Below are 56858 nucleotides of genomic sequence, written 5' to 3' on the forward strand. Positions count from 1 at the left end.
ATCCTGGCGGAAAGATGCCCGGCCCTTCGGGTTGGCTGAAACGGGCCGGCTGATCGACCGGCCGGCTTGGCCGTAGAGCCGGGCTACGACGCGCGCCGGCCGGTCGACCATCCGACTCCGTTTGAGCCAACAGAATGCTGTAATCTAACCCGGAAAGGCTCTAAGGCCTGCAGAGAGCCGATCCGGGCATTCCTTGCCCGGATCGGCTTCGGTATTTGTAAGGAAAAGCCTATGAATTCCTTTGTTTCCGCCACAGCGATCGAGACCCAGCCGCAAGCGGCGGCCGAAGAGGTGGTGAGGCTGACCGACGTGAAGCGGCGGTTCGGAGCCACGCCCGCGCTCGACGGTATTTCGCTGACGGTGAAGAGGGGTGAGATCCTCGGTATCATCGGCCGCAGCGGCGCCGGAAAATCAACGCTGATCCGCTGCCTGAACGGTCTGGAGCGTGCCGACAGCGGCGAGATCCTGATCGAGGGCCGCGATATCACCAGACTTCAGGAACAGGACTTGCAGCCGTTGCGTCGCCGCATCGGCATGATCTTCCAGCATTTCAACCTGCTGTCCGCCAAGACCGTCGAGGAGAATATCGCGCTGCCGCTGAAGATCGCGGGCGTCGCCAGGAACGAGCGGTTGAAACGAGCGCATGAACTGCTCGATCTCGTCGGCCTTGCCGACAAGGCGAAAGCCTATCCCTCATCGCTATCAGGCGGCCAGAAACAGCGCGTCGGTATCGCCCGTGCGTTGACGGCACGCCCGGCGCTGCTGCTCTCCGACGAGGCGACATCGGCGCTCGATCCGGAAACGACGCGGTCGATCCTGGCGCTGCTTAAGGATATCAATCGCAAGCTCGGCTTGACCATTCTGCTGATCACCCACGAGATGGAAGTGGTGCGCGGCATCGCCGATCGCGTCGCGGTCATCGATGCCGGGCGGATCGTCGAGGAGGGGCAAGTCTGGTCGGTTTTTGTCGATCCGCGAGAAACCATCACCCGGAGCCTGCTCGGCAGCATCCGCCCGCAGCTGCCCGATCACATCGCCGGACGGCTGTCGGCGACGGGCAGCGAGGCGATCCTCAGTGTCGATCTCGCCGGGCCGCAGGCGCAGGGCGCGCTGTTTGCCGAACTCTCGGCGGCGCTGCCGCATTCCTTCCGCCTCGTCCATGGCGGCATCGACCACATCCAGAACCAGCCGGTGGCGCGGTTCTTCATCGCCGTTCCCGCACGCGACCCCGCGCTTGCCGGAAAGGTCGAACAATTTCTGACGGCCCGGTCCGCCCGGGTGGAGGTGCTGGGTTATGACACCGATCATGCTTGAACTGCTGATCCGCTCGCTGTGGGAGACGATCCTGATGACCGTCGCCTCGGGCGTGATCTCGCTCGTCGCCGGCCTGCCGCTCGGCCTGGCTCTTGTTGTCACGGCACGCGGCGGCATCGCTGAAAACCTCTGGATCAACCGCGGGCTCGGCGCCGTCATCAACGGCTTCCGCTCGGTGCCCTTCATCATCCTGCTGGTGGCGCTGATCCCGCTGACGCGGCTGATCGTCGGCACGGCGCTCGGCACCTGGGCGGCCATCGTGCCGCTCGCCATCGCTGCGACGCCCTATTACGCCCGGATCGCCGAAGTGTCGCTGCGCGAAGTCGACCGCGGGCTGATCGATGCGGTGCGCGCCATGGGCGGCAACCGCTGGACGATCATCCGCGAGGTGCTGGTGCCCGAAGCACTGCCCGGCATCGTCGCCGGTTTCACCGTCACGCTGGTGACGTTGATCGGCGCTTCGGCGATGGCCGGCGCAATCGGCGCCGGCGGCCTCGGCGATCTCGCCATCCGCTATGGCTATCAGCGTTTCGAAACCAGCGTGATGATCGCGGTGGTGGCCGTGCTCATCGTCCTCGTCTGCGGCATTCAGTGGTTTGGCGACCGGCTCGTCGCCAAACTGGACCGGAGATAGTCAGCGGCGGAAGCGCGCGGCGGGATGAGCGGCCGGCAATCTGCCGTTGCCGCCGCCGAAGAGCTTCTGCCGCAACGGCCCTTCCGCATAATCCGTCTTGAAGAGGCCGCGCTCCTGCAGCACCGGCACCACCAAGTCGACGAAATCACGCAGGCTCTCCGGCGCCACCGTCCGCGCCAGGTTGAAGCCGTCGATATCGCCCTCTTCGATCCATGTCTGAAGATGATCGGCAATCTGCTCCGGCGAACCCACCATCGGTTTCATCCGGTTGCCGAGGACCATCTGGTCGATGATCTCTCGCTTCGTCACCGGCTTTGCCGCTTGCTTGGTGATGGCCGCAAGCGCCGACTGATTGGCGTTCGTGGAGCTCTGGTCGATGATGTCATCCAAGTCATACTTCGAAAAATCGATCCCGATGGACGCCGAATAATGCGCAAGCGAGGCCTCGACGCTCGCATGGCGGCGATAATCCTCCAGTTTGTCCTGCGCTTGCCTTTCCGTCCGCCCGACGACGATAGTGATCAGGCTCAGAATCTTCAATGCATCGGCGCCGCGGCCGAATGCCGCCGCCTTCGCCCGCAACGCATCGACGGTCGGCCTCACTGCCCGAGGGTTCGGGCCGGCGAGGAAGACACATTCGGCGTGGCGGGCGGCAAAGTCCTGACCACGTGCGGAGGCGCCGGCCTGAAAGAGCAGGGGCGTGCGCTGTGGCGAGGGTTCGGAGAGGTGGATGCCCTCCATCCGGTAATATTGACCTTTGTGGCTGACGGCGCGCACTTTCGACGGATCGGCGTAAATGCCGCCCGCCTTGTCGCCCAAGACCGCATCGTCATCCCAGCTGCCTTCCCAGAGCTTATAGACGATCTCCAGATATTCCTCGGCTGCGTCGTAACGCGCATCATGTTCCGGCAGCTTCTCGAAACCCATGCTTCGGGCGGCACTGTCGAGATAACCGGTGACGATGTTCCAGCCGATCCGCCCCTTGGTCAGATGATCGAGCGTCGACATGCGCCGCGCCAGAAGGAAGGGCGGCTCGTAGGTGGTGTTGACGGTCACGCCGAAACCTAAGTGTTTCGTGACATAGGCCATCGCCGAAATCGGGATCAACGGATCATTGACGGGGATCTGCGCCGCCGTCTCGATCACCGGCGCCGGGCTGCCCTTATAAACGTCATAGACGCCGACGATATCGGCGAGGAAGATACCGTCCAGCTTGCCGCGCTCGGCGGTCTCGGCAAACTCCGTCCAATAGTCGAGATCGGTATAATGCACCGACCGGTCGCGCGGATGCGTCCACAGGCCGTGATTGATATGCCCGACGCAATTCATGTCGAAGGCATAGATCTGCATTGTCTTCATCGGACGGATCCAGAGCTCGGAATAAAAATCAAGGATTTGTATCGCACGGCGATCCTGTGAAATGGTAGGGTGCGGGTGAAATAAGCCGGAGGAAAGGCATGACGAAAAAGACGCTGTCGGATTGGGCAGAACTGGCGCAAAAGGAGTTGCGCGCCGCGCCGGAAACGCTGACCTGGCAAACCCCGGAAGGCATTGCCGTCAAGCCGCTCTATACGGCCGAGGATATCGAAGGCGCCGAGCACCTCGGCTCACTTCCCGGTTTTTCCCCCTTCACCCGCGGCCCGCGCGCCACGATGTATGCCGGCCGGCCCTGGACGATCCGCCAATATGCCGGCTTCTCGACGGCGGAAGCGTCGAACGCTTTTTATCGCCGCAACCTCGCCGCCGGCCAGAAGGGCCTGTCGGTCGCCTTCGATCTTGCCACCCATCGCGGTTATGATAGCGACCATCCCCGCGTCGAAGGCGATGTCGGCAAGGCCGGTGTGGCAATCGACAGTGTCGAAGACATGAAAATCCTGTTCGACGGTATTCCGCTCGGCGACATGTCGGTATCGATGACCATGAACGGCGCCGTCATCCCGATCCTCGCTTCCTTCATCGTCGCCGGCGAGGAGCAGGGCGTCCCGCGGGCCGAGCTCTCCGGCACAATTCAGAACGACATACTCAAGGAGTTCATGGTCCGCAACACCTATATCTATCCGCCGGAACCCTCGATGCGGATCGTTGCCGACATCATCGAATATACCGCAAGGGAGATGCCGAAATTCAACTCGATTTCGATCTCCGGCTATCACATGCAGGAGGCCGGTGCGACGCTCGTGCAGGAACTCGCCTTCACACTGGCCGACGGCCGCGAATATGTCAGGGCGGCGATCGCCAAAGGGCTCAATGTCGACGATTTCGCCGGACGGCTTTCGTTCTTCTTCGCGATCGGCATGAACTTCTTCATGGAGGCGGCGAAGCTGCGTGCCGCCCGGCTGCTGTGGAGCCGGATTATGGAGGAGTTCCAGCCGAAAAAGGCAGCCTCGCTGATGCTGCGCACCCATTGCCAGACGTCGGGCGTCTCGTTGCAGGAGCAGGACCCCTATAGCAACATCATCCGCACCGCCTTCGAGGCCATGTCGGCCGTGCTCGGCGGCACGCAATCGCTGCACACCAATTCCTTCGACGAGGCGATCGCGCTGCCGACGGAATTTTCCGCCCGCATCGCCCGCAACACCCAGCTCATCCTCCAGCACGAAACCGGCGTCACCAAGGTGGTCGATCCGCTCGCCGGCTCCTATTACGTCGAAAGCCTGACGAAGGAGCTTGCCGACAAGGCCTGGGCGCTGATCGAGGAGGTGGAAGCCCTTGGCGGCATGACAAAGGCCGTCAATGACGGCCTGCCGAAACGGCTGATCGAGGAAGCAGCGGCGCGTCGCCAGGCAGCCGTCGACAAGGGCGAGGAGGTCATCGTCGGCGTCAACCGCTACAGGCTCGACAACGAACAGCCGATCGACATTCTGGAAATCGACAACAGCGCGGTGCGCACCGCACAGATCAAACGGATCGAGGAAACCAGGCGCCGCCGCGATGGCAACGCCGTGCGCGAGACCTTGGCCGCCCTGGCGGAGATCGCCCGCAGCGGGCGCGGCAACCTGCTGGAAGCCGCCATCGAAGCGGCGCGGGCCCGCGCCACCGTCGGTGAAATATCGGATGCCATGCGCGAAGCCTTCGGCGACCATGCCGCGACACCTGAGGTCATCACCGGCGTTTATGGCGAGGCCTATGACAACGAGCCGGAACTCGCCGTCCTCAAGGGACGCATGACGGAGGTGACGGAAGCGATGGGGCACCGGCCGAAAATCATGGTCGCCAAGCTCGGCCAGGATGGGCACGACCGGGGCGCCAAAGTGATCGCTTCCGCCTTCGGCGATATCGGCTTCGATGTGCTCGCCGGTCCGCTGTTCCAGACGCCGGATGAGGCTGTTGAGATGGCGCTTGGCGAAAAGGTCAATGTCGTTGGCGTCTCGTCACTCGCGGCAGGTCACAGGACGCTGCTGCCGCAGCTGATCGACAGGCTGAGGGAAAAGGGCGGTGACGATATCATCGTCGTCTGCGGCGGCGTTATTCCCCGGCAGGACTATGACTTCTTGCACGAACACGGCGTTGCCGCCGTGTTCGGCCCCGGTACGAATGTCCTCGAAGCGGCAAACTCCGTCTTGGATCTCTTACAGGGCAGGCGACGAAACCAGTAGCTTACAGCAATCCACGCTTTGCGAGGTTGCGCATCAGCGCCGAAATGCCGAAGGTCCAGGGCGGGCATTCGGTGGAGAGCCGCACGGTGTTGACGAGCTTGCCGAGCCCTGCCGAGGAGATCTCGACGACATCGCCGATCTTGTGGGTGAAACCCTGCTTTGGGGCGTCGCGATCCTGCGTTGGCGCAAACAGCGTGCCGAGAAAGAGCATGAAACCATCGGGATACTGATGATGGGCGCCGACCGTCTGCTTGACGAGATCGGTCGGGTCGCGGCTGATCTGTGCCATCGAACTCTTGCCGTGCAGCACGAATCCGTCCTGCCCGGTGACTTTCAGGTCGAGTTCGGCCTTGCGCACATCATCCAGGCCGTAACCGGCATCGAACAGGCGGATGAAGGGGCCGATCGAGCAGGAGGCGTTGTTGTCCTTGGCCTTGCCGAGCAGCAGCGCCGAGCGGCCCTCGACGTCGCGCAGATTGACGTCGTTGCCGAGCGTCGCCCCCTTGATCTCACCGCGGCTGTTGACCGCAAGCACGATTTCCGGCTCGGGATTGTTCCAGGTCGAGATCGGATGCAGGCCGACATCGGCACCCCAGCCGACCGAGGAGAGCACCGGCGCTTTGGTGAAGACTTCGGCATCGGGGCCGATGCCAACCTCGAGATATTGCGACCACATGCCCTCGTCGATCAGCGCCTGCTTGACCTTGGCGGCTTCCGGCGAACCGGCCTTGAGATTGGTGAGACTGCCGCCGATCAGCGTGCTGACGCGCTCGCGGATGGAGGCGGCACGCTCCGGATTGCCGGCTGCCTTCTCCTCGATGACGCGCTCGATCATCGACTGGGCGAAGGTGACGCCGCAGGCCTTGACCGCCTGCAGATCGGCGGGCGCAAGCAGAAAAGGACGGGCCTCGTCCGGCGCTCCGGTGCTGTTGGCGGCGATCTCTTCGAGCGAGCCGACCGCCTTGCCGCCTGCCGCGCGAACGAAGCCCGCGGCATCCTCTCTCTCAAGTAGGGCGCTCAGCGTCGGCGCCTCGCACGAGGTAATATCGACCAGCAGGCCCTCCCGAAGCGTTACGACACTCGGGCCGGCAACCTCGGGATTCCAAACGCGGCCGACAAAAAGGCCACCCGAAGCGGCAGCATCGAGAAGGGGATGAGACATAGTGATCCTCCGGTACAGGCAAGCGGGGAGCGCTCTTGAAAGAATTTAGAGATTGTTGCCACCCTCCAGCCCGGCGGCGGCTGAAATCGATCACATTCATTGGGATCGGACAAGCTACATCGGGGAAAAAGACTTTCGCCGGATCGGATCGAACGGCGCCTTTCGGCGGAATTCCAAATCATGGAAAGGCCACAAAATAACTATTTAGATACAAAATAATCGTTATATTTCATATATTTAATTTGCGTCATGGATGATTTCATCCTCAACCTTGCCTTGACAGGCGCGAGCTTTCGTTATCTGTTTTGCCCGATATGGAGGATGCCGGCCGCAGCCGGGCTTACGAAAATCCCAGGAGGATATTGCAGCGATGTTGAGATTTGCCGTCGTCGGAATCGACCATGGGCATACGTTCGATCACGTGAAGGGCTTGCTTGCCTCGGGCGGCGAATTTGTCGGCTATTGCCCGCAGACCTCCGTGCCGGCATTACGGGAAGCCTTCGAGAAGACCTATCCCGATGCCCCGCAGATCGACCGGGAAAAACTATTTGCCGATCCGTCGATTGACGTCATCTGCATTGCCGCGATCCCGCGTGACCGCGCCGGGCTTGCCATCCGCGCGATGAAAGCGGGCAAGGACGTGATGACCGACAAGCCCGGTGTGACGACCTTTGCCCAACTCGAAGAGGTCAAGCGCACCGTTGCCGAAACCGGCAAGATCTTCTCGATCTGCTTTTCCGAGCGTCACTGCGTGCGCTCCGCCGTCAAAGCCGGCAAGCTGGTCAAGGAAGGCGCAATCGGCAAGGTGATCCAGACGCTCGGCGTCGGTCCGCACCGGCTGCAGCTGCCGACCCGGCCGGACTGGTTCTTCGACCCGGAAGCCTTCGGTGGCATCATCGTCGACATCGCCTCGCATCAGGTCGACCAGTTCCTGTTCTATACCGGCTCGACCGCAGGCGAGGTCATCGCCAGCTCGATCGGCAATTTCGGCATGCCCGACAAACCCGCCTTCCAGGATTTCGGCGAGGTGCTGCTGCGTTCCGACAAGGCTGCGGGCTATGTCCGCGTTGACTGGTTCACCCCGGAGGCGCTGCCGACCTGGGGTGACGGGCGCCTGACCATCCTCGGCACTGAAGGCTATATCGAGCTGCGCAAATATATCGATATCGCCGGCCGGCCGGGCAAGGATCACCTCTTCCTCGTCAACGGCAAGGAAATGACCCACATCGATTGCAGCGATGAAAAGCTCGACTATTTCGATGCTTTCACCGCCGACGTCGCAAACCGCACAGAGACTGCGATGACGCAGGATCACGTTTTCGAAGTCTGCCGCCTTTCGCTCGAAGCCCAGACGAAAGCCGCGCGCATCGGCGCTCGCTGAGGAGGATATCATGACCAGGAAATTGCGCGTCGGCGTCATCGGCGCAGGCATTGCCGCGCGGCATCTGGCCGGCTTCGGCTGGAACAAGGATCTCTTCGAGGTTCCCGTTCTCTGCTCGCTCGATGAGGAGCGCGGCAAAGCGCTGTGCGAGGAATACGGCATTGCCGAATATACGCAGGATACGGATTCGCTGTTTGCCCGCGACGATCTCGATATCATCGACATTTCGACGCCGCCGAGCTCGCATTTCGAACTCTGCCGCAAGGGCATCGTGTCAGGCAAGCATGTGATCTGCGAGAAGCCGCTTTTCGGCTCGATCGCAGAGGTCGACGAGATGGGCCGCATCCTCGCCCGTTTCCCCGGCAGAAAGCTGATGCCGATATTCCAGTATCGTTACGGCTCCGGCCTGCAGAAGCTGAAGCTGCTGATCGAGCAAGGCCTCGCCGGCAAGCCGTTCCTGACGACGATCGAAACGCATTGGTGGCGCGGCCCGGACTATTATGCCGTGCCGTGGCGCGGCAAATGGGCGACCGAACTCGGCGGCGGCCTTCTCGGCCATGCCATCCACGCCCATGACATGCTGAATTATGTGCACGGCCCCTGCGCCGAGGTGTTTTCCTACGGCGCGACGCTGGTCAATCCGATCCAGGTCGAAGATACGGCGGCGCTTTCGGTGAAGATGCAGAACGGCTCGCTGGCGACGCTGTCGATGACGCTCGGTTCGCGCAAGGAAATCTCGCGGCTGCGCTTCTGCTTCAACGACATTGTCGCCGAAAGCATCATCGAACCCTATACGATGGGCCGTGATCCGTGGACGTTCATCGCCGGGACAGAGGAACATCAGGCACGGATCGACGCGGCACTTGCCGCCTATGTGCCCGGCGAGGATGGCTACACCCGTCAGTTCGAGCTCTTCCACAAGGCGATCGTCGAGGACACCGACCCACCGGTGACGCTGCAGGATGCCCGCAATTCGCTGGAGCTGGTGACTGCCGCTTATTTCTCGCAGCGCATCGGCCGGCCGACGCCGATGCCGATCGCCGCCGATCATCCGCTCTATCGCTCCTGGCTTCCGGAAGAAGAACGGCGCCCGGCTGCGGGCTAAACAGGGGAGGGCGCTCCATGCTGAAATCCTTCGAGCATGTCGGCATGACGGTGAGCGACATGGACCGCACGGTCGATTTCTACTGCGGCCTACTCGGCCTCAGCCTGCATCTGCGCAAGGTCATGGCCGACGGCGGAGAGATCGCCTTTCTCGATGCCGGCGGCGGCATGCTGGAAATCGTCGCGCCGGCGAGCGGTGCGGCAAGGGCGGTGGATGTGCCGGAGGGAACAGCCGGCCTGCGGCATCTGACCTTCCTGTTCGACAGTGTCGATGAGACCTTCGCCCGGCTGGAAAAGGCCGGCGTCGAGATTAAGGAGCGGCCGCGCCTGGCGATCAATGCCGAGGTACTGCACAAGGTCGCCTTCCTCCGCGACCCCGACGGCATCCAGATCGAACTCGCCGAAAAACGATAAATCGTCGCAGAGCTGGATGTCAGTTCCGGAAGGCACCGGCGGGAATTGTCGTCACGAGACGGATATCGCGGCGGAAGTCCGATGGCGACATGCCGGCGATATGCCGGAAGGATTTGTTGAAGGCGCTGATTGAGCCGAAGCCACTGTCCATCGCCACCTGCAGCACATTGGCGCCTTCGCTCATCAGCATCGCCTGGGCCCGCGACAGCCTGAGCAGCGTTACGTATTTGCTGAGCGTCATGCCGGTCGAGCGCTTGAACAGGTTCATCGCATATTTCGGATGCAGATCGGCGGCGCGGGCGATATCGACCGAATCGATGTCCTGCAGGAAATTGGCGGCAATGAAATCGCACATGCGCGCGACACTGCGCGAGGAATTCGGATGCGGCTGATCGCCTTCCAGGCTGACGGCCGTCTTCGACGTCGTCATCGAATAGGGTTCGAGCGCGATGCGCTCGATGCGCAGCAGCAGTTCGTCGACGGCGTGCTGGGCCTTGGCGGCATCGCCGGACTTGGCATAGCGGAACCAGCGGGCGAAGTTCTCGTTGTCGGCGGCATCCGTTGCCGAGGTCAGCAGCGTCTCGCCCTTCATCAGCCGGCTGGAAACGCTGATCGGCAGACGCAGCCGGAAGAAATAAATGAGCGGCAGATGGGCGCCGGCATAGAGCGAATCATCCGAGGATTCATCCATCTGATGCGGCTGCCCACCCCAGAACAGGCACATTTCACCGGCGCTCAGCCGGAATTCGTGGTCGCTCATCCGATAATGAACAGTGCCACGCATGACGTAGTTGACCTCGACCTGCGCATGCCAGTGCGGCATGGCCATGACGAGCGGATGGGCATGAAACATCTGCAGCGCCGTTGGCGAACCCTCGATGCTGCTTGCGCCGGGCTGATAGATTGCACTCGTGCCGACCTTACTTTCCGCCAAATCCATGTTCCCTTTTTAGGAGACAGCCGCTCCCTTACGGATAGTCTAACCGCGTTCGTGAAAGATCGGCAATTGAAAAGGGAGGATTTTCAATGCGCTTCAAACTTCTCGCTGCGACCGCAGCTGTCGCACTGCTTGCTTCCGGCTCCGCCTTCGCTGAGTCGGCCAATCTGACCATCTGGAGCTGGAATGTCGCCGCATCGGCGTTGAAGTCCACGCTTCCGGGCTTCAACAAACAATTCCCCGATATCAAGGTGACCGTCGAGGACCTTGGAAACAGCCAGGTCTTCGACAAGACGCTGGCTGCCTGCGCTGCCGGCGGCGACGGCCTGCCCGATATCGTCAGCATCGAGAATTTCGAAGCTGAAATCTTCTGGAGCCGTTTCCCGGATTGTTTCGCCAATCTGAAGGAGCTTGGCTACACCGCAGATATCCAGGCAAAATTCCCCGACTTCAAGCGCACCGAGCTTGAGGTCGGCGATGTCGCCTATGCCATGCCGTGGGATTCCGGCCCTGTCGCCGTCTTCTATCGTCGCGACCTTTACGAAAAGGCCGGCGTCGATCCGAGCACGATCAGCACCTGGGACGATTTCATCGCCGCCGGCAAGAAGATCTCCGCCGCCAATCCCGGCACCGTCATGGCCCAGGCAGACTTCAACGGCGACAGCGAATGGTTTCGCATGATCGCCAACGAGCAGGGCTGCGGCTACTTCTCGACCGACGGCCAGAACATCACCATCAACCAGCCGGCCTGCGTCGCCTCGCTGCAAAAGGTGAAGGAGATGAAGGATGCCGGCACGCTGACAGCTGCCAACTGGGACGAAAAGATCCAGGCCAATACCGCCGGCAAGGCGGCGAGCCAGCTCTATGGCGGCTGGTATGAGGGCACCGTGCGCTCGACCTCACCCGATCTCAAGGGCAAATGGGGCGTCTACAAGATGCCGAGCCTGACGGCCGATGGCCCGCATGCGGCCAATCTCGGCGGCTCGTCGCTCGCCATTTCGGCAACCTCCGCCAATAAGGAAGCCGCCTGGAAATTCGTCAACTACGCCCTCGGCACGACCGAGGGGCAGGTCACCATGCTGAAGGAATTCGGCCTGGTTCCGTCGCTGCTCGAGGCCGAGAAAGATCCCTTCGTCAACGAGCCGCAGCCCTATTGGGGCGGCCAGAAGGTCTGGGCCGATATCCTGGCGACGCTGCCGAAGATCGTGCCGAGCCGCGGCACCGCCTTCCAGAGCGATGCCGAAGCCATCTTCAAGGCAACGCAGACGAAGTTCTTCGCCGGCGGCTACCCCGACGCGAAGGCTGCTCTCGACGACGCCGCCAAGCAGATCGCTTCGGCGACCGGCCTCCCGGTCGCGCAATGAATGACGATGCCGGGCGCTTCAGGCGCCCGGCTTTCCGTTCATTGTGAGGAGAAGGCCCGATGCCGTTCAGAACCCGGAGCGCCTATGCGTTCCTCGCCCCTTATCTGCTGGTCTTTGCCGCCTTCTGGGTTTGGCCGATCATCGATTCATTCCTGATTTCCTTTCAGAACACCCGTATCAATCCGTGGAAATACAGTTTCCAGGCGAATTGGGGCCGGCTCTTCTACGACCCGGCCTTCTATAACGCTCTTTACAACACGCTGATCATCCTGGTGATCCAGGTGCCCGTCATGATCGCGCTTGCGACCGTCATGGCGGTGCTGCTCAATTCGCCGCTGCTGAAAGCGCGTCCGCTTTTCCGTTTCGCCTTCTTTGCACCCGTCGTCGTCGGCGAGGTCGCCTATGCCGCCGTGTTCCGGCTGATGTTCAGCCTCGATTTCGGCATCATCAACAAGCTGATCTCCGCCGTCGGCCTCAGCCCGATATCGTGGTTCGACAATGCCAATGCCGCCATGGCGCTGATCATCCTTGCCGTCACATGGCGCTGGGCGGGCTATAACGCCATCATCATCCTTGCCGGCCTGCAATCGATTCCCGAGGACGTCTACGAGGCGGCGACACTCGACCGGGTGGGCAAGGTGCAGCAGTTCTTTCATATCACCCTGCCGCTTCTGAAGCCGATCATCCTCTTCTGCGTCGTGCTCTCGGTGATCGGCACCATGCAGCTCTTCACCGAGCCCTTCCTTATCACCAATCGCGGCGGTCCGGGCGGCGGCACGGAAACACTCGGCCTCTTCCTTTACCGCCAGGGCTTCACCTCGCTGAACTTCGGCTATGCCTCGGCGATCGCCTATACGATGGCGGCCATTGCCGTGGTCATCTCGCTTCTCAATCTGTGGGTCGGGAGGGATCCAAAATGAAATCCAAATCGCAATCCCTCCTTATGCGCCAGATCGCGCTGCACGCCGTGCTCGCGCCGCTCGCGCTGATCTGGCTGTTTCCGCTGTGGATGATGTTCGTCTTCTCCACAATGCCCGACAACGGTATCTTCAGCCCAGAAATCGTGCTCTGGCCGTCGACCAACTTCGTCGCGAACTTCAAGAATCTGCAGGCCGATACCGATTTCATCGGCGCAATGACGATCTCCGTCGGCGTAGCGCTGATCTATACTTTCCTGTCGGTACTGCTGACCTCGATGGCAGGCTGGGCGCTGGCGCGTTACCGTTTCGTCGGTCGCTCCGTCGTCATCGCCATCATCCTCGGCACGATCACGCTGCCTTTCTCGGTGGTCGTCATCCCGCAATTCATCATGGTGGCGCGCGAGTTCCGGCTCGCCAACACCTGGGTGGCGCTGATCGTGCCGCCGCTCTTCAATTCGCTCGGCGTGCTGTTCATGCGGCAATCCTTCTCGATGATGCCGGGCGAGCTTTTCGATGCGGCCCGTGTCGAAGGCGTCAAGGAATGGCAGATCTTCCTGCGCGTCGCCCTGCCGCTGGCGCGGCCGACCATGGCGGCGCTGGCAATCATTCTCTTCCTTCATTCGTGGAATAACTACCTCTGGCCGCTGCTGATCAATTCCAAACCGGGAATGATGACGGCGCCGGTGGCGTTGGGAACGCTGATCGGCCTGACCAAGGTCTCCTGGGGCGGCATCATGGCCGGCGCGGTGCTGCTGACGGCGCCGATCCTCGTCGTTTTCGTGGCTCTCCAGCGCCATTTCATCGCCGGCATCGCGGCCGGCGCAATCAAATAATCGGGGAGGCCGCATGGCAGAGCTTTCACTCACCAACATCATCAAGCGCTTCGGCGGCTTCGAGATCATCCACGGCGCCAATCTGGAGGTGAAGGACGGCGAATTCGTCGTCTTCGTCGGTCCTTCCGGCTGCGGCAAGTCCACGCTCTTGAGGATGATCGCGGGTCTCGAGGACATTACCTCAGGCGAGCTTCGGATCGGCGGACGGGTCGTCAACGACGTCGAGCCGGCCGACCGCGGCATCGCCATGGTGTTCCAGTCCTATGCGCTTTATCCGCACCTGACCGTCGAGGAGAATTTGAGCTTCGGCCTGCGCATGAACGGCAATCCGAAGGCCGACACCGAGCGGCGTGTGCGCCATGTCTCCGAGATCCTGCAGATCAACGAGCTGATGAAGCGGCGGCCGAAGCAGCTGTCCGGCGGGCAGCGCCAGCGCGTCGCGATCGGCCGCGCCATCGTGCGCGAACCCGAGGTCTTCCTGTTCGACGAACCGCTGTCGAACCTCGACGCCGAACTGCGCGTGCAGATGCGCGTCGAAATATCAAGGCTGCACAAGCAGCTCGGCACGACGATGATCTATGTCACCCATGACCAGACGGAAGCGATGACGCTCGCCGACAGGATCGTCGTGCTGCGCGCCGGCAATATCGAGCAGATCGGCGCGCCGCTCGATCTCTACGACGATCCCGCCAATCAGTTTGTCGCCGGCTTCGTCGGCTCGCCGAAGATGAATTTCCTCAAGGCCGTGGTGGTCGAGACGCAGCCGGGCAGGGCAGTGATTGCGCTGGAGAGCGAGGGCAACACACGCCTGTCCCTGCCCATCGCCGATGGCGTCGAAGCCGGTGCGAAAGTGACGCTCGGCATCCGTCCGGAACATTTCGTCGATGCGGGTGCTGGGGATGCCGATCTCACCGTCGCCATCGACGTCGCTGAGCATCTCGGCAATACCAGTTACATCTATGCCGCCGTCGGCAGCGAGCAGTTGATCATCGAGCGGCCGGAATCGCGCACAACAGGCAACCGCGAGACGCTGACCGTCGGCCTTCCCGCAAGCCGCACATTCCTTTTCGACGGCGCCGGCAAACGGCTTCGCTAAACCGCAATCCCAAGGCAGAAAGACGAAAGAGGTTTCCATGACTTCCGATCAACCGATCCGCTGGGGCATCATCGGCCCCGGCACCATCGCCCGCACCTTTGCGGATGGCGTCGCCCATTCGCGCACCGGCAAGCTGGTGGCGATCGCCACCCGCAATCCTTCCAAGCCTGGCCTTGCCGAAAACTTCCCCGGCGCCCGCATCGTCGACAGCTACGAAGCGCTGCTTTCCGACCCCGAGGTCGATGCGATCTATATTTCCGTGCCCCACACCGGTCATGCCGAATGGGCGATCAAGGCCGCGCGCGCCGGTAAGCATATTCTTGTCGAAAAGCCGATCGCGCTGTCGGCCTATGATGCCGAAGCTGTTTATTACGAAGCGAAGAAGGCCGGCGTCTTTGCCGGCGAGGCCTTCATGTACCGCGTGCATCCGCAGACGGAAAAACTGGTCGAACTGATCAAGAGCGGCGTCATCGGCACCGTCCGCATCATCCGCTCGAGCTTCGGCTTCAACATGGGCAGCTACAGGCCGGAACACCGGCTTTTTGCCAATGATACCGCCGGCGGCGGCATTCTCGATGTCGGCGGCTACCCGGTCTCGATGGCGAGACTGATCGCCGGTGCGGCAGAGGGCAAGGCCTTCCTCGAACCGGAGAAAGTTTCGGGCGTTGCCCATCTCGGTGAGAGCGGCGTCGACGAATGGGCCTCTGCCGTGCTCAAATTCCCGAACGAGATCATCGCCGAAGTCTCCTGCTCGATCATGGCGCAGCAGGACAATGTTCTGCGCATCATCGGCTCCGAAGGCCGGATCGAGGTCGCCGACTTCTGGTTCGCCTCCGGCCACAAGGGCGGCGTCGGCAAGATCGAAATCTTCAAAGGCGGCAGCCGCGAGACCGTCGAGGTCAAGGAAGACCGCTGGCTCTATTCCTTCGAGGCGGACGCGGCAGGCGATGCCATCCGCGCCGGCAGAACCGAGTTCAGCTCTCCCGGCATGAGCTGGGCGGATTCGATCGGAAACCTGCGCGTGCTCGACCAATGGCGCGCCTCGGTCGGTCTCGAATATGGCGTGGAGAAAGCCGTCAAGCGCACGGCCAACATATCGGGCGGCACCGTCAAGCGGGGCAACAGCATTCCGCAGCGTCAGATTCCCGGCATTTCCAAGCCTGCCTCGGTCGTGACGCTCGGCTTCGAGTTCTTCCCGAACTTCGCTTCTGCTTCGCTGACGCTCGACGCCTTCTACGAAGCCGGCGGCAATGCCTTCGACACCGCCTTTGTCTACGGCGCCGGCAAGACGGAGGCGATCTTCGGCGACTGGCACACCAGCCGCAAGGTGCCGCGCGAGGAGATCGTGCTGATCGGCAAGGGCGCGCATTCGCCGCTCTGCTATCCCGACATGATCGCAAAGCAGCTCGACCAGTCTCTCGCCCGGCTGAAGACCGACTATGTCGACATCTATTTCATGCATCGCGACAATACCGACGTGCCCGTCAGCGAATTCGTCGATGCCATGGATGCAGAAGTCAAGCGCGGCCGCATCCGCGGCATCTTCGGCGGCTCGAACTGGACGCGCGCCCGTTTCGACGAGGCGATCGCCTATGCCGAAAAATCAGGCAAGACGGCGCCGGCAGCACTCTCCAACAACTTCTCGCTCGCCGAGATGCTCGACCCGATCTGGGCCGGCTGCGTAGCCGCCTCCGACGACGATTGGAAGACGTGGCTGAACGAAAAGCAGATCCCGAACTTTGCCTGGTCGAGCCAGGGCCGCGGCTTCTTTACCGACCGTGCCGGCCGCGACAAGAAGGATGACGAGGAGATTGTGCGCGTCTGGTATTCCGAGCGCAATTTCGGACGCCGCGACCGCGCCATCGAGCTTGCCAACAAGCTCGGCCGCAATCCGATCCATATCGCGCTCGCCTATGTGATCGCCCAGCCCTTCCCGGTCATTCCGCTGATCGGGCCGCGCACCGTCGCCGAGCTGGAAGACAGTCTCTCGGCGCTCGACATCCGGCTGACTCCTGAAGAGGTGAAGTGGCTGGAAGGCTGAAAAAGCAAGGAAAGGGCGCGGTGTAAGCCGCCAACCCACTCGCCCAGCTAAAACCCATTGCTCCATCAGCACCCCTTGTAACCTCGGTTATCAGGGGTGCCGCGCCTGGGGGGCTTCATCGTCGTCTACGGGCAGCATCTCGACTGGAGCGTAAGCATCCTTCTGCCGTGCATCTCTGATTGCCGCAATCTCAACAATGCCGTCTCGTGAGCGGATTGTGAGCACGAGGGGAGGCATACTAACCTTACGCGTTCCGTCCAGGATTCCCCTCTCAGTCATTTGGAAAGATGAAAGAAGGTCTCTCTGCCTTTCCAGGCGTTCAACGAGTTTCCTTGCGGCGGCTGGATTAACCTCTGCGATTTCGGCAACCTTGCTCAAGAACCAGCGTTCTGCACTTTTGGAAAGGCGAACACGAGGCATCAACCCACCCGCATACGGCATCGATATTCAGCGGCATCGACGATTGTCCGCGCCTTCTCAAGCACGTCCTCCAGATCGACACTGTCCCCGCGATCCAGTTCATCGAGACCTTGAGCATCTGCAAGGATTTCGGCCCCCTCAGTTGCAAGGTATTGGCTGAGCGCCTTCTGCATTACCCAGGTACGATCACGTTCGAGAATTGCGGCGATACGATCAAACTCCGAAACCAGCGACGTCGGCAGCCTCAGAGAAACTTGAGATTTTTCACTGTTCAACATGATTTGTCGCTCCGTAATACAGTGAATTACACGGTAACCCAACCCAGGCGAAGTCAATGCGCCTTGACCCTCGCGGCGGCGCGATCGGCGTCTGACCTGCGCTCTTGGCATTTTCTGCTAGCGCGGCTCGGAAGCCTTTTTCCTGGCGGCATCATCCATCAGCTCATACCACATGGCATTGAGGACGGCGAAGGCGGCCGCCAACGGCAGGCCGAGGATCCATGCGAAGTACCACATCGTTTCGTCTCCCTTAGAGCAATTCCAGGAAAAGTGCGAAGCGGTTTTCCGTCCGGAATTGCGTCAAAACAAAAGGTTAGAGCGGTTCAGCAGAACCGCTCTAGTAAGCGTGGCTGTTTTTGTCGGTGACGGACTTTTCGTCGACCTTGCCCCACAGAACCTTGTAGACCCAGGCAGTGTAGGCAAAGATGATCGGCAGGAAAATCACCGTCACCACCAGCATGATGAACAGCGTCATATGGCTGGAAGATGCATCCCAGACCGTCAGGCTCGATCGCGGATCGAGCGAGGAGGGCAGGATGAACGGGAACATCGATAGGCCGACCGTGGAGATGATGCCAAGGATCGCCACCTTGCTGAAGAGCAGCGTCATGACCTCGTGCTTTGCCCGCATGGCAATGAAGGCCAGTGCCGCGCCGACGAAGCCGAGCACGGGTGCGATGATCATCCAGGAATGGGCGGTGTAGTTGGTCAGCCACGCGCCTTTCTCCAGTGCCACTGTTTTCAGCAGTGGATTGGAGGGACCGATCGGACTGATATCGCTGGTGATGCGATAGCCGCCGACGCCGATCCACAGGAAGAGGCCGCCGAGTGCGAAAAGCACGATGACGGCAAGAGCGGCGAGACTGCCATAACTTCTGGCCCGCTCCGCGACCGGTCCACTCGCCTTCAGCACCAGCCAGGCCGCACCGTGCATCGTCAGCATGGCGACGGAGAGCAGGCCGCAAAGCAGCGCATAGGGGTTGAGCAGGGCGAAGAACGAGCCTTCGTAGAAGATCCGCATATCGTCGGCAAAGCGGAAGGGCACGCCCTGCAGCACATTGCCGACGGCAACGCCGAAGATCAGCGCCGGCACGAAGCCGCCGATGAAGAGCGCCCAGTCCCAGCCGTTGCGCCAGCGGGCGCTGTCCCGCTTCGACCGGTATTTGAAACCAACCGGGCGCAGGATAAGCGCGAAGAGGATCGCAAACATCGCCAGGTAGAAGCCCGAGAAGGAGACTGCATAGAGCGGCGGCCAGGCGGCGAAGATGGCGCCGCCGCCGAGGATCAGCCAGACCTGGTTACCTTCCCAGGTGGCCCCGATGGTGTTGATCGCCACCCGCCGTTCCGTATCGGTCCTGGCGACGAAAGGCAGAAGCGTGCCGACGCCGAGATCGAAACCGCCCGTCGTCGCAAAGGCGATCAGCAGCACGCCGAGCAGCAGCCACCAGATGAGACGCAGGGTTTCATAGTCGATGAGTTCGTGAAGGATCATGGCAGGTCACTCCGCGGCCGGGACGAGGGTTTCGGAAATCAGACGGGCTTCCGGCTCGTCGTCCGGTTCCGGCCCTTGGCGGATCGCCTTGATCATCAGGCTCATCTCGATGACGATCAGCACTGTATAAAGCGCGCCAAAACCGATGATGGTCAGAAGCACGGTGCTGGCCCCGAGGCTGGAGACGGCGGCCGCCGTCGGCAGCACGCCTTCGATCACCCAGGGCTGGCGGCCGAACTCGGCGACAACCCAGCCGAGTTCGATCGCGACCCAGGGCAGCGGGATCGCCAGCACGGCAATCCGCAGCAGCAGCGGATATTTGTCGAGATGGCGGCGCGCCGACAGCCAGAAGAAGGTGGCGGTCAAGAGGATGAAAAAGATGCCGAGACCGACCATGATGCGGAAGGACCAGAAGAGCGTCGGCACGTGCGGGATCGTGTCACGCGCGGCCTGGACGATCTGCGCGTCGCTCGCCTGGCGTGGATCGTCGACATAGCGCTTCAGAAGCAGCGCGTAACCGAGATCATGGCCGAGATCCTCGAACGAGCTGCGCACTTCCTGCGCCACCTGATCCTGTGCGGGTGCGGCACGGATCTGCATCAGCGCGTCGTAAGCCTTGATGCCGTCGCGGATGCGGCTTTCGGCCTGCTGTTCGAGCTTGTCGATACCGGGGATTTCCGTTGTCAGCGACCGTGTGCCGATCAGGCCCATGACCCAGGGAATATGCACGGCGAAATGCGTTTCGCGCGCTTGCTGATCCGGGAAACCGAAGGCGGTGAAGGCGGCCGGCGCCGGCTCGGTCTTCCACATGCCCTCGATGGCGGCGAGCTTCATCTTCTGGTTTTCGGTGGCGAGATAACCGCTCTCGTCGCCGAGCACGACGACCGAGAGCGCCGAGGCGAGGCCGAAGGAGGCGGCGACCGTCATCGAGCGCTTGGCAAGCTCGATATGCCGGCCCTTGATCACATACCAGGCCGAGACGCCGAGCACGAAGATCGAGGCGCAGACGTAACCGGCCGACACCGTATGGACGAATTTCGCCTGGGCGACCGGGTTGAAGACGACGTCGAAGAAGCTCGTGATCTCCATGCGCATCGTCTGCGGATTGAGCGCCGATCCCACCGGGTTCTGCATCCAGCCATTGGCGATCAGGATCCAGAGGGCGGAAAAATTCGAGCCGAGCGCCACCGCCCAGGTGGCGACGAGATGGCCGACCTTCGACAGCTTGTCCCAGCCGAAGAAGAACAGGCCGACGAAGGTCGCCTCCAGGAAGAAGGCCATCAGGCCTTCGATCGCCAGCGGCGCCCCGAAGATGTCGCCGACATAATAGCTGTAATAGCTCCAGTTCATGCCGAACTGGAATTCCATGACGATGCCGGTGGCGACGCCGATCACGAAATTGATACCAAACAGCGTGCCCCAGAATTTCGTCATCTGCCGCCAGATCTGGCGGCCGGTCATGACATAGACGGTTTCCATGATCGCCAGAAGCACGGACAGGCCGAGCGTCAAGGGCACGAACAGGAAGTGGTAGAGCGCCGTCAGCGCGAATTGGAAGCGCGAAAGCGCTACGATATCGAGTTCCATTGTCGTTCTCCCACGGTCCCACGGGGTACGTTCCCAAGCGCCGGCCGGCGCCTGAGGGCATGCGGTCCTGCTCTAATCCGGCCGAAGCCGGTCGAGCGCCTTTTCGAACGCCGCCTCTCCGCGGCGCGAAATCTCTGAAATGCGGCCGCCTTCGATGACGGCGATGCGGTCTGCGATGGCGGCCTCGCGGCGGATATGCGTTGCAATCACCAGCGAGCGGCCCGCCGACATATCAGACAGGCGACAAAGCACGTCGCGGGCGGTAGTGCCGTCGAGCCCCTCGGTCGGCTCGTCGAGCAGCCAGAGCGGCGTGTCACGCAGGAAGAGCCGGGCCAGCGCCAGCCGGCGTGACTGGCCGCCGGAAAGGCCGAGCCCGCCTTCGCCGAGCGGCGTATCGAGCCCCCGCGGCATGGCCTCGATATCGGCAAGCAGGCCGGCGGCGGCGAGCGCGTCACGAAGGCGGGCCTCGCTCGCATCGGGGTTGGCAAGAGCGAGATTGCCGCGCAGGCTGTCCTCGAACAGTTCCGTCCGTTGCGTCAGCAAGGTCGCCGTTACCGCAGCGATGTTTCCCGTTCTTGCCGGCAGTTCGCCGGAAAGCAGGGCGAGCAGGCTCGATTTGCCGGCGCCGCTGCTGCCGATGACGGCCAGGCGTTCGCCTTGCTGGAGCGTGAGGTCGATGCCCTGGAGTGCCGGCACGACGGAATTTTCATGGAAGGCGGATACGTTAGCCAGCGAGAAAGCGTATCCCGGCAGCGGCGCCGCCAAGGGTTCGGATGCCTTCGCGACAGCAAGCCGCGGCGCGATGCGCTTCGCCGCAAGCAGCGTCCGCCCAATTTCCAGGGCGCCGCGACGGAGTGCGGCGAAGGGTTCGACCGCCGCAAAGGCGACGAGCAGGCCGAGGGCTGCGACCGGAGCGCTGATCACCTTCGATTCCGCAAGGGCGGCGACGGCAAGCAGCGACGCCGTCAGCAGCAGGGTGGAGACGAGGCCGAAGCCGAATGTCAGGCCGGTTTCGACGCGGTTCAGCCGATCGTCGGCGCGGCCGGCATAGCCGTCGGCTGTCATGATCGCGTGTTTTTGCGCGGCCAATCTGCCGGCCATCAAGAGGTCGGTCTGGCCGGCGACGAGATCGATCGTCCGCGACCGCAACGCCTCAATGCCGTGGGCGCGCCGGCGGGCCTGTTTGCGCGCCGCCCGGCCGGCGATCACAGGCAGCCCGAGCCCGGCGCCGGCGAGACAAAGGCCGAAGCACAGGCCGAACACGGGATGCATCAACCCCAGTGCCAGGCTTGCCGCCAGCGCCGCGCCGATCGCCACGGCAGCCGGCACGAGGATACGCAGGTAGAGAGAATCGAGCGCATCGATATCGGCCGTCAGCCGGAACAGCAGTCGTGCCGGGCGATGCAGGAGCGTGCGCGCCGCACCCGCTCCGGCGAAGCCGCGAAACAGCCTTTCGCGAAGGGCGGCAAGCACGCTAAGCGTCGCGTCATGGGTCGCCAGCCTTTCGCCGTAGCGTGCGGCGGTACGGACAATGGCGAGCAGGCGGATGCCGGCCGAGGGCGCAAAGACGTCGAAGGTGATGGCGACGGCGGCCGAAAGGCCGGCAAGCGAGGTGGCGGTGATGAACCAGCCGGACAGGCCGAGCAGACCGATGCCCGCCAGGACGGTTGCCGCCGACAGTGCCGCGCCGAGCAGCAGCGCGCGCCGGCGCTCGGCAAAGAACAGACGCAGGATCGGCATGAGATCTGCAGCAAATGTGCTCATTCGGCAGCCTCTCTTACGATAAAGTCGGCGTCGATGCGCATGCTGCGATGCATGCGCGCGGCCAGCCGCGGATCGTGGGTGGCGACGATCAAGGTGCGGCCCCTGGCAAGCGAAAGCAGGCTCTCCGTCACTTCGGCGGCGGTGGCGGCATCGAGATGCGCGGTCGGCTCGTCGGCCAGGATGATCCGCAGATGTGGATTGCAGGCCGCCCGCGCGATCGCCAGCCGCAGCGTCTCGCCGCCGGAAAGCCCGATGCCTCCCTCGCCGAGCGGCCGGCTGCCATAGGCGTCGGCCACCTTTCCGAGTTGCGCGGCGGCAAGCGCATTCGTAATATCGCTGCGTGCGATCCCGGGTCTGCCGAGCGAAATATTGCCCGCGATGGTGCCGGCAAAAATATGCGGCTTCTGGCCGATCCAGGCCATCGCGCCGCGCAGGCTGGCGGCAGTCTCGTCCGCAAGCTCGGCACCGTCGATGACGATACGCCCGCCGGCGCAGGGCGCCAGTCCTGATAGCAACGAAAGAAGCGTCGATTTTCCGGAACCGCTGGCGCCGAGAAGAGCCAGATGTTCCCCGGCGGCGATATCGAGGTTGAAACCGTCGAGAACAAGCGGTTCGTCGGCGCCATACCGGAAGGCGAGATTTTCGAGGCGGATAGCAGCAGCCCCAAGGCCTGCGGGCAGGGTTGCCTCGGCCGATCCCCGGATCGGCAAACCGCCTGCAGCCAACGCATCCAGCGCCTTCAGCGCCGCTTCGCCTGCGGCCCGATCATGCCAGACGGCCGAAAGCTCGCGCAGCGGCTCGAAGAAGGCCGGCGCCAGCAGCAGGATGAACAGGCCTTCGGTCAGATCGAGCCGGCCGGCCCAGGTGCCGAAGCGGATCTCGCCGAGCAGGCTGAAGCCGACATAGACGGCAATCAACGCCACGCCGAGTGCGGCGAAAAGCTCAAGCACGGCCGAGGAGAGAAAGGCGATCTTCAGCACCGCCATGGTCCGCCGGCGCAGGGATTCCGCTTCCGCTCGCAGCCGCAGAGCGGTCGCATCCACCGCGTCGAGTGCACGGATCGTCGCCAGTCCGCGCAGCCGATCGAGCAGGAAGCCGTTGAGACCGCCCGTCGCAACGAGTTGTTTTTCGCTGGCCGCCTGGGCACGCCAGCCGATCAGCGCCATGAAAATGGGGATCAGCGGCGCCGCGAACAGCAGAACCAGCGCAGCGATCCAGGAGACCGGCAGGATGAAGGCAAGGATGACGAGCGGCACAAGGCTCGCCTTCAGACGCGCCGGCTGGAAACGGGCGAGATAGGGCACGATGAGTTCGGCCTGCTCGCCGATGACGCTTGCGGCTTTGCCGGAGGCCGGCCGACCGCGATCGATCGGCGACGACAGGGAAACTGCGGCGACGGCGGCCTGCCGCCTGCGGCTGAGTTCGGCGCGCGCGATATGAAAGGCGAGGCGGCCGCCGGCCGCGTCGAGACAGCTTCTTGCCAATCCGAGCGCGAGGATACCGAGGGCTGGCCAGAGAACCTCCCGCAGTCCACCGCCATCGGCGATGCGCCCGACCGAGACGGCGAGCAAGCCGGCCTGCGGGATCCAGACGGCCGCGGCCAGCGCCTGCAGCATCGCCGCTCGGCGCAGCCCGCCTTTCGCATCATCCGGACCGGTAATGGACGAGACGGTATCGCCGTCCGGCGCCGGCTCGGTCTCCCCCCTGTCCTTCGCGTCGAAGAAAGCAGTGCCCATGGCGCTAACTCTTGTTCGCAGGATTCGGCCGGCGGCTGCGGCCGAGCGAGATGACCCGGTCCTTGGCCTCCAGAAGCTTGGTCACTTTCGCGCCGAGCGAGAGTAGCGTCGCAAGCCTTTCGGTTTCAAGTTGTTTTACGTCTTCATACCAATGCGTCAGCTGCTCGATCAGCGTGTGCATCTCGCTCATGCGCGCCTGCGCATGCCGTTCGGCCTCGCTCGCCGGCCGCTGCATCAGGATCTCCCGCAGGACCGACAGCGTCGGATCGACTTCCCGCTTCTTTCGCTCCTCGGCAAGTGTGCGCAAGATGAGCCAGACATCATCCGGCGTGGTGAAAAAATCGCGGCGATCATCCGGCTTGTGCTTGAGAAGCACGAGGTTCCACGCCTGCAGTTCGCGCAGGCTCATCGACACGTTGGAGCGCGAAATGGCGAGTGCATCGGCAATCTCCTCGGCACAGATCGGCGCTGGCGAGACGTAGAGCAGGGCATAGATCTGGCCGACCGTGCGGTTGATTCCCCAGCGGGAGCCCATTTCGCCGAAATGGAGAACGAAGGACTGAACGAGAGGCGGAAGGTTCATGGTCATTTCCGTTGCGTCTGTGATTTCAGTAATTTCTGAAATCACTATAGTCAATTTCGCGACCAGCCGACAATCCGCAAGGCGGCCCTGCGTCAATTTGGATGTCCGTTCATTGATCGTGAACTGGATATAACAGGACGCGTCACGTCCGGACTTGACTTGGATCAATTCAGCAGCACTTCGCAGCTATGACGCAGAAAGCCCGGCAATGCGGTGCGCATGCCGGGCGTTCTGGTTGATTGCGGTGTTTGGCGGCACTCATGCGTCCGGGTTTCGCCAAACGCAAAGGCCAAAAGGCGCGGACCGTGACGGTATCGAGCCTAAAAGGCTCAGATTAAGCCCATCAGGATTCCGACGCCGGCAACGGCGGCAAGGCCGCCGGTGGTGCGCACGACGAACGGACCCTGGCGCTCACCGATGCGGGCGATCAGGAAGCCGAGACCGAGACCGGCGGCATGGAGAAGCGCGGTCGCGATCATGAAACCGGCTGCATAGGCGGCACCACCCGCATCCTCCGGCATCTCAGCGCCGTGCGCGTGCCCATGGAAGATCGCGAAGAGACCGACGACGCCCATCGCAACCGCGGTCGGAGCCTTGACGCTGAGGGCTACGATCGCACCGAGAACGATGACGGACAGCGCGATGCCGACTTCGACGAAGGGAACGTTCACGCCTGCTATGCCAAGCCCGCCGCCGACCGCCATGACGAGGACGAAGGTCGCAGGCACCAGCCAGACCGCGCGGCCGCCGAGCTGGAATGCGAAGACGCCGACCATCACCATGGCAAGGATGTGGTCGAGACCGGAAATGGGATGGCTGAAGCCGTGCATGAAGCCGGATGTCTGACCGACACCGGTGTGGGCATAGGCGACCGCCGGAAGCGCTGCGGCGGCAAGCGCGAGCAAACCGGTCTTGAGTGCTGATTTCATTGTTCGATTCCCTTGTGAGTTTCTGAATATCCTGCGGCCGCCGGCGCCGGGCACGGTTCCAGGCCGCAAAGCTAATTCAAAGAATTCGCACCGTCAAATAAATATGCCAAGAAATGCCAAAGCATTTCAATTGCTTATCAGATAGGCAAATGCCGATTTCGGCCGCTTTTCCAACTGCCGGCGTCATCGACGATCCGGAACTGGAAACAACGCCGCACAGCGGCTATCAATCGTCCGGCGGAGATGGCGCAAGCCGCCGCGATGGAGGAGGTGCCCATGACCAATACCGAACGGCCGCTGGCGATCAGCGCCCCCGAACCGCGCACGCTCGATCTGATCTTCACCGACACGGCGCGCGCCGAATTGCATGCGAAATACGAGATCGTCGAGGCCGATCCAGAGAATATCGCCGGCCTCGGCGACGAAATCCTCGGCAGGGCGCGCTACATTATCGGCCAGCCGCCGCTTTCGGCGGAGACGCTGGCCAGAATGCCGGCCTTGCGCTCGATCCTCAACGTCGAAAGCAATCTTCTCAACAACATGCCCTATGAGGTGCTGTTTCAGCGCGGGGTCCATGTGGTGACCACAGGCCAGGTCTTTGCCGAGCCGGTCGCCGAAATCGGTCTCGGCTTCGCGCTGGCCTTGGCGCGCGGCATCGTCGATGCGGATGTGGCGTTTCGCGAGGGCAGCGAACTCTGGGGCGGGGAGGGCAATGCGAGCGCGCGGCTGATCGCCGGCTCCGAGATAGGCATCGTCGGCTTCGGCGATCTCGGCAAGGCGCTGCGCAGGCTGCTGTCCGGCTTCAGGGCGCGCATCCGGGTGTTCGATCCCTGGCTGCCGCGCTCGATCCTCGAGGAAAATGGTGTCGAGCCGGCAAGCCTGGAGGATGTGCTGACGAAGAGCGATTTCGTCTTCGTCGTCGCCGCCGTCACCAGTGAGAACAGGGGATTTCTCGGCACGGAAGCCTTCGCCAGCATGCGCAGGGGCGCGGCCTTCATCCTGCTCAGCCGCGCCGATGTCGTCGATTTCGATGCGCTGATGGCGGCCGTCTCGTCAGGCCAGATCGTCGCGGCGAGCGACGTCTATCCGCAAGAACCGCTGCCGCCCGATCATCCGGTGCGAAGCCTGAAAGGCTTCATCCGCTCGGCGCACCGGGCAGGCGCCCTCGACAGCGCCTTCAAGAAGATGGGCGACATGGTGCTCGAAGATATGGACCTGATGGATCGCGGCCTGCCGCCGATGCGCTGCAAACGGGCGGAACGCGAAACGGTCTCCCGCATGCGTTCCAAACCGGTCGCGGTGAATTAGGCCAGGAGAGGCGCGCCGCATTAAGCGGCGCGTTGCTCCGCGCCCTGGATCGCAGCGAGTTTCCAGTCGCCGCTCGGCTTGCGCACGAAGGTCCATACCTCGGTGCTCTCGCTCGGGCGACTGATGTCACCGGAAACGACGCGGCCGCTGTTGCGTTCGACCATGGCATCGATCGAGGAATAGCGCATGGCGAGTGTCGCATAGTCCTGACCGTCCTCGCGCCAAGCCTCGGCGATATCGCCCTGCAGCAGCTTGACATCGGAAACGCGGTTGCGCACGCCGTTGGTGGCGTTTTCGCCGAGCTCCTCGGCAAGATAGGACATCGCCTCGGGCGTCGTCAGCCGGCGCAGCGTGCCGTAATCCTCGGCACCGTAAGCCGTCTGCACGCTCGTCAGCAGCTCCTCGAACTGATCGAGATCGGCTTGCGTCAATCCGATCTCGTCGCTCGGGCGGTTGCCGCGCGACTGCCCGCCGTAACCGGCACCCGAACCGATCGCCGGGATCTGGAACGACGAATTGTTCGCGGGCGACATGTTGAAGGACTGGCCGTAGGATCGGCTCTGGCCGCCCACGCCATAAGAAGGCTGACGGCGATTGGCGAAATAACGCATGGCAAGCATGACGGCGCCGCCGATCAAAGCGATCTGCAGCAGCATGCCGAGAAAGCCGAAGCCGCCGCCGAAACCGTGCCCGAGCAGCATGCCAAGGAGGCCACCGGCAATCAGGCCGCCGATCATCGAACGGCCGAAGCCGCCGAAGAGACCGGGACGCTGGGCGCCGAAGGGCTGCTGCGCGGTTGCAGGTGCCGTGGTCTGCGGACGCGGCGTCATCGACCGTTCGATCGGCGCGGCGGGTGCAGGCGCGGTGCTGGTGACGGGCGGGGCCTGGAAGGTGCGCGTACCGCGGCTTCCGAAACCGCCGCTGCCGGCCCGGCGCGCCTCGGCGCTGTCGAGGGAAGCAAAAACGGTAGCGCTTGTCAGAGCGGCAATGGCCGCAAACTTGGCAAAACGCGAAATGGCACCCGGCATTCCTGATCTCCTGTCATGCGCAATCACGGCATGTCAGGAGACATATAGGTACACTTTCCCGGGTTTGAAGTTCTTCGGCGCCATTACCGCCACAGGTCTACTGGCAGACGTCGACCCAGCTGGCGCCGGTCAGCTCGGCCAGCCGCCCGGTTTCGATACGCACGGCCGAATTCGTCGAGCCGGCTGCCGGCACGACTTCATCGAAACGTTTCAGCGAGATGTCGCAATAGATCGGCAGCGGCGAGGGCAGTCCGAAGGGGCAGACGCCGCCGACCGGATGGCTGGTGACGGTCACGACTTCCTCGGCATCGAGCATGCGGCCCTTGCCCCCGAACGTGTCCTTGAACTTGCGATTGTCGAGCCGCGCCGTGCCGCCGGCAACGACCAGCATCATCTGCTCGCCGACACGCAGACAGATCGTCTTGGCGATCTGGGCGGGCTCGACGCCGTGCGCTTCTGCGGCAAGCGCCACCGTCGAGGAGCTTTCGGCGGTTTCGATGATTTCGATATCGGGTGCGTGGGTGCGGAAAAAGGCGCGGACGGATTCAAGGCTCATGGAATGGACGTGCCAAAACGATGATCGGAGAAAGCAGGATGCGATGGATACCGAAATCCAAGCATACTCCCGTAACTTAAAGCTCCAGGGATTTCAATCAAAGCGTGGCTCGCCCGCCGAAGCCGGCCGGGATGATTTGCCTTGAAACCATCCCGGCCGGATATTCGCCAACATCGGCGAGGAAGCCGATCTATTCGTCTGATAAAGCGAGGTCGCGGCGCAGCCATGCTGGAAAGAAGCCCAAGCTGTTCACCATGCGACGGCGTTTGTGCCGGGCGATGATGGTTGCGACGAGAATCTCCCGAAAGCTAAATCGCGAGCAAAGCTCGCTCATGGATGTCGCCAGGCTCTCGCCGGCGTGCTGATTGTTCATGATCAATCGCGGTCAGAATTCTGAACCGCCCTTCTCTCAAGCTTGAAGAGCGCAACGCCATGCCGCGCGGACATCGCCGCGCCAAAACGCTGCGTGCGAAACGGATGCCGTCTTCGGATGGTGAAGCTTGAAAGGTCTCGGATTGAATCGAGGCAGGGAGCTTCGGAAGCCTATGCCAAAGAGGCGTTGGACGAGGAAATATCTGTCATTGCACGCCTCCGTTGTTGAATTGCTCCGGCGGCAATTATTAGCCGATCGACGACAGACAGGCAAGAGCGGAGTCCGGTCCCTGTGAGGCCGGCAGTGCCATTGTGGCGGCCTGCCTCGCGATGGACCGACCTTGCCCCAGCGCTGTCGGCATCGATGTTTACCGGCAATTGAAACTGGCCCTTTCATCGGCATTGACCATGTCGAGAAGATCGTCATAATAATTTTTGCACACGTGCTCAATTTGTCATTCGGTCGTTACATCAACCCCCTAGAGCGGACATCGTCACGTTTTCGTGGGGTTTCGGAGCGGCCATCATCAGCAGTGCTGACCCGCCAAGAGGCTTCACGCTGCTCTTCCAGGGAGACGAAGAAGATGACCATTTTGCCGACACTGAAATCCCTCACCATCGCGGCCGCCATCCTGGCCTCGACCTCCGCTTTCGCCTTGGCCAAGGACGTTACCATCAGCGTCTGGGCAGGCGGCACCGGCCCGAACGACGTCTATCGCCTCGACGCCATCGAGATCGCAGCCCAGCAGTTGCAGCGCCAGGCCGCCCTCAAGGGTGAAGACCTGAAGATCACCGTCGAAAAGAAATCCTATTCGGCCTGGGAGGATTTCAAGCAGGCGCTGACGCTCGCCGCGGAAGCCAAGACCGCGCCCGATATCGTCGTCAGCGGTCATGAAGACATCGCGCCCTGGTCGCAGGCCGGTCTCATCGTTCCGATCGAGGATTATGTCGATCTCGACTCCTGGCCACTCAACGGCATCTACGAGAACCTGCTGCAGATCGCCTCCTACAACGGCACTGTCTACGGCATTCCGCAGGATGCCGAATCCCGTCCGATGTTCTTCTGGAAGCCGTATATGAAAGCGATCGGCTATAGCGACGCTGACCTCGATGCGCTGCCGCAGAGCGTTCAGGACGGCAAGTACACCATGAAGAACCTGCTCGAAGACGCCAAGAAGATGCAGGACAAGGGCCTCGTCCAACCGGGCTACGGCTTCTATCCACGCACCAGCAACGGCCCTGACTACTGGCAGTTCTACACCTCGTTCGGCGGCACGATGGAAGAGGGCGGCAAGCTCGTCTTCGACAAGGCGGCGATGACCCGTACTTACCAGTTCTTCGCCGATGCGGTGAAATCAGGCGTCACCAAGAAGAACCACATCGGCATGCCGGGCGACCAGTGGTGGAAGGAAGTCGCCACCGGCAAGGCCGGCATTTGGGACGGCGGCACCTGGCACTATGCCCGCCTCGTCAACCAGGAAGGCCTCAAGGACTTCTTCGGCAACGTGATCTTCACGCTGATCCCGGCCGGTGAAGGCGGCAAGGCCAACACGCTGACCCATCCGCTCGTCTACCTCTTGACCGCAGGTCACGACAAGGAAGAGACCGACATCGCCGCCCAGCTGATCACGATTGCCTCCGAGCCGCGTATCAACGCGCTGCATGCGGTCAAATCGGCCCATCTCGGCATCTCCGAGGCAGAATCCGAAGTCGATTTCTACTCGGCCGACCGCTGGACCCGGGAAGCCACGGAACGCCTGCTGCCGCATGCCAATGCCATGCCGAACAATTCCGATTTCGGCACCTACTGGAACATCATGTGGAAGAACCTTCAGGCATCCTGGACCGGCGACAAGGCCGTCGATGCCGCGGTCAGTGATGCCGAAAGCGAGCTGAAGAGCACGCTCGGCGACAAGATCGTCATCCGCTGAAGCATTCCTCCGGGCGGCGGCCACCCCGCCGCCCGGCCGGTCCCGCGAGGAGGCTGCCATGAAATCGTCCAGAACACTTGGACTGGTGATGATCGCGCCCGCGGCGATCATGATCGTCCTGTTCTTCCTGCTGCCGGTCGTTCTGACGGCGGTTTTCTCGATGACCAATATGACGACCGCGACCGGCATCTCCGGCGGTGTCTACCAGATTGCGCCCAATTCCCTGATCACGCTGAAATCGGCGATGCCCGACATCGCCGCCGAGATTTCCGAGCCGCGCTACGCGATCGATGAAGCGGGTCTCAAGTCCGTGGAGGGCCTCGGGCTTTCGCCGGGGATTGCCGGCGAATTGCGCGCCAAACATACGGGTGAGGTCTTTGCGACCCGCCGCGACGCCGAGCGGATGATCAAGGATCTCTCCGAGAGGCCTTCGACACGCGACGTCAAACAGATCTCAGAACAGTTCAACCGCTCCGTCGTCAACACACGCTTCGACAGCAAGGAACAGCTGTTTTCGGCTCTTGATACGCTGGGCCTCAAGCTGACGCCGGAACAGAAGGAAACTGTCGCCACGGCCACCTACACCGGCTGGACCTGGACGACCGATAATTTCTCGCGCCTGGCTACCTCGCCCGACATGGCGCGCGTGCTCTTGAATACCGCGCTCTACGTCGCCATGGTGCTCATGCTTTTCAATGTCGGCTACGCGCTGCTGCTGGCGATCTGGACGCATTACATGCCGCCTGGGCCGGCCTCGATCTTCCGCGGCATCTGGCTCCTGCCGCGCATCACCCCCGTGGTCATCTATGTCCTGCTGTGGAAATGGCTCGCCTGGGATAGCGGCTTCATCTCCATCCTGATGGGCAAGTTCGGCTATCCCCCGAAGAACTACCTGCTCGACACCGCCTATAACGCCTGGTTCTTCGTCGTGCTGATCAACGGCTTCATCGGCGCCTCGATGGGCATGCTGGTCTTCTCTTCGGCGATGAAGGCCATTCCCAAGAGCCAGTTCTATGCGAGCGAGGTCGACGGCGCCTCACGCTGGCAGCAGATCCGCTACATCATCCTGCCTCAGATGCGTTGGCCGATCCTCTTCGTCACCTGCTACCAGACGCTGTCGCTGCTCGCCTCCTTTAACGAGATCCTGCTCGCCACCAACGGCGGACCTGGTAATTCGACCGAGGTCTGGGCGCTCGCCGCCTATCATACCGCGCTCAGGAACTATGCCGGCAATCTCGAATATGGGCTGGGCGCCGCCATGGCACTGGTGCTCGTCGTTATCGGCGTCACGCTGTCGCTGCTCTATCTGCGCGTCTTCAACTACGGCACGCTTGTCGCCAAGCCCCTGATCGAGGATTGACCATGGCCGAACGATCGCAGCCCTCGGCAAATTACCGCAGCTGGCCCGTCATATCGGCACTGACGATCGTCAGCCTGCCGCTGCTCTTAATGTATGTCTATCTCTTCCTCGACACCGTGACGGTAAAGCAGCCGGACGCCTTGCTGCCTTCGGGTCTGACGCTCGATCACTGGCGTTTCCTGTGGCAGACGACGGCGGGCAAGGCCAACATCTGGCAGGTGACGGTGAATACGCTGCTCTTTGCAGCCAGCACCACCAGCGTCGTGCTCATCGTCTCGTCGATGGCGGGCTACGTGCTATCGCGACTGAATGTACCGGCGCGCGGCTTCTTCCTTGCCGGCGTCATGGTTCTGCATGCCTTCCCGTCGGTGACACTGATCATCGCCATCTTCATCGTGCTGCAGATGATCGGCCTCTACAATTCGCTGATCGGTGTGATCCTGGTGAAGGCGGCGATCGACCTGCCGCTCGGCATCTGGCTGATGAAGGGCTTCTACGACACCGTGCCCTGGGAAATCGAAATGGCCGGGGTCGTCGACGGCGCTTCGCGTTTCCGCGTCTGGCGCAGCCTGGTGCTGCCACAGGTCAAGCCCGGCATCATGGCGCTCGGCCTGTTCTCCTTCCTCTCCGGCTGGGGCGAATTCATCCTGCCGCAGGTGCTGGCACCCGGCAACCAGGTACAGGTGCTGTCGGTTTACCTCGCCGGCTTCCTGGTCGACGACAACAACTACGATTTCAACATGTTCAAGGCGGTTGGCATCTTCTACTTCCTTCCGGTTCTGATCGCCTACGCACTCTTCAACAAATATCTCATGAACATCTACGGCGGCGGGAGCAAAGGCTGATGCGCATCCTCCTCGACAATTTCTCGAAGAGCTTCGGCTCCACCAAGGTCATCGAGAACATGCAGCTCGAAGTCGGCGACGGCGAGATGCTGGCACTGCTCGGCCCTTCCGGCTGCGGCAAGTCGACGACGCTTTTTGCGGTCTGCGGCATTCACCGGCCGACCGGCGGGCGCATCCTCTTCGGCGACCGCGACGTGACCGACCTGCCGAGCCAGGCCCGAAATGTCGGCGTCGTCTTCCAGTCCTATGCGCTCTACCCGCACATGACAGTCGCCGAAAATATCGGCTTTCCCCTGAAGGTGAAGGGCGTCAACCCCGCCGAAATCCGCAAGGATGTTGAGCGCATTTCCGGGCTTGTTCACATCGACAACCTCATGGAACGTCGTCCCGCCCAGCTTTCGGGCGGCCAGCAGCAGCGCGTGGCGCTGGCGCGCGCGCTGATCCGCAAGCCCGACGTGCTGCTGCTCGACGAACCGCTCGCCAATCTCGACGCCAAGCTGCGGCTCGAAATGCGCTCGGAAATCCGCCGCCTGCAGCGCGAGACCGGTATCACCGCCATCCTCGTCACCCATGATCAGGTGGAGGCGATGAGCATGTGCGACCGCATCGCCATCATGAAGGAAGGCGAGATCGTCCAGATCGCCACGCCGGCCGAAATGTACAATGATCCGAAGACCGCCTTCGTCGCCGGCTTTCTCGGCAATCCGCCGATCACCTTCCTGCGCGGCATCATGGACAAAGGCGCCTTTGTCATCCCAGACAGCGAAATCCGAGTCCCTTTGCATGATACCGTCGCCGCCGCGGAGGGCACGAAGCTGATGCTCGGCGTCCGACCGGAGCATTTCACCCCGGCGGGCGACACACCCGTCTCCGGCAAGGTCACCTTCGCCGAAACGCAGGGGCGCGAGAACCTCTACGACGTGGCGCTTGCCGGCGGGCCGCTGCTGCGGTCGATCCAGCCGGTGCGCAACGACATTCGCGTCGGCGACGATGTCCGTTGGGCGATCGACAGCCGCGGCGTGCTGGTCTTCGACGAAAACGGCAGGAGGCTCTGATGGCCCGCGATTTCTCGGCATTTTTCGAGCGTTACGGCTGGCCGTCGGCCAAGGGCCGGCTGCCCTTCTGCATCGGCCATCGCGGCGCCAGCGGCCACGAACGCGAGAACACCATCGCCGCTTTCCGCCGTGCTGCCGAACTCGGCGCTGAGATGTGGGAGCTCGACACACAACTGACCCGCGACGGCGTCGTCGTCGTTTCGCATGACGACCATCTGGAACGCGTCTTCGGCATCGACCGCCGTATTTCCGACATGACGGCCGCCGAGCTCGCCGCTCTCGATAACGTCGACGTCCCGAGTTTCTCGGAGGTCGCCGCCCTCGGCCGCGAGACCGGAACTGGCCTCTATATCGAGCTCAAGGCGCCCGGCACAGGCTTGCGCTGCTGGCGCCATCTCGCCGAGATGAACCAGCGGTTCGCCTGTCTCGGCTCCTTCGACATCGCGCAGGTGCGCGAACTCAGGGACGCAGGCTGCGACTTTCCGCTCTCGGTGCTGATCCGCGTCGGCCACGATCCGCATGCGCTCGGCGACGAGGCCGGCGCCGATATCCTGCATCTTTGCTGGGAGAGGGCAGGCGAGCGCCCGCAGGATTTGGTGACCCAGGCGCTGATGCGCCGCGCCTTTGAAGCGGGCCGCGAGATCGTGCTCTGGCACGAGGAGCGGCCCGCCGTTCTCGATGATATCATGAAACTGCCGGTTCTCGGCATCTGCACGGATCTGCCCGATCTGATGCGGCCGTCGGCAGAGAGGGAAAAAGCAGTTGGCAGACAGGGATAAGGGACCGCGCAAGGTAACATCCTTCGACGTGGCGCGGGTCGCCGGCGTCTCGCGCGCCGCCGTGTCGCGCGCCTTCACGCCGGATGCCAGCGTCTCGCCGAAGACGCGCGAGAAGGTCTTCGAGGCCGCCAAGCAACTCGGTTACCGGGTGAACTATCTGGCCCGAAGCCTCACCAACAAACGCTCCGATCTGGTCGGCGTCGTCGCCGCCGGTCTCGACAATCCGTTCCGGACGCTGCAGATCGAGAATCTGGCAAGAGTGCTGATCGCCCGCAATTTCCGACCCATCCTGCTGCCGACCTCGCAGGAGGCGGACACCTCGACCGTCATCGGCCAGCTGCTGCATTACGCCGTCTCAGGCGTCATCGTTACATCCGACGCGCCACCGACCGAGATTTGCGAACAATGTGCGGCCGAGGGCGTGCCGATCGTGCTGATCAACAAGGGCAACGATATCCCCTTCGTCGACCGCATCATCTCCGACGATCGCATGGCCGGCCATCTCGCCGCCACCCACCTGATAGACAGCGGCGCGCGAAAGCTCGCCGTCATGGCGGCTCCCGCCATATCCTATACGGCGCGGCGGCGCAGCGAAGCCTTCCTGGCACGCTGCAAGCAGCTCGGGGTCGAAGCGCAGATGCTGCAGGTCAGGATCAACGATTACCGGAGCGGCTACGATGCGGCAGCCGACCTTGCCGCATCCGGCATCGACGGGCTGTTCTGCGCCAACGACTATATGGCCTGTGGCGTGGTCGACCGCGTCATGCAGAGCCGCAGCCGCGATGATGCGCCGCCGATACGCGTCATCGGTCATGACGACATTCCCCAGGCGAGCTGGACCGCCTACGACCTCACGACCATCCGCCAGCCCTGCGACATCCAGGCCGAACAGACGGTCGACCTGCTGATGAGCCGGATCGCAGAGCCGGACTTGACGGCGCGTGTCGAATTCACGCCGGTAACGTTGATAAGAAGAAGGACTGCCTGATGAATTCCGCATTCGATGCCGCCGCCATCCGCGCCCGATCAGAGGTCGCGATGTCAGTCGCCCTCGAGGTCGGACGGGCAGCGGCCCGGTTTCGGCGCGACTGCAACCCCGGCACCCTTGCCGTCGAGAACAAGGGGTTGCAGGATTTCGTCACCATCGCCGACAGGCGGGCCGAGCAGGCGATCCGCGACGGGCTCCTCTCGCGCTTTCCCGATGATACGTTCATGGGCGAGGAGAGCGGCGGAGGATCGGGCGGGGCCGGCACCTGGGTTGTCGATCCGATCGACGGTACGACCAACTATATCAGAGGCTTTCGTCACTGGGGCGTCTCGATCGCCTTCGTCGCCGGCGGCACGGTCGAGATCGGCGTGGTCTACGATGCCACCGCGGACACGGTCTTTCACGCCATCCGCGGCGGCGGCGCTTTCAAGGACGGGCGTCCGGTTCATGCGGCTGCGACCGCCGATCCGACCCATGCGCTCGTCATTCTCGGCCATTCCCGCAAGACAAGCTTTGACGACCATCTGGCGCTCTTGCGGCGGCTCCACGAACGCGGCATGGACTACCGCCGCACGGGCGCGGCTGCCATCGACCTCGTTCGTGTCGCCGAGGGCGTGGCCGATCTCTATTACGAGCGCCATCTCAACGCCTGGGACATGCTCGCCGGTGCGCTGATCGCCGAAGAAGCCGGCGCAATGGTGGCGATGCCCGATGTCGACAGGCTGCTTGCTGAGGGCGGACCCGTCATCGCCCACGCGCCGGGGCTTGCCGGCGAATTCGCCTTCATCCTCGACATCGAGGGGCTATAGAGACTCCTGTCTTAGAGAAAACTGCGAACTTTGTCAGGAAGCTGCGGAACGCCGCTACGCCACGACGCGATTGCGACCGGTCTTTTTCGCCGTATAGAGATTCTGATCGGCGATCGCCAAAATGTCGTTCGGAGACTTGGCAGACAGGGTGCTGGCGACACCGATGCTGATCGTGACGCGCAGCCCGTTGCAGATTTCCGACCAGTCCCATTGCTCGACTGCCGAGCGCAGCCTCTCGCAGACATCGGCAGCACCTCGCGGAGCGCCCGCCAGCAGGACGACGAACTCCTCGCCGCCAAAGCGGATCGCCTGATCGGTAATCCTGAGCTGGTTGCGCAATATGGTTCCGATGGCGCTGAGAACCTGGTCGCCGATCATGTGAGAGAAATTGTCGTTGACCGACTTGAAGTGATCGACATCCAGCATCGCGATCGAATAGGGACGTTTCTCGGATGTCAGCTCCTTAAAGCGGCTGTCGAGATATTTGCGGTTATAGAGCCCGGTCAGCGAGTCGAGATAGACGGCATTGGCAAGGATATCGGTTTCTTCCTGCAGTTTCTGATAGGAGGCCTCCAGCGTATCGGCACGCTTCGTCTCCGTTTCGGCAACTTCCTTCAGCCGCTTGGTTTCATAGTAGATTTCGGCCAGGCGTGTGCGCTGCTGGGTTCTCTCGGCACTGTTCTGCAGGTAGGCCTGGTGGTATTTCTTATGGGCTTCCAGCGCCAGATCGAACTGCCCCAGCCCTTCATGAGCCTGCGACAGATAAAAATAGATCTGGATATAGGAATCGAAACTGCCACCCTCGCCGATCAGTTCCATCGCCTCGAGCAGCAGCGATCGGGCGTCCGCGAATTTTCCGTAATTGATGTAGATCTGACCCAGGGTATAGAGATATTGCTGCCTGTCCCTGACATAGCTGTTCTCTTGAAATAGCTGATAACGGTCCATGCACCGGAGAGCCTTCTCGTGCTCGCCCAGGTGGCTGTAGTAATCGGCGTTGTTGCCGAGACAAATGCGAGCGGCCCAGCGGTCGCCGGTCTCGATGGCGATGTCGAGCGCCTGTTCGGTCAGTTCCAGCGCTCGGGTCAGCATCCGCTGTGCTTCTTCCGGTTTGCCGAGAGCTTGGGCAATATATCCGCCTTCCGAATGAGCGCCGCCGAGATTGACGAGCCACCAGCATTCATAGGTTTTGTCGCCGATCGATCTGGCAAGTTCGACGGACCGCTCGCTCATCAAGATCGCCCGGTCAGGCTGCTTGTTGTACCAGAAGATAATGCCAATGACGTTGGTCGCCAGGCTTTGCGCCTTGGCGTCTGCAACCTTGTCTGCCAGGTCAAGCGCGCGGGTCGCTTCTTCGATCGCTTCCTCCGGCAAGCCTAATTCCAAGAGCAGCCATCCGAAATAGGCCCGGGCATAGGCCTCCTGCCTGGGTTCTCCGTGCAATTTCCAGAAGTCTACCGCCCGCCGGACATGCGTCAGTCCAAGTTCGGCCTTGCCGATCTGAAAACAGTACCAGGCGATGTCGGTGTCGCATTGCGCAGCAAGCCAATCGTCGCCCCGCGCCTTGGCGCCGGCCAGAATTTCGCCAGCGAGCGTCAGTGCCTCGACCGAGCGGCCTGTGCACCCCAAATGCCACGCGTGCTGTAAGCTGGAATTTATTTGTTCAGCAATTGCTACAGTATCAACAGCTTGCATATCGAACACCAACATTTGTCTGCTGGCATATTCGATAACATCAGAAGTTTAAAATGATGCAAATTGTACAAAACGTCCGATAAGCCCGGAAATAGGGCATCGAAAGCCGCTCACACCTTAGGGCAGCGTTCGCCAAGACGGTTAATCCGCCATGCGGCGGCCCCAAGCCCGCTCGGTCGCCGGCGCCTCGTCGGTCGTGATCTGATCCGGTTTCAGGGCCATCAGCGCCTGAAAATTCCGCCATTCCTCGTCGCTGAAACCGGCTTCCGGATCCCTAAGCGTAAAAGTCCAGGCATCGACGCGTTTGCCGTGATCCTGGCAAAGGCCGATCAGATTGAGGCCCTCTTTGGCAGCGTCCAGGATCAAGCGCCAATGGAGATAGACCGTGTCCGGCTCCGTCGGACCGCTGAGGTCGGCGCGCAACTCCGTCTCGACCGCCTTCCAGCCGCTGGCCTTCCAGATATCGTAGAGCTTGTCTGTGGGATCGATGCCACGCAGGAGATGCGGCAGTTTCTCCTTGACCGCGACGATGAGGTCGAGACTGCCGCCGCTGACGATCACCGAGGCGGCGATATCGCGGAAATGCTCGGCAAGATGTGCAATGCCGCGCGCGCCGATCGCCTCGTAATCGTCCTTCATGTCGAATTGCAGCAGCGCGGCCGGATGCGTCGATTGCATCATGGCGGCGAGATCCTCACTGAGGATCAGCGGCCGGTCGCCCTCCTGCATCCTGATATCGCTGAGGTCGCCCATGCTCTTTTCGGCGATCGGTCCGTGCCCGGTCGTTTCACCGTCGAGGTCCTCGTCGTGCAGCACGACGAAACCGCCATCGGCGCGCACCCGCAGATCGAGCTCCATCGAGGCGCCGGCGGCAAATCCCTCCGCCATCACCGCGGCGGAGAACAGCGGATCGGCAAATCGTTTGCGCAGCCGGTGCCATTTCAGCCGGGTGCGATGCCCCGCATGCGAAATCTCCAGGCCCTGCGCATCCAGCAATCTCGTCATCTGCACCAAGTCTCCGTGATGCCACTCTCCTGCCTTGACGGGCCGCGTTTATCAAGGGCCGAATTCGGTTCAGCGGCTGTAGGCCGCGGATATCGCCTCCGCAGCGGCGGCGATATCGCAGGGATGGCCGGCCTGCCTCAAGGCCGTGCCATAGGCTACGACATTTGTAAGCACCGGCTGGAACGCGGCACGCTGACCTGTGTGGTTCAGCCGCACGAGACGAGACGGCGCGGTTCCGAGGGCGTCGGTCAGCTCGACGCCCAACCGTCCGGCGGCTGCGATCAGCGCAGCCGGCGTCAGCGCTTTCGGTACCGGCACCGCCGTCACCAGGTTCGAAGCCTTTGCTGCCGGCACCCAGGCCGGGGCGCCGAGTGCGGTTAGCCCCGCCCGTGTCGCCGATGCCGCCAGCGCATGGCGGGCGACGATATTCTCCAGGCCTTCGGCCTCGACGCGGTCGAGGGCAATCTCCAGCGCGAAGAATTCCAGCGGCGCCGGCGTTCCCGGCAGGCCGGGAACGCCATTGTCGACCCATGATTTCAGGTCGGCCAGCGACAAAATCGAATCGCGCGGCGCACCATCTCTGAGAATGAGATCCCAGGCGCCAGGGCTAACCGAGAGTGCGGACAGACCAGCCGGACCGCCGAGCGCCTTCTGCGGGCCGATCACCGCGATGTCGATGCCGAGTTCGTCAACATCGAACTCATGGCCGCCGATGGAGGCGACCGCGTCGACGACGGTGACGATGCCGCGGGCGCGGGCAAGCGCCAGGATCTCGGGCAGGGGGTTGAGAATGCCGCTCGCGGATTCCGCGTGCACCAGAGCGAGCACATCGATGCGACCAGCCGCATCAAGTGCTTTGGCGACGGCTTCGATTTCAACCGGCAGGCCCGGTTCGGAAGCAATATCCCTGACCGTCGCACCGCCCCGCCGCAGCCATTGCCCGAACCAGCTGCCATAGGGGCTGGTAACGATGTTGAGGGCCGTAAGGCCGGGGCGCGCAAGGCTGACGGCGGCCGCCTCCAGCGCCACCACGGCTTCTGCCTGCACGAGCATTATATCGTTGCGGCTGCGCAAGATGCCGCCGATCCTATCGGCAAGCACTGCGTAGCGCTCCGTGGGATAGGAAGGCACGCCATGCAGGGGATTCCAACCAAGATCGGCCATGGATACTTCCTTCAGCAGGGATCGGTCACGAGACGGGGGACAGCCGCAACGAGCGTGCGAGCCGCATCGGATTGCGGCGCGGCAACGAGCGTCGCTGCCGGACCGGTCTCGACGATCCGCCCGCCATCCATAACGGCGATGCGGTGGGAAACGGCGCGGACCACGGCAAGATCGTGTGAAATGAACAGACAGGCAATGCCCTGTTCTTTCTGCAGATCGACCAGAAGTTCGAGAATCCTGCCGCGCACGGTGACGTCGAGGGCCGAGACCGCCTCGTCGAGCACCAGCAGCGAGGGCCGCGTCGCAATTGCCCGGGCGATCGCCACACGCTGCCGCTGGCCGCCGGAAAGCGCACGGACCGGCCGACCGGCATAATCGGCGGGCAGGCCGACGCGTTCGAGCAGCATGGCGATCTCACCAGGGCGCCGGTCTTTCGCGACAACGCCGTGGATGCGAAGCGGATCGTCGAGTACGGCGCCGACACTCGCCAGCGGATTGAAGGCGGCGAGCGGATCCTGGAACACCATCTGCATGCGCGCCCGCCGGCGGCGCAACGGCGCGCCGGCCAGAGCGAGCCAATCCACTCCCTCGAAGCGGACCGAGCCGGCATCGGCGCTGAGAAGCCGCAGCAGGATGCGGGACAACGTCGATTTCCCGCTGCCGGAGGCGCCGACGAGACCGAGTGTTTCCCCGGGCGCGATCGTCAGCGACACATTGTCGAGTGCGGCGACATGGCGGCCCGAAGAGGAAAAGCCTTTCGACAGGTTTTCGACGGAGAGCAGCACATCGTTCATGGCAGCACCTCTGCGATCAACGGCGGCGTGGCGAGGTCGCGATGGCTGGCGATGAGGGCTGAAGTATAGTCGCTTTTCGGCGCCGAAAGCACCGAACGGACAGGGCCCGCCTCGACGAGGCGCCCATTGCCGAAGACGGCGATCCGGTCGACGAAGCCGGAGGCAAGCGCGATGTCGTGGGTGATGAAAAGCAGCGTCATGCCGTCCTCGCGCACCAATCCGTCGAGCAGGCGGACGATTTCGGCCTGGACCACGACGTCGAGCGCGCTGGTCGCCTCGTCGGCGATCAGCAGCTGAGGCCTTGCTGCGATTGCCGCCGCGATCGCCACGCGCTGGCGCTGGCCGCCGGAAAGCTGGTGCGGAAAGGCTCGCATCAGCTTGCCGGGCTGCGGCATCCGCACCCGGTCGAGCAATTCCTCGGCCCTGATGGAGGCCTGTTTCCAGCCGAGGCCGAGATGGCGCCTGGCGCCCTCGGCGATCTGCTCGCCGATCGTCAGCACCGGATTGAGGCTGGTGCCGGGGTCCTGGAAGACGAAGCCGAAATCGCGGCCCGGGCGGGGCGGATGGCCAAGTCCGGGCCAGAGCATCTCGCCGTCAACTTTCGCTCCGTCAGGCAGCAGACCGGCGAGCGCACGGGCGAGTGTGCTCTTGCCGGAGCCGCTTTCGCCGATGATCGCTAGCCTTTCACCGGCCTTGATATCGAGATCGACGCGATCGAGCGCGGCGACAGCGTTGCCGCGCGCATAGGTGACCGAAAGCTGCCGGAGGCTGCAAAAAATGCCGCTCATGGCGCTCTCCCGCCGTCACCAAGCGCCTTGCCGAGGCCCTCGCTGAACAGATGGACGCCGAGCAGCGTCACGGCAAGTGCTGCGCCCGGGATGACGGAGAGATAGGCGGCCGATCGCAAGACGCTGCGTCCCTCGGCGATCATCGAACCCCAGGTGGCGATGTTGGGGTTGCCGAGGCCGAGGAAGGACAGTGCTGCCTCGGTGAGAACAGCGCCGGCGACGATGGTGGCAGACAGCGCCAGCACCGGCGGCAGCGCGTTCGGCAGGATTTCCCGGAAGGCGATCTCTACAGGATGCATGCCGATCACCCGCGCCGAGGCGACGTAATCCTGCTCGCGGATCGCCAACACCTGCGCCCGCGTCAGCCGGGCCGGATCGGCCCAGGTTCCGAGCGCAATGGCAAGGACGACGACAGGTGTCGACACCCCGATCGTGCTGACGAAGGCGAGCGCCAGCAGGAAGCCCGGCACGATCTGGAAAGCGTCGACCACCCGCATCAGCGCCTCGTCAATGAGCCCGCCGGCAAAACCCGCCGCCATGCCGACGAAGACGCCGAGGAGCATGGCCGAAAACGCCGCGGCGAGACCGACGGCCAGCGAGGTGCGCGCGCCATAAACGAGGCCGGCCAGGACGTCGCGGCCGAGGCGATCGGTGCCGAGCGGAAAAGCCGGATCGGTGAATGGCGCCAGCAGGGCGCGGCCGGCGATCCTCAGCGGATCACCCGGCGAAACGATAGGAGCGAGCAGCCCGGCCGAAAGCAGGATGAGAAGGATCGCCAGTCCGGCCACACCTTCCGGCGTGTGCAGCAGGCGCCGCAGCCAGCTCATATGCCGCCCTCCGACGCGCCGATGCGCGGGTCGAGCGTGGCATAGACGAGATCGACGAGGAAGTTGACCGCAATGACGAGGACGGCGCTGGTGACGATAATGCCCATCAGCAGCGGCGCATCGCGGCCATTGACCGCTTCCTGCGCCAGCCGCCCGAAACCCGGGATCGCAAAGACGCTCTCGATCACCACGCTGCCGCCGAGCATGGCGGCCGATTGCAGCCCGAGCATGGTGACGAGCGGCAGCAGCGCATTGCGCGCCACGTGACGCAGCACGATGCGGCTGCGCGACAGGCCCTTGGCGCGGGCGAAGAGCACGAAATCGAGCTTCCACGCCTCGGCCATGCCGCTGCGCATCACCCGCAGGAACAGAGCGAGATAGATCAGGGCAAGCGCACCGACCGGCAGAACCAAATGATCCGCAATATCGAGCGCGCGGGCAAAACCTGTCTTGCCGGAAGCGATCGTCTCGACGCCGGCGATCGGAAACCAGCGCAGCTTCACCGAGAAGGCGATGCTGAGAACCAGGCCGAGCCAGAAACTCGGAATGGCGTAAACAACAAGCGAGCCGATCGACAGCAGCCGATCGCGCAGGCTTCCCGGCCGCGCCCCGGCAAGGATGCCGAGCGCCGAACCGAGGCCGAAGGAAAGTGCGGTGGCACTGCCCATCAGCAGCAGCGTGTTGGGAAGGCGTTCTGTAATCAGCGCACCGACCGGCCTGTTGAAGGCGACCGACCAGCCGAGATCGAACCGGGCCAGCGAGGAAAGATAGAGCCAGAGGCGGGCGAGCATCGACTGGTCGAGGCCGTAGCTCTCGCGCAGCGACTGCCTGAGTGCCGCATCGCCGCCGCCGATCGAGCCGAGATAGGCGTCGACGGCATCGCCCGAGGCGGATTCGAGCAGGAAAAAGGTGAAGATCACCACGATCAGCAGCACCGGAATACTGCTGATCGCCCTGCGCCTCAGGAGGATGATGGCTCGTTTCACGCCGGAGAGGGCCTCTCGAAAGAGAATTGCCGCCGATCCTATCACGATTGCAGCGCGGTATCGCCCCAGTTCGAGACGGCCCAGCGCGGATTGTTCGAGACGTTGAGCACGTTATCGCGCGCAACGGTGATGAACCCCCATTCCGCGACGTTGATCAGCGGCAGATCGGCGACGACGAGCTGTTGGAACTTGCGGTAGAGATCGGTGCGCGCCGCCGTGTCGACGGTCTCTGAGGCCTGCTTGATGATCTTGTCGAGCTCCGGATTGACGTAGCCGCCCTGATTGGAAAAGGGCACGCCGTCGGGTGTGCCGGACTGAACGAGAATGGTGGTGGAGATCGCCGGGTCGCCGCGGAAGACCGGCGGACCGACGGCAAGATCGAAATCATGGTCGGTATAGACAGCCTTCTGGTGCGCGGCCGCATCGGCATTGACGATCTCGGCATTAATGCCGATGACGGCAAGCGCCTGGCGCAGGTAATCGCCGAACTGCCGGGTCTCGTTGAAATAGGGCGCGGGGCGCAGCTTCAGCGAGAAGCGGTTGCCATCAGGCCCTTGTTTATACCCGGCCTTGTCGAGAATATCGTTGGCGGCGGCGGGGTCGAACGCATAGGTCGCGACATCGGATGTATAGAATTCCGGCGCATTTTTCGGCACCGGGCCGGTCGAAGCCGTGGCGTAACCGAGGAAGATCGTATCGACCACGAATTTCTTGTCGATCACCTGCGCGATCGCCTGGCGGACTCTCAGATCGGCGAGCTCCTTGCGGCGGTGATTGATCTCGACGACAAGCTGGTAGGTCAAGGCCTCATAACCCTTGGAGATCACCTTGATGCCCTCGACCTTGGAGATGCGGTCGAGATCGGCAAGCGGCACCGCCGAGAAGGCGGCAAGCTGGATTTCGTCGGCTTCGAGTGCCGCACCCGCCGACGCGCGGTCGGGCAGCACGCGGAAGACGATCTCGTCGAGCTTCGGCTGATCCTCGCCCCAGTAGTTCTCATTGCGTGTCAGCCGGTAATATTCGCCGGGCTTGTATTCGGCGAATTTGAACGGGCCGGTGCCGACGAGCGTGTTGTTGGCCGGATTGGTGGCGATATCGCTGCCGTCGAAAATATGCTTGGCGACGACGCTGGAGACGACAGGCAGGGCATTGCGGATGAGCTGGAACGGCGTCGGCTTGGAGAAGCGGAAGATGGCGGTGTAATCGTCGGGGGTATCGACGGCTTCGAGATTGGCAAAGACCAGCCGGCCGAGATTCTGCAGCGGCTTCCAGATATTGAGGGCGGAAAAGGCGACATCGAGTGAGGTGAACGGCTTGCCGTCGTGCCAGGTGACGCCGTCGCGCAGCTTGAAGGTGACGGAGAGGCCGTCGGGCGAGCCCTCCCAGGAGGTGGCAAGACGCGGCGCAAGCCCGTCCTTACTGTCGAACGAGGCCTCGGCCAACGGTTCGATCACCTTGCTGGCGATGAAGAAGACGCCGTTCGAGGCGACGATGGCGGGATTGAGATTCTTCGGCTCGGAATCGGCCGCGACGACCAGCCGGCCGCCGCTTGGCGCGGCCTGCGCGAGGGCTCGCCGGGTGAGCGCCGTCGAGGCGAGGAGGAGGGCGCTGCCCTTCATCAGCGTGCGCCGCGAGATTTCTGGAATGGTCATGCGCCCTCCTGCTCGATCGAATTCCGAGCGCCCATATTCAGGGCGAAACACCGGTTGTCACAGAGATTAAATTCGAATGATCGGGCCGGGCGAGATATTTTTTGTCACCCAACCATTATTTTATTCAACCGCTGGCGGCGATACGTGTGGGCTCGCTGAAGAGATTGCGATAGGCCGCGCCCGGATGCGGTGCAGCAAGCCGCGGCCCTTTACCGCCAAGCTTCTCCCGCAGCGTTCCCTTGGTATAGTCGGTCTTGTAGACGCCGCGTTTCTGCAGTTCCGGCACCAGCAGATCGACCGCATCCTCGAAACTCTCGGGCGTCACGGCATAGGCAAGGTTGAAGCCGTCGACATCGGTGTCTTCGATCCATTCCTGCATGAGATCGGCGACCGTCTGCGGCGAGCCGACAAAAACCGGGCCGAAACCGCCGACGCCGACCCAGTCGGCCATTTCGCGCACCGTCCATTCCTTGGTGGGATCGATGGTGGTGAAGGTCTCGACAGCCGATTGCACCGCATTGGTATGACGGTGCCGCAGCACTTCGTCCGGCCCGAACTGGCCGAAATCGATGCCGGTCCAGCCGGAGATCAGCGTCAGCGCGCCTTCGAAGGAGGCGTATTTGCGGTATTCATTGAACTTCCGCTGCGCCTCCGCATCGGTTTCGCCGAGGATCACGGTCTGCAGGTTGAAGGCGAGAATTTCGCGCGGATTGCGGCCGACGCGTTCGGCCGCCTCGCGGACATTGGCGACGTAGCGCTTCAGTACGGCTTTCGACGGCGATGCGACGAAGATGCATTCGGCATGGGCACCGGCGAAATCCTTGCCGCGGCTGGAGGCGCCTGCCTGATAGAGCACAGGCGTACGCTGCGGCGAGGGTTCGCTCAAGTGAATGCCGGGCACGTTGAAATGCTTGCCGGCATGACCGATCGGATGGACCTTGTCGGGATGGGTGAAGATGCCGGTTTCGCGGTCGCGCACGATGGCACCATCCTCCCAGCTTCCCTCCCAAAGTTTGTAGCAGACCTCGAGATATTCCTCGGCAAGGTCGTAACGGTCGTCATGCCTGGTCTGCGCCGGCTGGCCGATATTGAGCGCGCCGCTGTTGAGGTAGGAGGTGACGATATTCCAGCCGACACGGCCCTTGGTCAGATGGTCGAGGGTCGAGATGCGGCGGGCGAAGGTGTAGGGATGCTCGAAGGAGAGCGATGCCGTCAGGCCGAAGCCGAGATGCTCGGTCTCGTAGGCCATGGTCGGGATCAACTGCAGCGGATCGTTGACCGGCACCTGTGCGGAATGACGCAGGGCGGCATCGACATTGCCGTTCAGCACGTCATAGACGCCGAGCACGTCGGCGATGAACAAGCCATCGAACTTGCCGCGCTCCAGCGTCTTTGCCAGATGCACCCAGTAGTCGAGATCCTTGTAGGTCCAGGACTTGTCACGCGGATGGCGCCAGAGCCCCGGCGACTGGTGTCCGACGCAATTCATGTCGAAGGCATTCAGCCTGATTTCGCGGGTCATGTCTTTCTTCCTTGGAATTAGGGATTGCTGCGGCCGAGGCCGTAAGTCAGCGCCAAGGCTCCGACGAGCACGGCGCCTTTGACGAAATCCTGGGTGTAATAGGGGGCGTTCAGCATGGTGAGACCGTTCAAGAGCACACCGACGAAGACAGCGCCAGCAATGGTGCCGAGCACGTTCGGACGCCTGAGATTGAGGACGGCAAAACCGATCAGCGCGGCGGCGACCGAATCCATCAGCAGCGAGCCGCCGGAGGAGACATCGCCGCGGCCGACGCGGGCGGCAATGACGATGCCGCCGAGCGAGGCCAGCGTGCCCGACAGCACATAGGCGAGCGTCTTCAGCCTGACGGTCGAAGCCCCGGCAAGCCGGGTCGCGACCTCATTTCCGCCGGTCGCAAACAGCAGCCGGCCGATGCGGGTGCGCTCGGTCAGGATGAAAAGGAGAACGGCAACGGCTGCCATCAGCACCACTGATACCGGTAGCGTGCCGAAAATGCTGTAGCGGCCGATCAGCAGGAAGGCCGGGTCATAGGCGCCGGTCGCCTTCGATCCGTCAGGCAGGGTGAGGCCCGCCGAGATCGAGCGGCCGGCGGTGGGGATCAGCTGCAGGCCGGACAGCAGGAACATCATCGCCAGCGTCGCCAGGAGATCCGGCACCTTCAGGCGGACGATCAGGAAAGCGTTGACGAGGCCGACCAGGGCACCGAAGGCGAGCACCAGCGGCACCGTCGCATAAGCATCGAGGTGCCAGACGATCATCGCATAACTCGCCGCCATCACGCTCGATGCGGCGACCGCGCCGATCGACAGGTCGAAACCGCCGACAGCCAGCGTCACGGTGACGCCGGCGCCAAGAATGGCGACGACCGACACTGCCTGCAGGATGCTCATCAGATTGGCGATATTGATGAAGGCGGGCTCGGCGATGGTGAAGCCGACGACGAGAGCCGCCAGCAGGATGAACACCGCGCCCGCCCGGAGGAACGCTCCGAAAGCGGCGAGACGGCTGCTGCCCGATTGCGGCGATGCCTTTGGCCGGGCGCTTGCCTGCGGCAGGGTTTCTTCGTCGATCGTGGTCATGCGGATATTCCCTGGATTGCGGAGGCAAGCGCGGCTCCGTCTGCCGCGGGCCTCAACACGTGGTGGTCGATGACGAGAATGCGGTCGGCCACTTCATAGGCCTCCTCCGGGTCGGAGGTGGCGATCAGCGTCGCCCGGTCGGTGCGGGCACGGATTGCCCGGATGATGTCGTGCCGGGCGCCGACATCGACGCCCTGGAAAGGTTCGTCGAGCAGCAGCAGCCGGCTCGGCTCCGCTTCCCAACGGGCGATCACCGCCTTCTGCTGGTTGCCGCCGGAGAGCGACCAGACCGAGGCGAGGGGACCGACGGCCTTGATGCCGAGGCGGGCGATCGCTTGCTCGGCCTCGCGTCGCTCGCGGCCGCCGACCAGGAAGCCGCTGGGATACCATGTGCCGAGATGCGGCAGGCTGATCGTTGCCGACAGCGAATGGCCGGGCCATGCCGGCGGCATCAGCGAGGAACGATGCCGGTCCTCGGCTGCCATGGCGACACCCGCGGCGATCGCGTCGGCCGCACTTTTCGGCCGATACGGCCGGCCGTCGAGGAACATCGCACCACGGCCAAGCGCCGTCACGCCGAAGATCGCCTGGAGCAGCCGGCTTTTGCCGGCGCCGAGCACACCGGTCACCGCCACCACCTCGCCCTCATGCAATGAGAGATCGAAGGGCGCAGCGTCAGGGAGCAGGCTGATATCCCGCATCTCGAAAATCGCCGGACCGGCCGCCGGCCGCGCATCCGGCCGGGCGGCATCCAGTCTGCGGCCGATCATCGTCTCGATGGCGCTGGAAAAATCGATCGGCCGCGCGAAGGTGCCAACGACGCGACCGCCGCGCATGACGAGCGCACGGTCGGCGATGGCTTCGAGATCGGCGGTGCGGTGCGAGATGTAGAGGATGGCCAGACCGCGTTGGCGCAGGCCGAGAAGAATGTCGAACAGGCGGCGGCTTTCCTCTCCGGAAAGGCTTGCCGTCGGCTCGTCGAGGATGAGCAGATCGGCGCGGTTGGCAAGCGCACGGGCAATCGCCACCAGTTGCCGATCGGCGCTGCTGAGTTCGCCGAAATCACGATCGAGCGGCAGGCTGAAGCCGGCGGCATCGAGCATTGCCTGCGCCGCACGGCGGATGCCGGCGCGGGAGACGAGAAAGGGCGTGCTGCGATCGGCGAACCGGTTGAGCAGCAGGGCATCGGCAACGCTCAGACCGGCCGCGCCGACGAGATCCGTCGATTGATGCACGGTGACGACACCGGCCTTTGCCGCCTCGGCCGGGCTGCGCGGCGCAAACGGGCGGCCATCGAGGCTGACCGTGCCGCCATCGGCTGGAAGCACGCCGGAAAGGATCTTGACCAGCGTCGATTTGCCGGCGCCGTTTGCCCCCATCAGCGCCACGATCTCACCGCGCTCCATCGAAAGATCGGCACCGGCCAACGCCCGCGTCGACCCGAAACTGCGGGTGATATTGTCAATGTAAAGAAGCGGCATCGATCATGTCCGGGACTGCATATGAAGCCGGAGTGTGCCCTGTGGGGGCGGTCGGACTCCAGGCACGCCTTTCCCTTACAAACTGTTCTCGGGAAACAAAGAATCTCCCGCAGCCCGCAAAATCGGATCATTTACTCTACTAAAAACATAGAGATTATATCTAAATAATCCGATGCGTCGCGAGGGCTGCCAGACCTGTCAGACGACGCTTTCGTTTGCTAGAAGGAACGCGACGATGAAATCCCTCGCACGGCTTGCACTGTCTGCCGCCGTCATTCCGTTCATTTTCAGTCAAGGCGCAAAAGCCGACGGCCTGTCCGGCGCTCCGGCCCCCTTCGATAAGGGTGGCGTCAAGGTGGCTCTGATCAGCTATATCTCGGCCGGCGATTTCTTCCAGGCCTACCAGGCCGGTGCGGAAGCCCAGGCCAAGGCGCTTGATATCGACCTGCGCGTCTTCCCCGGTCGGCAGGACGCCGCCGAGCAGCGCGAGCAGATCCTGCAGGCGATCAATCTCGGCGTTTCCGGCATCGTCATCGACCACGGCCTGCCGGAATCGCTCGGCGATGTCGTGCAGCAGGCGCTCGACAAGGGCATCAAGGTCGTGGCCTTCGACGTCAACCTCAACAACCCGAAGATCCCGCAAGTCGAACAGAGCGACCACGAGCTTGCTTCGCTGGCGCTCGAACAGGTGGTGAAGGACAACGGCAAGGACTTCAAAGCCGGTTATGTCTATGTCGCGGGTTTTGCGCCGCTCGATCGCCGCAACGAGGTCTGGGACAAGTTCAAGTCGGAAAATAAGGGCGTCACCGAAAAGGCCCGTTTCGGCAATGTCAGCGACACGACCGCCACCTCGACCGCCGACCAGGCGAAGGCCGCACTCACCGCCAATCCCGATATATCGGTCGTCTTCGCTCCCTATGACGAATTCGCCCGCGGCGTGAAGCTCGCCGCCAACGACCTCGGCATCGCCAAAAAGCTCAAGATCTATTCGGCCGACGTCTCGACGGCCGATATCCAGGAGATCACCGAGGAGGGCAGCCCCTGGGTTGCGACCGTGGCGACCAATCCGGCCGTCGTCGGCGCCGTTTCCATCCGCGCCGCAGCGCTTGAAATCGCCGGCCAGACGGTTCCGCATCAGATTACCGTGAAGCCGACGCTTCTGACGCAAGAAAGCCTGCGCGCGGCCAGCGTCAAGACGATCGAGGACCTGGCACAGAAGATCCCGGCCTTCAGCACGAGCGATGCGGCCACGGCGAGCTGGATTCCGGACAAGCTTTTCTAAGGAGGTCACCTCTCGATCCTTCCGGCGGGAGCATCACGCTGCCGCCGGATCATCTTTTTGCAGAATTGGAGTTCCGCCATGAGCCAATCCAATGTGATCTTCGCGGCCAGTCGCAACCCGACACGCGAAGACCTCTTTGCCCGCGCCGAGGAAATCTCGGCCGATCTTTCCCGGCGTGCCGCCGATCTTGATCGCGAAGGCCGTCCCCCGCTTGCCGAGATCATCAAACTGAAGAATGCCGGCCTGCTCAACGCGCTGCATCCCGCCAGCATCGGCGGCGGCGGTCTCGACTGGGTCGACGGGCTGAAGCTGGTGCGCATTCTTGCCCGCGGCGAGAGCTCGATCGGCCAGCTGCTCGGCTACCACTATGTCAACAGCCAGTACATCTATTGGGCGCTCGATGCCGCACGCGCCCATGCACTGGGCAGCGAGACTGTCGCCAGGAACCTCTATTGGGGTGCGGCCGTCAATCCACGCGATCCCGGACTGGTGCTGACCCGCCGCGGCAACGGCTATGTGCTGAACGGGCGCAAATCCTTTTCCACCGCGGCGCGGGTCTCCGACTATATCAACGCCAATGCGGCCCTCGACGACAAGATCGCCGGCTTCGCCGTGCCGACCAATCGCCCCGGCTATATCGCCAATGACGACTGGGACAATATCGGCCAGCGCCTGTCCGACAGCGGCAGTGTCGAGTTCCGCGACTTCCCCGTCTACGAGGAGGATTTCGTCGGCGCGCCGGCAGCACCCGACGCAGCGCCGCCTGTCTTGTCGACCTTCAACACGCCGTTCATCCAGCTGGTCTTCGTCAACTTCTATCTCGGCACCGCCGAAGGCGCGCTGCAGGCAGCCGTCGATTACGTCAGAACCACCACGCGGCCGTGGATCACCTCAGGCGTCGAGCGCGCCGCCGACGATCCCTATATCCTTGAGCGCGTCGGCGAATTCACCGCCGCGCTCAAGGCTTCGGCAGCTCTTGCCGACAGCGCCGCCTCTGCCGTGCAGGCGGGTCTTGCCCGCGGCCGCGACGTGACGGCGCGCGAGCGCGGCGAGGCGGCGGCGGAAGCCTATACCGCCAAGGTCCACGCCACCCATGTCTCGCTCGACATCACCTCACGCGTCTTCGAGCTGACCGGCGCCCGCTCGACTGCCGACAAATACCGCTTCGACCGGTTCTGGCGCAATGTCCGCACCCACACGCTGCACGACCCGGTCTTCTACAAGGCGAGGGAAGTCGGCGAATTCGTACTGAACGACCGGATACCGGAGGTCAGCCTCTACAGCTGAGGCGACCGTTATTCGCAAAAGCAAAAACCCCACCGCCGGCGTCGGCGGTGGGGTTTTCTTTTTGAAGCGACGAGAATTTCAGAGCGCGCCGTTCTTCGGTGGCGTCACGCCGTTCAGATGGTAGTTGCCGACCACGTGGTATTTCCAGCGCACGGGATCGTGCAGCGTGTGGGTGCGGGCATTGCGCCAGTGGCGATCGAGATTGAGGCCTGTTTGTACCGACGAGGTTCCGGCAAGCTCGAACAGCGTATTCGCCGCCTCGATCGCCACCTCTGTCGTCAGCACCTTGGCGGCGGCAACCGCAAGTGTGGCCGCGATCACCTTTTCCTCCGTCGTCTCGACCTGCGCGGCATCGACCTTGTGGCCGGCGCGCTCCACGAGAGCGGTTGCCGCTTCCAGCCGAATGGCGATCTGGCCGACTTTGGCGATCGTCAGCGGATCGTCGGAGGCGCGGTCGAGGCCGCTATCCATCCAGGGGCGCGATTTCGTCCTGACGAACTCAAGCGTTTCGGCAAAAGCCGCTCGCGCGATGCCGAGATCGACGCCGGCATGGACGATCTGGCCGACGGAACCGATCGTCGTCGGCCGCTCGAAACCCTTGTGATGGAAGACCACGGAATCGGCACTGACATAGACATTGTCGAGGATCGTCGTGCCGCTGCCGGTGGTGCGTTGGCCGAAGCCATCCCAGTCGTCGACGATCTCGACGCCTTCGGTGCCCTTCGGCACAAAGGCCATGGTCAGCCGATCCTCCGGATCGAGCGCGAAGATGGTGATCCAGTCGGCGAAGAGCACGCCTGTGGAATAGAATTTGCGGCCATTGATCCGGTAACCCGGACCGTCGCGGGTGATGCGGGTGTTGTAGTGGCCAACCGTCTTGGTGCCGCGCTCGGAAAGCGCGTTGCCGAAACGATCGCCGGCCAGCACACGGCCGAAGAAATAGCGCTGCTGCTCCTCGCTGCCGTCGGTTCTGAGCGCCTCGAGAATATAGAAATGGTTCTGCGGGATCTGGCCGATCGAACCGTCCGCCTCCGACAGGATTGCAGTGATCTCGGCAAGCACGGCATTGGACACATCGAGCCCGCCATATTGCGCGGGCACGGTGATCGCCAGGAGGCCGGACTGGGCGAGAAGATCGAGTTCGGTAAACGGCAGGATCCGGTCGGCATCGCGCTCGGCGGCGCGCGCGGCAAATTGCGCCGCCAGTCTGCGGGCGGTGGCGATCGCCTCCTCGTCGCTGCCGATACGGGCGGCCACGGGCCGGATCTGGTCTGTTTGCCTCAACACGCTGTTCATCGACGCCTCCAATTCTGAGGATGCTATCGGTGAAAGAAATCGAGCGCCGAGATAAGAGTACAAATTCTATAGATGCGATAGAAAATAAAAAGTGTTTGCTTATCGGCGTCAGGCTGTCGCGCCTCAGTTCAATCGAGCGATGCGAGATCACGCCTGCCGTGAAGGACGCGCACGATATTGACGGTTTGGACAGGCCCATCATCGGTGTCTGGAATGGTCTCGTAGAGCATGACAAACGGTGCTTCGACCAGCATGCGCGCCCCGGGCCGGATCTCGGGTCGGCGCCTGCCAAGACGCGACTGCTCGATCAGCAGCTTCGCTTTCCGCTCGAAGCTATCGAAAAGCCGCTCAGCCGCCTGCGGCTGTTCCAGACCGACCTGAACATAAATGTCACGGATGTCCGCCAGAGCCTGGGGCGACCAAACGAGATCAGCGGGCATTGTTCAGCGCAGCGCTCAGTTCCTGACGAGCCTCTTCGCGCAGCTTGTCGAAATCTGCTGGAACGGGATCGCCGCTGGCCTTGCCTTCGTCCCAAAGTTCCCTCAGGCGCCTGGCATCGGCCTGGCGAGCTTCCCATTTGGCCTCCCAGTCGCGGACGGCCTCGCGGACGATTTCGCTTGTGGTGGCATAGGCGCCGGTTTTGACCACGTCACGAAGCAGCGCAGCCTGATGCGTGGTAACGGCTATGCTCACTTTCTCAACATTCGGCATTTTCCGTCCTCGGTCTTGTGGTGGTAAAGTTTACTACCTTCCTATCACTCTGCCAAGCACGTGCATTCGATCTCGGGAAACTCCTGCCCGTGGTCGCTGGCCGCTCACCCCGGCGTGCCGGCAAAGCGCCAGGGATCGATGCATTCGACACCGAGCGGGATGAAATGGGCAATATTTCGCGTCACGAGTTTCAACCCGTGCTCCAGCGCCGTGGCTGCGATCATCGCATCGGCGGAGGGACGTTGATCCGCGGTCGGCAGCAGCCCGGCCCCTCTACAAGAGGCTCAGGCCGGAGCCCCGATCTCAAACGCGTCGCTTTCGCCTGGCACGAGTTCCAGCGGCCAGATGATGTTGCGGCCGCCGTCCGGATAGGACGCGCGATGGGCCGGCATGTTGGCAAGCAGTATCTGGCCGAGCGCGATGCCGAGATCGTAGAGGGACATGCGAAAGCAGCTCAGCGAGGGCTGCAGGAAGCGTGCGCGCGGCGCATCGCGAAAGCCGATCACCGCGAGATCGCGGCCGATCCGGATACCCGACTCCATCAACCGGCGGTAAAGGCCGATCGCCATCAGCTCGTAGATCAGAATGACCGCGGTCGGCCGATCTTCAAGCTGCAGCAGTTCATGCGCTGCCTGATAGCCGCCTTGCTCGCTCGACTTGACGCGAATGACGAGCAACGGGTCGAAGGGGACACCGAGCCGTTCGAGCGTGCGACGATAGCTCTCGACGAAGACGTAGCCGAGGTTGACGTCGCTCGAGGGCGCGGTGATCGCGATCCGGCGATGGCCGCGCGCGACCAGCCTTTCGACAGCGCGTTCGGCGACGCCTTCGAAATCGAGGTCTATCCAGGGGAAATTGTCGGCCGATAGGCTGCGGCCGACGGCGACGAAGGGGATCTTCGCCCGCGAGAGAAGATCGACGCGCCGATCGATGCGCAACGTGTTGGAGATGATCATCGCATCGACGACACGCCGTGCCACCATGCGCTTCAGATATTCGCACGGGTCCTCGTCGCCAGGGCAGGGGAGCATGAGGAGGTCGAGCTTGTGGCGGGCAAAGACGCTCTGCAGACCGCTGGTGACGCCGAGGAAGAAGTTGTCGGCATTCTCGACCGTCTCCTGGCCGGACTCGATCATCAGGCCGATGACCTTCGTCTCACCCTGCCGGAGGCTCCGTCCCGACTGATTGGCGACATAGCCAAGTTGCTCGGCCGTCGCCAGCACGCGCCGGCGGGTTTCCTCGTTCACATCAGGTTTGCCGTTCAGCGCACGGGAGACCGTGCCGATCGAGATATCCAGGTGTTCGGCAAGCTGGCGAATCCCTTTCATGGCTGGCGATTTTTCTCCGGTCCGCACTTTCGCATTCGCCTCTATTGACATCCCAAAACGTTTCCGCCTACATTCGTAAACGTTTACGGGATGCGTGTCACTAGGAGTTGGCGCCATTCCCTCGGAGGAAATCGTGAAATTCAGTGCCATTCTGTGCGGGTGCGGAGCTATGTCCAAAGGTTGGTTGCGCGCCATCGCTTCCAACCCTCAGCTCGCCGATGCCATCACCATTGTCGGCCTCGTCGACCTGAACCGGAAGACGGCGGAAGAGCTTGCCACCGAGTTCGGCCTCGAAGGCGCCGTCATCGGCTCTGACCTGTCCGAAGTCATCGCCGCCGCCAAGGCCGATCTCGTCTTCGACATCGTCATTCCGTCCGCCCGTTACGATATCGTGTCGACGTCGCTGAAGGCCGGCTGCCATGTGCTCAGCGAAAAGCCGATGGCGGCTTCGCTGGCCGAAGGTGCCGCACTGATCGATATCGCCGCCGAGACCGGCCGCATCCACGCCGTCATCCAGAACCGTCGCTTCATATCAGGGGTCAGGCGCCTGCGCCGTTTCGTCGACAGCGGCGCGATCGGTGAATTGACCGGCATCCATTGCGATTTCTTCCTGGCACCGCATTTCGGCGGCTTCCGCGAGGAGATGGACAATGTCCTGCTGCTCGACATGGCGATCCACACCTTCGATGCGGCGCGCTTTGTCGCCGACAGGAAGCCGCTCGCCGTCTATTGCGTCGAGCGCAACCCGAAGGGTTCCTGGTACCGGCACGGCGCCTCGGCCAACGCGATCTTTGAATTTTCCGACGATATCGTCTTCACCTATCGCGGCTCCTGGTGCGCCGAGGGCGAGCGCACCAGCTGGGAAAGCCAGTGGCGGCTGGTCGGCTCGAAGGGAATGCTGACCTGGGACGGTGAGGAGAATTTCAAGGCGACCGTCGCCGGCGGAGAACCAGGGCTCTTGCACGGCTTTGCTTCCGTAAACGTTCCCGGGCCGGACCATGACGCGGAGACTCACGGCCATGCCAGCGTCATCACCGATTTCATCGCGGCAATCCGCACCGGCAAACAGCCGGAGACCGTCAATTCCGACAATATCAGAAGCCTCGCCATGGTCTTCGGCGCGATCGAAAGCGCCAGGACCGGCCGGCGCATCGAAATTTCAGCATAGGATCAAGTGACGTGAGCAACCCTGCAAAATCCATTCGCATCGGCACCATGGTCAGCGGCAACAAGGGCGATGCCGCCACCCGCATCGGCCAGATTGCCGAGCTCGGCTTCGAAAGCTTCGAACCCTTCTTCTGGCAGACGACCAAGGGCCAGAACCTCGCCGAACTCGGCAAGCGTT

Annotated in this window: 54 protein-coding genes (1 of these 54 running past the window's edge); 23 read left to right on the forward strand and 31 right to left on the reverse strand. The window is 62.8% G+C overall.

The window, feature by feature from the left end; translation table 11 throughout:
• Positions 1-231 precede the first annotated feature (231 nt).
• Both CO666_RS25720 and CO666_RS25725 read left to right on the forward strand, forming a co-directional pair.
• Positions 232-1314, forward strand: coding sequence for a methionine ABC transporter ATP-binding protein (locus CO666_RS25720; RefSeq protein WP_097614867.1), 1083 nt, complete (start codon positions 232-234; stop codon positions 1312-1314).
• The gene (locus tag CO666_RS25725) at positions 1295-1948 is read left to right on the forward strand and encodes a methionine ABC transporter permease (RefSeq protein WP_097614868.1); all 654 of its coding nucleotides are present in this window, start codon (positions 1295-1297) and stop codon (positions 1946-1948) included. The genes CO666_RS25720 and CO666_RS25725 overlap by 20 nt, the downstream gene beginning before the upstream one ends.
• Here CO666_RS25725 and CO666_RS25730 read toward each other — a convergent pair whose 3' ends face one another.
• Positions 1949-3307 (reverse strand): LLM class flavin-dependent oxidoreductase, encoded by a 1359-nt coding sequence (locus CO666_RS25730; RefSeq protein ID WP_097614869.1) that lies wholly within the window; start codon positions 3305-3307, stop codon positions 1949-1951.
• A gap of 98 nt (positions 3308-3405) precedes the next feature.
• On the opposite strand from CO666_RS25730, the gene scpA reads away from it, so the two are divergent.
• On the forward strand, positions 3406-5544 hold the full coding sequence (gene scpA / locus CO666_RS25735) for a methylmalonyl-CoA mutase (protein WP_097614870.1): 2139 nt from the start codon (positions 3406-3408) through the stop codon (positions 5542-5544).
• A gap of 1 nt (position 5545) precedes the next feature.
• Here the strand turns inward: scpA and CO666_RS25740 are convergent, their stop codons facing one another.
• On the reverse strand, positions 5546-6706 hold the full coding sequence (locus tag CO666_RS25740) for a fumarylacetoacetate hydrolase family protein (protein ID WP_097614871.1): 1161 nt from the start codon (positions 6704-6706) through the stop codon (positions 5546-5548).
• 370 nt (positions 6707-7076) lie between these two features.
• On the opposite strand from CO666_RS25740, the gene CO666_RS25745 reads away from it, so the two are divergent.
• Genes CO666_RS25745 through CO666_RS25755 form a run of 3 tightly spaced genes read left to right on the forward strand, consistent with a single transcriptional unit; the run spans position 7077 to position 9605 of the window.
• A complete protein-coding gene (locus CO666_RS25745) occupies positions 7077-8087 on the forward strand; it encodes a Gfo/Idh/MocA family protein (RefSeq protein WP_097614872.1) in 1011 nt (336 codons plus the stop codon).
• 10 nt (positions 8088-8097) lie between these two features.
• A complete protein-coding gene (locus tag CO666_RS25750; protein ID WP_097614873.1) occupies positions 8098-9192 on the forward strand; it encodes a Gfo/Idh/MocA family protein in 1095 nt (364 codons plus the stop codon).
• A gap of 17 nt (positions 9193-9209) precedes the next feature.
• Positions 9210-9605, forward strand: a complete 396-nt coding sequence (locus tag CO666_RS25755) for a VOC family protein (RefSeq protein ID WP_097614874.1) — start codon at positions 9210-9212, stop codon at positions 9603-9605.
• Positions 9606-9624: 19 nt separating this feature from the next.
• Here CO666_RS25755 and CO666_RS25760 read toward each other — a convergent pair whose 3' ends face one another.
• The gene (locus CO666_RS25760) at positions 9625-10545 is read right to left on the reverse strand and encodes a helix-turn-helix domain-containing protein (RefSeq protein ID WP_097614875.1); all 921 of its coding nucleotides are present in this window, start codon (positions 10543-10545) and stop codon (positions 9625-9627) included.
• A gap of 86 nt (positions 10546-10631) precedes the next feature.
• On the opposite strand from CO666_RS25760, the gene CO666_RS25765 reads away from it, so the two are divergent.
• The 5 genes from CO666_RS25765 to CO666_RS25785 are packed head-to-tail and all read left to right on the forward strand — an operon-like array spanning position 10632 to position 16796.
• Positions 10632-11906 (forward strand): extracellular solute-binding protein, encoded by a 1275-nt coding sequence (locus CO666_RS25765; RefSeq protein WP_097614876.1) that lies wholly within the window; start codon positions 10632-10634, stop codon positions 11904-11906.
• Between the two features lie 59 nt (positions 11907-11965).
• Positions 11966-12826 (forward strand): carbohydrate ABC transporter permease, encoded by an 861-nt coding sequence (locus CO666_RS25770; RefSeq protein ID WP_097614877.1) that lies wholly within the window; start codon positions 11966-11968, stop codon positions 12824-12826.
• A complete protein-coding gene (locus tag CO666_RS25775; RefSeq protein WP_097614878.1) occupies positions 12823-13659 on the forward strand; it encodes a carbohydrate ABC transporter permease in 837 nt (278 codons plus the stop codon). The genes CO666_RS25770 and CO666_RS25775 overlap by 4 nt, the downstream gene beginning before the upstream one ends.
• Before the next feature lie 13 nt (positions 13660-13672).
• Positions 13673-14755, forward strand: a complete 1083-nt coding sequence (locus CO666_RS25780; protein ID WP_097614879.1) for an ABC transporter ATP-binding protein — start codon at positions 13673-13675, stop codon at positions 14753-14755.
• A gap of 37 nt (positions 14756-14792) precedes the next feature.
• The gene (locus CO666_RS25785) at positions 14793-16796 is read left to right on the forward strand and encodes an aldo/keto reductase (protein WP_097614880.1); all 2004 of its coding nucleotides are present in this window, start codon (positions 14793-14795) and stop codon (positions 16794-16796) included.
• Between the two features lie 90 nt (positions 16797-16886).
• Here the strand turns inward: CO666_RS25785 and CO666_RS25790 are convergent, their stop codons facing one another.
• From CO666_RS25790 to CO666_RS25830, 9 genes are all read right to left on the reverse strand, one after another.
• Positions 16887-17174, reverse strand: coding sequence for a type II toxin-antitoxin system RelE/ParE family toxin (locus tag CO666_RS25790; protein WP_245436866.1), 288 nt, complete (start codon positions 17172-17174; stop codon positions 16887-16889).
• Between the two features lie 41 nt (positions 17175-17215).
• On the reverse strand, positions 17216-17494 hold the full coding sequence (locus CO666_RS25795; protein ID WP_097614881.1) for a CopG family ribbon-helix-helix protein: 279 nt from the start codon (positions 17492-17494) through the stop codon (positions 17216-17218).
• A gap of 117 nt (positions 17495-17611) precedes the next feature.
• Complete coding sequence (gene cydX, locus CO666_RS25800) at positions 17612-17731, reverse strand: cytochrome bd-I oxidase subunit CydX (protein ID WP_097614882.1); 120 nt, start codon at positions 17729-17731, stop codon at positions 17612-17614.
• Positions 17732-17831: 100 nt separating this feature from the next.
• Positions 17832-18986: a cytochrome d ubiquinol oxidase subunit II gene (gene cydB / locus CO666_RS25805; RefSeq protein ID WP_097614883.1), complete on the reverse strand. Its 1155-nt coding sequence runs from the start codon at positions 18984-18986 to the stop codon at positions 17832-17834.
• Between the two features lie 6 nt (positions 18987-18992).
• On the reverse strand, positions 18993-20573 hold the full coding sequence (locus CO666_RS25810; protein ID WP_097614884.1) for a cytochrome ubiquinol oxidase subunit I: 1581 nt from the start codon (positions 20571-20573) through the stop codon (positions 18993-18995).
• 72 nt (positions 20574-20645) lie between these two features.
• Positions 20646-22337, reverse strand: coding sequence for an amino acid ABC transporter ATP-binding/permease protein (locus tag CO666_RS25815; protein ID WP_097614885.1), 1692 nt, complete (start codon positions 22335-22337; stop codon positions 20646-20648).
• The gene (gene cydD, locus CO666_RS25820; RefSeq protein WP_097614886.1) at positions 22334-24073 is read right to left on the reverse strand and encodes a thiol reductant ABC exporter subunit CydD; all 1740 of its coding nucleotides are present in this window, start codon (positions 24071-24073) and stop codon (positions 22334-22336) included. Before cydD ends, CO666_RS25815 begins: the two co-directional genes overlap by 4 nt.
• Before the next feature lie 4 nt (positions 24074-24077).
• Entirely contained in the window at positions 24078-24656 is a 579-nt protein-coding gene (locus tag CO666_RS25825) for a GbsR/MarR family transcriptional regulator (protein WP_097614887.1), read from the reverse strand.
• Positions 24657-24985: 329 nt separating this feature from the next.
• Positions 24986-25585, reverse strand: a complete 600-nt coding sequence (locus tag CO666_RS25830) for a HupE/UreJ family protein (RefSeq protein WP_097614888.1) — start codon at positions 25583-25585, stop codon at positions 24986-24988.
• Between the two features lie 276 nt (positions 25586-25861).
• On the opposite strand from CO666_RS25830, the gene CO666_RS25835 reads away from it, so the two are divergent.
• The gene (locus tag CO666_RS25835; protein WP_097614955.1) at positions 25862-26893 is read left to right on the forward strand and encodes a hydroxyacid dehydrogenase; all 1032 of its coding nucleotides are present in this window, start codon (positions 25862-25864) and stop codon (positions 26891-26893) included.
• Positions 26894-26913: 20 nt separating this feature from the next.
• Here the strand turns inward: CO666_RS25835 and CO666_RS25840 are convergent, their stop codons facing one another.
• The 3 genes from CO666_RS25840 to CO666_RS25850 form a co-directional block, all read right to left on the reverse strand.
• Entirely contained in the window at positions 26914-27921 is a 1008-nt protein-coding gene (locus CO666_RS25840; RefSeq protein WP_097614889.1) for a Tim44 domain-containing protein, read from the reverse strand.
• Positions 27922-28018: 97 nt separating this feature from the next.
• Positions 28019-28477 carry a YbaK/EbsC family protein gene (locus tag CO666_RS25845; RefSeq protein WP_097614890.1) on the reverse strand — a complete coding sequence of 153 codons (459 nt, stop codon included), beginning with the start codon at positions 28475-28477 and terminating at the stop codon, positions 28019-28021.
• 190 nt (positions 28478-28667) lie between these two features.
• Complete coding sequence (locus tag CO666_RS25850; RefSeq protein ID WP_097614891.1) at positions 28668-28850, reverse strand: hypothetical protein; 183 nt, start codon at positions 28848-28850, stop codon at positions 28668-28670.
• A 583-nt stretch (positions 28851-29433) separates the two neighbouring features.
• Here CO666_RS25850 and CO666_RS25855 point away from each other — a divergent pair.
• The 7 genes from CO666_RS25855 to CO666_RS25885 are packed head-to-tail and all read left to right on the forward strand — an operon-like array spanning position 29434 to position 36616.
• The gene (locus CO666_RS25855) at positions 29434-30780 is read left to right on the forward strand and encodes an extracellular solute-binding protein (protein ID WP_097614892.1); all 1347 of its coding nucleotides are present in this window, start codon (positions 29434-29436) and stop codon (positions 30778-30780) included.
• Positions 30781-30838: 58 nt separating this feature from the next.
• On the forward strand, positions 30839-32140 hold the full coding sequence (locus tag CO666_RS25860; protein ID WP_097614893.1) for a carbohydrate ABC transporter permease: 1302 nt from the start codon (positions 30839-30841) through the stop codon (positions 32138-32140).
• Positions 32141-32142: 2 nt separating this feature from the next.
• Positions 32143-32985, forward strand: a complete 843-nt coding sequence (locus tag CO666_RS25865) for a carbohydrate ABC transporter permease (RefSeq protein WP_097614894.1) — start codon at positions 32143-32145, stop codon at positions 32983-32985.
• Entirely contained in the window at positions 32985-34040 is a 1056-nt protein-coding gene (locus tag CO666_RS25870; RefSeq protein WP_097614895.1) for an ABC transporter ATP-binding protein, read from the forward strand. The genes CO666_RS25865 and CO666_RS25870 overlap by 1 nt, the downstream gene beginning before the upstream one ends.
• Positions 34040-34819, forward strand: a complete 780-nt coding sequence (locus CO666_RS25875; RefSeq protein ID WP_097614896.1) for a glycerophosphodiester phosphodiesterase — start codon at positions 34040-34042, stop codon at positions 34817-34819. Before CO666_RS25870 ends, CO666_RS25875 begins: the two co-directional genes overlap by 1 nt.
• Positions 34803-35807, forward strand: a complete 1005-nt coding sequence (locus tag CO666_RS25880; protein WP_097614897.1) for a LacI family DNA-binding transcriptional regulator — start codon at positions 34803-34805, stop codon at positions 35805-35807. Before CO666_RS25875 ends, CO666_RS25880 begins: the two co-directional genes overlap by 17 nt.
• Positions 35807-36616: an inositol monophosphatase family protein gene (locus CO666_RS25885; protein ID WP_097614898.1), complete on the forward strand. Its 810-nt coding sequence runs from the start codon at positions 35807-35809 to the stop codon at positions 36614-36616. The genes CO666_RS25880 and CO666_RS25885 overlap by 1 nt, the downstream gene beginning before the upstream one ends.
• A 54-nt stretch (positions 36617-36670) precedes the next feature.
• On the opposite strand, the gene CO666_RS25890 is transcribed toward CO666_RS25885, so the two are convergent.
• The 11 genes from CO666_RS25890 to CO666_RS25940 form a co-directional block, all read right to left on the reverse strand.
• Entirely contained in the window at positions 36671-38326 is a 1656-nt protein-coding gene (locus CO666_RS25890) for a diguanylate cyclase (protein ID WP_097614899.1), read from the reverse strand.
• A gap of 126 nt (positions 38327-38452) precedes the next feature.
• Positions 38453-39316 carry a glycerophosphodiester phosphodiesterase gene (locus CO666_RS25895; RefSeq protein ID WP_179869766.1) on the reverse strand — a complete coding sequence of 288 codons (864 nt, stop codon included), beginning with the start codon at positions 39314-39316 and terminating at the stop codon, positions 38453-38455.
• Between the two features lie 69 nt (positions 39317-39385).
• A complete protein-coding gene (locus CO666_RS25900; protein ID WP_097614901.1) occupies positions 39386-40480 on the reverse strand; it encodes a pyridoxal-phosphate-dependent aminotransferase family protein in 1095 nt (364 codons plus the stop codon).
• An 11-nt stretch (positions 40481-40491) separates the two neighbouring features.
• A complete protein-coding gene (locus CO666_RS25905; RefSeq protein WP_097614902.1) occupies positions 40492-41274 on the reverse strand; it encodes an ABC transporter ATP-binding protein in 783 nt (260 codons plus the stop codon).
• Positions 41271-42062, reverse strand: coding sequence for an ABC transporter ATP-binding protein (locus CO666_RS25910; RefSeq protein ID WP_097614903.1), 792 nt, complete (start codon positions 42060-42062; stop codon positions 41271-41273). Before CO666_RS25910 ends, CO666_RS25905 begins: the two co-directional genes overlap by 4 nt.
• Complete coding sequence (locus CO666_RS25915; protein WP_097614904.1) at positions 42059-42889, reverse strand: ABC transporter permease; 831 nt, start codon at positions 42887-42889, stop codon at positions 42059-42061. The genes CO666_RS25910 and CO666_RS25915 overlap by 4 nt, the downstream gene beginning before the upstream one ends.
• Positions 42886-43875, reverse strand: coding sequence for an ABC transporter permease (locus CO666_RS25920; RefSeq protein WP_097614905.1), 990 nt, complete (start codon positions 43873-43875; stop codon positions 42886-42888). The genes CO666_RS25915 and CO666_RS25920 overlap by 4 nt, the downstream gene beginning before the upstream one ends.
• Positions 43876-43916: 41 nt before the next feature.
• Positions 43917-45527 (reverse strand): ABC transporter substrate-binding protein, encoded by a 1611-nt coding sequence (locus tag CO666_RS25925; protein WP_097614906.1) that lies wholly within the window; start codon positions 45525-45527, stop codon positions 43917-43919.
• A 124-nt stretch (positions 45528-45651) separates the two neighbouring features.
• Positions 45652-47049, reverse strand: coding sequence for an LLM class flavin-dependent oxidoreductase (locus CO666_RS25930; RefSeq protein ID WP_097614907.1), 1398 nt, complete (start codon positions 47047-47049; stop codon positions 45652-45654).
• A 17-nt stretch (positions 47050-47066) separates the two neighbouring features.
• Complete coding sequence (locus CO666_RS25935) at positions 47067-48128, reverse strand: ABC transporter permease (protein WP_097614908.1); 1062 nt, start codon at positions 48126-48128, stop codon at positions 47067-47069.
• Entirely contained in the window at positions 48125-49609 is a 1485-nt protein-coding gene (locus CO666_RS25940; protein ID WP_097614909.1) for a sugar ABC transporter ATP-binding protein, read from the reverse strand. The genes CO666_RS25935 and CO666_RS25940 overlap by 4 nt, the downstream gene beginning before the upstream one ends.
• Positions 49610-49844: 235 nt before the next feature.
• Between CO666_RS25940 and CO666_RS25945 the strand changes: the two genes are divergently transcribed.
• Positions 49845-50891 carry a substrate-binding domain-containing protein gene (locus tag CO666_RS25945; protein WP_097614910.1) on the forward strand — a complete coding sequence of 349 codons (1047 nt, stop codon included), beginning with the start codon at positions 49845-49847 and terminating at the stop codon, positions 50889-50891.
• A gap of 78 nt (positions 50892-50969) precedes the next feature.
• Positions 50970-52178, forward strand: coding sequence for an acyl-CoA dehydrogenase family protein (locus CO666_RS25950; RefSeq protein ID WP_097614911.1), 1209 nt, complete (start codon positions 50970-50972; stop codon positions 52176-52178).
• Between the two features lie 78 nt (positions 52179-52256).
• Here the strand turns inward: CO666_RS25950 and CO666_RS25955 are convergent, their stop codons facing one another.
• From CO666_RS25955 to CO666_RS25975, 5 genes are all read right to left on the reverse strand, one after another.
• Positions 52257-53474: an SfnB family sulfur acquisition oxidoreductase gene (locus tag CO666_RS25955; protein ID WP_097614912.1), complete on the reverse strand. Its 1218-nt coding sequence runs from the start codon at positions 53472-53474 to the stop codon at positions 52257-52259.
• Positions 53475-53602: 128 nt separating this feature from the next.
• The gene (locus CO666_RS25960; RefSeq protein WP_097614913.1) at positions 53603-53914 is read right to left on the reverse strand and encodes a type II toxin-antitoxin system RelE/ParE family toxin; all 312 of its coding nucleotides are present in this window, start codon (positions 53912-53914) and stop codon (positions 53603-53605) included.
• Entirely contained in the window at positions 53904-54185 is a 282-nt protein-coding gene (locus CO666_RS25965; RefSeq protein ID WP_097614914.1) for a ribbon-helix-helix domain-containing protein, read from the reverse strand. Before CO666_RS25965 ends, CO666_RS25960 begins: the two co-directional genes overlap by 11 nt.
• A 104-nt stretch (positions 54186-54289) precedes the next feature.
• Complete coding sequence (locus tag CO666_RS35050; protein WP_425352435.1) at positions 54290-54448, reverse strand: PIN domain-containing protein; 159 nt, start codon at positions 54446-54448, stop codon at positions 54290-54292.
• 21 nt (positions 54449-54469) lie between these two features.
• A complete protein-coding gene (locus tag CO666_RS25975; protein WP_097614915.1) occupies positions 54470-55513 on the reverse strand; it encodes a LacI family DNA-binding transcriptional regulator in 1044 nt (347 codons plus the stop codon).
• 133 nt (positions 55514-55646) lie between these two features.
• Here CO666_RS25975 and CO666_RS25980 point away from each other — a divergent pair, with 133 nt between their 5' ends.
• Together CO666_RS25980 and CO666_RS25985 are read left to right on the forward strand one after the other, a co-directional pair.
• Positions 55647-56681, forward strand: a complete 1035-nt coding sequence (locus CO666_RS25980) for a Gfo/Idh/MocA family protein (RefSeq protein WP_097614916.1) — start codon at positions 55647-55649, stop codon at positions 56679-56681.
• An 11-nt stretch (positions 56682-56692) separates the two neighbouring features.
• Positions 56693-56858: the beginning of a sugar phosphate isomerase/epimerase family protein gene (locus CO666_RS25985; RefSeq protein WP_097614917.1), read on the forward strand. It continues 734 nt past the right edge of the window; only the first 166 of its 900 coding nucleotides appear in the window; the start codon lies at positions 56693-56695; its stop codon lies off the right edge, out of view.

The sequence above is a fragment of the Rhizobium chutanense genome (genome assembly GCF_002531935.1).
GTDB classification, from domain to species: Bacteria; Pseudomonadota; Alphaproteobacteria; order Rhizobiales; family Rhizobiaceae; genus Rhizobium; species Rhizobium chutanense.

Excerpts from the sequence above, each read along its gene's own strand:
- CO666_RS25720 (WP_097614867.1), top strand. The coding sequence starts at position 232 with ATGAATTCCTTTGTTTCCGCCACAGCGATCGAGACCCAGCCGCAAGCG.
- CO666_RS25725 (WP_097614868.1), top strand. The coding sequence starts at position 1,295 with ATGACACCGATCATGCTTGAACTGCTGATCCGCTCGCTGTGGGAGACG.
- CO666_RS25730 (WP_097614869.1), bottom strand. The coding sequence starts at position 3,307 with ATGAAGACAATGCAGATCTATGCCTTCGACATGAATTGCGTCGGGCAT.
- scpA (WP_097614870.1), top strand. The coding sequence starts at position 3,406 with ATGACGAAAAAGACGCTGTCGGATTGGGCAGAACTGGCGCAAAAGGAG.
- CO666_RS25740 (WP_097614871.1), bottom strand. The coding sequence starts at position 6,706 with ATGTCTCATCCCCTTCTCGATGCTGCCGCTTCGGGTGGCCTTTTTGTC.
- CO666_RS25745 (WP_097614872.1), top strand. The coding sequence starts at position 7,077 with ATGTTGAGATTTGCCGTCGTCGGAATCGACCATGGGCATACGTTCGAT.
- CO666_RS25750 (WP_097614873.1), top strand. The coding sequence starts at position 8,098 with ATGACCAGGAAATTGCGCGTCGGCGTCATCGGCGCAGGCATTGCCGCG.
- CO666_RS25755 (WP_097614874.1), top strand. The coding sequence starts at position 9,210 with ATGCTGAAATCCTTCGAGCATGTCGGCATGACGGTGAGCGACATGGAC.
- CO666_RS25760 (WP_097614875.1), bottom strand. The coding sequence starts at position 10,545 with ATGGATTTGGCGGAAAGTAAGGTCGGCACGAGTGCAATCTATCAGCCC.
- CO666_RS25765 (WP_097614876.1), top strand. The coding sequence starts at position 10,632 with ATGCGCTTCAAACTTCTCGCTGCGACCGCAGCTGTCGCACTGCTTGCT.
- CO666_RS25770 (WP_097614877.1), top strand. The coding sequence starts at position 11,966 with ATGCCGTTCAGAACCCGGAGCGCCTATGCGTTCCTCGCCCCTTATCTG.
- CO666_RS25775 (WP_097614878.1), top strand. The coding sequence starts at position 12,823 with ATGAAATCCAAATCGCAATCCCTCCTTATGCGCCAGATCGCGCTGCAC.
- CO666_RS25780 (WP_097614879.1), top strand. The coding sequence starts at position 13,673 with ATGGCAGAGCTTTCACTCACCAACATCATCAAGCGCTTCGGCGGCTTC.
- CO666_RS25785 (WP_097614880.1), top strand. The coding sequence starts at position 14,793 with ATGACTTCCGATCAACCGATCCGCTGGGGCATCATCGGCCCCGGCACC.
- CO666_RS25795 (WP_097614881.1), bottom strand. The coding sequence starts at position 17,494 with ATGTTGAACAGTGAAAAATCTCAAGTTTCTCTGAGGCTGCCGACGTCG.
- cydX (WP_097614882.1), bottom strand. The coding sequence starts at position 17,731 with ATGTGGTACTTCGCATGGATCCTCGGCCTGCCGTTGGCGGCCGCCTTC.
- cydB (WP_097614883.1), bottom strand. The coding sequence starts at position 18,986 with ATGATCCTTCACGAACTCATCGACTATGAAACCCTGCGTCTCATCTGG.
- CO666_RS25810 (WP_097614884.1), bottom strand. The coding sequence starts at position 20,573 with ATGGAACTCGATATCGTAGCGCTTTCGCGCTTCCAATTCGCGCTGACG.
- CO666_RS25815 (WP_097614885.1), bottom strand. The coding sequence starts at position 22,337 with ATGAGCACATTTGCTGCAGATCTCATGCCGATCCTGCGTCTGTTCTTT.
- cydD (WP_097614886.1), bottom strand. The coding sequence starts at position 24,073 with ATGGGCACTGCTTTCTTCGACGCGAAGGACAGGGGGGAGACCGAGCCG.
- CO666_RS25825 (WP_097614887.1), bottom strand. The coding sequence starts at position 24,656 with ATGAACCTTCCGCCTCTCGTTCAGTCCTTCGTTCTCCATTTCGGCGAA.
- CO666_RS25830 (WP_097614888.1), bottom strand. The coding sequence starts at position 25,585 with ATGAAATCAGCACTCAAGACCGGTTTGCTCGCGCTTGCCGCCGCAGCG.
- CO666_RS25835 (WP_097614955.1), top strand. The coding sequence starts at position 25,862 with ATGACCAATACCGAACGGCCGCTGGCGATCAGCGCCCCCGAACCGCGC.
- CO666_RS25840 (WP_097614889.1), bottom strand. The coding sequence starts at position 27,921 with ATGCCGGGTGCCATTTCGCGTTTTGCCAAGTTTGCGGCCATTGCCGCT.
- CO666_RS25845 (WP_097614890.1), bottom strand. The coding sequence starts at position 28,477 with ATGAGCCTTGAATCCGTCCGCGCCTTTTTCCGCACCCACGCACCCGAT.
- CO666_RS25850 (WP_097614891.1), bottom strand. The coding sequence starts at position 28,850 with ATGAACAATCAGCACGCCGGCGAGAGCCTGGCGACATCCATGAGCGAG.
- CO666_RS25855 (WP_097614892.1), top strand. The coding sequence starts at position 29,434 with ATGACCATTTTGCCGACACTGAAATCCCTCACCATCGCGGCCGCCATC.
- CO666_RS25860 (WP_097614893.1), top strand. The coding sequence starts at position 30,839 with ATGAAATCGTCCAGAACACTTGGACTGGTGATGATCGCGCCCGCGGCG.
- CO666_RS25865 (WP_097614894.1), top strand. The coding sequence starts at position 32,143 with ATGGCCGAACGATCGCAGCCCTCGGCAAATTACCGCAGCTGGCCCGTC.
- CO666_RS25870 (WP_097614895.1), top strand. The coding sequence starts at position 32,985 with ATGCGCATCCTCCTCGACAATTTCTCGAAGAGCTTCGGCTCCACCAAG.
- CO666_RS25875 (WP_097614896.1), top strand. The coding sequence starts at position 34,040 with ATGGCCCGCGATTTCTCGGCATTTTTCGAGCGTTACGGCTGGCCGTCG.
- CO666_RS25885 (WP_097614898.1), top strand. The coding sequence starts at position 35,807 with ATGAATTCCGCATTCGATGCCGCCGCCATCCGCGCCCGATCAGAGGTC.
- CO666_RS25890 (WP_097614899.1), bottom strand. The coding sequence starts at position 38,326 with ATGTTGGTGTTCGATATGCAAGCTGTTGATACTGTAGCAATTGCTGAA.
- CO666_RS25895 (WP_179869766.1), bottom strand. The coding sequence starts at position 39,316 with ATGACGAGATTGCTGGATGCGCAGGGCCTGGAGATTTCGCATGCGGGG.
- CO666_RS25900 (WP_097614901.1), bottom strand. The coding sequence starts at position 40,480 with ATGGCCGATCTTGGTTGGAATCCCCTGCATGGCGTGCCTTCCTATCCC.
- CO666_RS25905 (WP_097614902.1), bottom strand. The coding sequence starts at position 41,274 with ATGAACGATGTGCTGCTCTCCGTCGAAAACCTGTCGAAAGGCTTTTCC.
- CO666_RS25910 (WP_097614903.1), bottom strand. The coding sequence starts at position 42,062 with ATGAGCGGCATTTTTTGCAGCCTCCGGCAGCTTTCGGTCACCTATGCG.
- CO666_RS25915 (WP_097614904.1), bottom strand. The coding sequence starts at position 42,889 with ATGAGCTGGCTGCGGCGCCTGCTGCACACGCCGGAAGGTGTGGCCGGA.
- CO666_RS25925 (WP_097614906.1), bottom strand. The coding sequence starts at position 45,527 with ATGACCATTCCAGAAATCTCGCGGCGCACGCTGATGAAGGGCAGCGCC.
- CO666_RS25930 (WP_097614907.1), bottom strand. The coding sequence starts at position 47,049 with ATGACCCGCGAAATCAGGCTGAATGCCTTCGACATGAATTGCGTCGGA.
- CO666_RS25935 (WP_097614908.1), bottom strand. The coding sequence starts at position 48,128 with ATGACCACGATCGACGAAGAAACCCTGCCGCAGGCAAGCGCCCGGCCA.
- CO666_RS25940 (WP_097614909.1), bottom strand. The coding sequence starts at position 49,609 with ATGCCGCTTCTTTACATTGACAATATCACCCGCAGTTTCGGGTCGACG.
- CO666_RS25945 (WP_097614910.1), top strand. The coding sequence starts at position 49,845 with ATGAAATCCCTCGCACGGCTTGCACTGTCTGCCGCCGTCATTCCGTTC.
- CO666_RS25950 (WP_097614911.1), top strand. The coding sequence starts at position 50,970 with ATGAGCCAATCCAATGTGATCTTCGCGGCCAGTCGCAACCCGACACGC.
- CO666_RS25955 (WP_097614912.1), bottom strand. The coding sequence starts at position 53,474 with ATGAACAGCGTGTTGAGGCAAACAGACCAGATCCGGCCCGTGGCCGCC.
- CO666_RS25960 (WP_097614913.1), bottom strand. The coding sequence starts at position 53,914 with ATGCCCGCTGATCTCGTTTGGTCGCCCCAGGCTCTGGCGGACATCCGT.
- CO666_RS25965 (WP_097614914.1), bottom strand. The coding sequence starts at position 54,185 with ATGCCGAATGTTGAGAAAGTGAGCATAGCCGTTACCACGCATCAGGCT.
- CO666_RS25975 (WP_097614915.1), bottom strand. The coding sequence starts at position 55,513 with ATGAAAGGGATTCGCCAGCTTGCCGAACACCTGGATATCTCGATCGGC.